The 56,335-nt window shown below is 60.5% G+C and carries 53 protein-coding genes, 1 tRNA gene and 5 pseudogenes; 35 read left to right on the top strand and 24 right to left on the bottom strand.

Translation table 11 applies throughout. From position 1 onward, the window contains the following. Nucleotides 1-206: 206 nt before the first annotated feature. Together groL and groES are read right to left on the bottom strand one after the other, a co-directional pair. On the bottom strand, nt 207-1,871 hold the full coding sequence (gene groL / locus NKI22_RS28225) for a chaperonin GroEL (protein ID WP_352484139.1): 1,665 nt from the start codon (nt 1,869-1,871) through the stop codon (nt 207-209). 65 nt (nt 1,872-1,936) lie between these two features. Continuing rightward, the gene (gene groES, locus NKI22_RS28220; RefSeq protein WP_352453535.1) at nt 1,937-2,233 is read right to left on the bottom strand and encodes a co-chaperone GroES; all 297 of its coding nucleotides are present in this window, start codon (nt 2,231-2,233) and stop codon (nt 1,937-1,939) included. Between the two features lie 426 nt (nt 2,234-2,659). On the opposite strand from groES, the gene NKI22_RS28215 reads away from it, so the two are divergent. Both NKI22_RS28215 and NKI22_RS28210 read left to right on the top strand, forming a co-directional pair. After that, nucleotides 2,660-3,022, top strand: coding sequence for a S46 family peptidase (locus NKI22_RS28215; RefSeq protein ID WP_352959290.1), 363 nt, complete (start codon nt 2,660-2,662; stop codon nt 3,020-3,022). Between the two features lie 46 nt (nt 3,023-3,068). Then, a pseudogene (locus NKI22_RS28210) lies at nt 3,069-3,630 on the top strand (S46 family peptidase). Between the two features lie 172 nt (nt 3,631-3,802). On the opposite strand, the gene NKI22_RS28205 reads toward NKI22_RS28210, so the two are convergent. The 12 genes and pseudogenes from NKI22_RS28205 to NKI22_RS28150 form a co-directional block, all read right to left on the bottom strand. After that, on the bottom strand, nt 3,803-3,979 hold the full coding sequence (locus NKI22_RS28205) for a hypothetical protein (RefSeq protein WP_352959288.1): 177 nt from the start codon (nt 3,977-3,979) through the stop codon (nt 3,803-3,805). A gap of 454 nt (nt 3,980-4,433) precedes the next feature. Then, entirely contained in the window at nt 4,434-4,577 is a 144-nt protein-coding gene (locus tag NKI22_RS28200; RefSeq protein ID WP_023722083.1) for a hypothetical protein, read from the bottom strand. 93 nt (nt 4,578-4,670) lie between these two features. After that, nucleotides 4,671-4,983: pseudogene (locus NKI22_RS28195) on the bottom strand (aspartate 1-decarboxylase); the annotation flags it as partial. Between the two features lie 55 nt (nt 4,984-5,038). Then, complete coding sequence (gene bioZ / locus NKI22_RS28190; RefSeq protein ID WP_352959284.1) at nt 5,039-6,022, bottom strand: 3-oxopimeloyl-[acyl-carrier-protein] synthase BioZ; 984 nt, start codon at nt 6,020-6,022, stop codon at nt 5,039-5,041. After that, a complete protein-coding gene (locus NKI22_RS28185) occupies nt 6,019-7,284 on the bottom strand; it encodes an adenosylmethionine--8-amino-7-oxononanoate transaminase (RefSeq protein WP_352959282.1) in 1,266 nt (421 codons plus the stop codon). The genes bioZ and NKI22_RS28185 overlap by 4 nt, the downstream gene beginning before the upstream one ends. Further along, nucleotides 7,284-7,919 (bottom strand): dethiobiotin synthase, encoded by a 636-nt coding sequence (bioD, locus tag NKI22_RS28180; protein ID WP_031194973.1) that lies wholly within the window; start codon nt 7,917-7,919, stop codon nt 7,284-7,286. Before bioD ends, NKI22_RS28185 begins: the two co-directional genes overlap by 1 nt. Further along, nucleotides 7,916-9,070: an 8-amino-7-oxononanoate synthase gene (locus NKI22_RS28175; protein WP_352959280.1), complete on the bottom strand. Its 1,155-nt coding sequence runs from the start codon at nt 9,068-9,070 to the stop codon at nt 7,916-7,918. Before NKI22_RS28175 ends, bioD begins: the two co-directional genes overlap by 4 nt. Beyond that, nucleotides 9,067-10,065 carry a biotin synthase BioB gene (gene bioB / locus NKI22_RS28170; RefSeq protein WP_352959302.1) on the bottom strand — a complete coding sequence of 333 codons (999 nt, stop codon included), beginning with the start codon at nt 10,063-10,065 and terminating at the stop codon, nt 9,067-9,069. Before bioB ends, NKI22_RS28175 begins: the two co-directional genes overlap by 4 nt. 95 nt (nt 10,066-10,160) lie before the next feature. After that, on the bottom strand, nt 10,161-11,015 hold the full coding sequence (gene nadC, locus NKI22_RS28165) for a carboxylating nicotinate-nucleotide diphosphorylase (RefSeq protein WP_352458523.1): 855 nt from the start codon (nt 11,013-11,015) through the stop codon (nt 10,161-10,163). Further along, nucleotides 11,015-12,556, bottom strand: coding sequence for an L-aspartate oxidase (locus NKI22_RS28160; RefSeq protein WP_352959278.1), 1,542 nt, complete (start codon nt 12,554-12,556; stop codon nt 11,015-11,017). Before NKI22_RS28160 ends, nadC begins: the two co-directional genes overlap by 1 nt. Further along, the gene (gene nadA, locus NKI22_RS28155; RefSeq protein WP_352959276.1) at nt 12,553-13,527 is read right to left on the bottom strand and encodes a quinolinate synthase NadA; all 975 of its coding nucleotides are present in this window, start codon (nt 13,525-13,527) and stop codon (nt 12,553-12,555) included. Before nadA ends, NKI22_RS28160 begins: the two co-directional genes overlap by 4 nt. A gap of 66 nt (nt 13,528-13,593) precedes the next feature. After that, entirely contained in the window at nt 13,594-14,562 is a 969-nt protein-coding gene (locus NKI22_RS28150) for an NUDIX hydrolase (RefSeq protein ID WP_352959300.1), read from the bottom strand. A 173-nt stretch (nt 14,563-14,735) separates the two neighbouring features. On the opposite strand from NKI22_RS28150, the gene panB reads away from it, so the two are divergent. The 7 genes and pseudogenes from panB to NKI22_RS28115 all read left to right on the top strand — a co-directional run. Further along, nucleotides 14,736-15,596 (top strand): 3-methyl-2-oxobutanoate hydroxymethyltransferase, encoded by an 861-nt coding sequence (gene panB / locus NKI22_RS28145; RefSeq protein ID WP_352959274.1) that lies wholly within the window; start codon nt 14,736-14,738, stop codon nt 15,594-15,596. Then, nucleotides 15,593-16,453, top strand: coding sequence for a pantoate--beta-alanine ligase (gene panC, locus NKI22_RS28140; RefSeq protein WP_352959272.1), 861 nt, complete (start codon nt 15,593-15,595; stop codon nt 16,451-16,453). The genes panB and panC overlap by 4 nt, the downstream gene beginning before the upstream one ends. A gap of 94 nt (nt 16,454-16,547) precedes the next feature. Then, complete coding sequence (locus tag NKI22_RS28135; protein ID WP_352959270.1) at nt 16,548-17,231, top strand: LuxR family transcriptional regulator; 684 nt, start codon at nt 16,548-16,550, stop codon at nt 17,229-17,231. A 135-nt stretch (nt 17,232-17,366) separates the two neighbouring features. Beyond that, nucleotides 17,367-18,017: an acyl-homoserine-lactone synthase gene (locus tag NKI22_RS28130; RefSeq protein ID WP_352959268.1), complete on the top strand. Its 651-nt coding sequence runs from the start codon at nt 17,367-17,369 to the stop codon at nt 18,015-18,017. Continuing rightward, nucleotides 18,014-18,388: a transcriptional regulator domain-containing protein gene (locus tag NKI22_RS28125; protein ID WP_352959266.1), complete on the top strand. Its 375-nt coding sequence runs from the start codon at nt 18,014-18,016 to the stop codon at nt 18,386-18,388. Before NKI22_RS28130 ends, NKI22_RS28125 begins: the two co-directional genes overlap by 4 nt. A 58-nt stretch (nt 18,389-18,446) precedes the next feature. Then, the gene (locus tag NKI22_RS28120; protein ID WP_084643024.1) at nt 18,447-18,857 is read left to right on the top strand and encodes a DNA -binding domain-containing protein; all 411 of its coding nucleotides are present in this window, start codon (nt 18,447-18,449) and stop codon (nt 18,855-18,857) included. A gap of 467 nt (nt 18,858-19,324) precedes the next feature. Next, nucleotides 19,325-19,489: pseudogene (locus NKI22_RS28115) on the top strand (LysR family transcriptional regulator); the annotation flags it as partial. On the opposite strand, the gene NKI22_RS28110 reads toward NKI22_RS28115, so the two are convergent. Continuing rightward, nucleotides 19,476-20,681 (bottom strand): beta-ketoacyl-[acyl-carrier-protein] synthase family protein, encoded by a 1,206-nt coding sequence (locus tag NKI22_RS28110; protein ID WP_352959264.1) that lies wholly within the window; start codon nt 20,679-20,681, stop codon nt 19,476-19,478. The pseudogene NKI22_RS28115 and the gene NKI22_RS28110 sit on opposite strands and share 14 nt — an antisense overlap. Then, nucleotides 20,682-20,957 carry an acyl carrier protein gene (locus tag NKI22_RS28105; RefSeq protein WP_352595639.1) on the bottom strand — a complete coding sequence of 92 codons (276 nt, stop codon included), beginning with the start codon at nt 20,955-20,957 and terminating at the stop codon, nt 20,682-20,684. It abuts the gene before it with no gap. Nucleotides 20,958-21,730: 773 nt separating this feature from the next. Here NKI22_RS28105 and NKI22_RS28100 point away from each other — a divergent pair. Continuing rightward, nucleotides 21,731-23,071 (top strand): annotated as a pseudogene (locus NKI22_RS28100) (IS1380 family transposase). A 249-nt stretch (nt 23,072-23,320) separates the two neighbouring features. Here NKI22_RS28100 and NKI22_RS28095 read toward each other — a convergent pair. After that, nucleotides 23,321-23,611, bottom strand: a complete 291-nt coding sequence (locus NKI22_RS28095; protein ID WP_352572085.1) for a hypothetical protein — start codon at nt 23,609-23,611, stop codon at nt 23,321-23,323. 337 nt (nt 23,612-23,948) lie between these two features. Between NKI22_RS28095 and glmS the strand changes: the two genes are divergently transcribed. Beyond that, on the top strand, nt 23,949-25,772 hold the full coding sequence (glmS, locus tag NKI22_RS28090; RefSeq protein WP_023679615.1) for a glutamine--fructose-6-phosphate transaminase (isomerizing): 1,824 nt from the start codon (nt 23,949-23,951) through the stop codon (nt 25,770-25,772). Between the two features lie 717 nt (nt 25,773-26,489). Next, nucleotides 26,490-26,744, top strand: coding sequence for a helix-turn-helix domain-containing protein (locus tag NKI22_RS28085; protein ID WP_031212627.1), 255 nt, complete (start codon nt 26,490-26,492; stop codon nt 26,742-26,744). Between the two features lie 1,134 nt (nt 26,745-27,878). Here NKI22_RS28085 and NKI22_RS28080 read toward each other — a convergent pair. Beyond that, the gene (locus tag NKI22_RS28080) at nt 27,879-28,268 is read right to left on the bottom strand and encodes a hypothetical protein (protein WP_023679620.1); all 390 of its coding nucleotides are present in this window, start codon (nt 28,266-28,268) and stop codon (nt 27,879-27,881) included. 612 nt (nt 28,269-28,880) lie between these two features. On the opposite strand from NKI22_RS28080, the gene queC reads away from it, so the two are divergent. The 3 genes from queC to queE are packed head-to-tail and all read left to right on the top strand — an operon-like array spanning nt 28,881 to nt 30,666. Further along, nucleotides 28,881-29,579, top strand: coding sequence for a 7-cyano-7-deazaguanine synthase QueC (gene queC / locus NKI22_RS28075; protein ID WP_352959261.1), 699 nt, complete (start codon nt 28,881-28,883; stop codon nt 29,577-29,579). Beyond that, nucleotides 29,579-29,935, top strand: a complete 357-nt coding sequence (gene queD / locus NKI22_RS28070; RefSeq protein ID WP_023722053.1) for a 6-carboxytetrahydropterin synthase QueD — start codon at nt 29,579-29,581, stop codon at nt 29,933-29,935. The genes queC and queD overlap by 1 nt, the downstream gene beginning before the upstream one ends. Then, nucleotides 29,932-30,666 (top strand): 7-carboxy-7-deazaguanine synthase QueE, encoded by a 735-nt coding sequence (gene queE, locus NKI22_RS28065; RefSeq protein ID WP_352959259.1) that lies wholly within the window; start codon nt 29,932-29,934, stop codon nt 30,664-30,666. The genes queD and queE overlap by 4 nt, the downstream gene beginning before the upstream one ends. A 558-nt stretch (nt 30,667-31,224) precedes the next feature. Here the strand turns inward: queE and hemN are convergent. Further along, nucleotides 31,225-32,574 (bottom strand): oxygen-independent coproporphyrinogen III oxidase, encoded by a 1,350-nt coding sequence (hemN, locus tag NKI22_RS28060; protein WP_352959257.1) that lies wholly within the window; start codon nt 32,572-32,574, stop codon nt 31,225-31,227. Between the two features lie 154 nt (nt 32,575-32,728). Here hemN and NKI22_RS28055 point away from each other — a divergent pair, with 154 nt between their 5' ends. From NKI22_RS28055 to NKI22_RS27995, 13 genes are all read left to right on the top strand, one after another. Continuing rightward, nucleotides 32,729-33,475 (top strand): Crp/Fnr family transcriptional regulator, encoded by a 747-nt coding sequence (locus NKI22_RS28055; RefSeq protein ID WP_352959255.1) that lies wholly within the window; start codon nt 32,729-32,731, stop codon nt 33,473-33,475. 605 nt (nt 33,476-34,080) lie between these two features. Continuing rightward, a complete protein-coding gene (gene ccoN, locus NKI22_RS28050; protein WP_352541542.1) occupies nt 34,081-35,712 on the top strand; it encodes a cytochrome-c oxidase, cbb3-type subunit I in 1,632 nt (543 codons plus the stop codon). Further along, on the top strand, nt 35,703-36,434 hold the full coding sequence (ccoO, locus tag NKI22_RS28045) for a cytochrome-c oxidase, cbb3-type subunit II (RefSeq protein ID WP_352493086.1): 732 nt from the start codon (nt 35,703-35,705) through the stop codon (nt 36,432-36,434). Before ccoN ends, ccoO begins: the two co-directional genes overlap by 10 nt. Before the next feature lie 11 nt (nt 36,435-36,445). Next, nucleotides 36,446-36,595 carry a cbb3-type cytochrome c oxidase subunit 3 gene (locus NKI22_RS28040; RefSeq protein ID WP_023679629.1) on the top strand — a complete coding sequence of 50 codons (150 nt, stop codon included), beginning with the start codon at nt 36,446-36,448 and terminating at the stop codon, nt 36,593-36,595. Between the two features lie 2 nt (nt 36,596-36,597). Next, a complete protein-coding gene (ccoP, locus tag NKI22_RS28035) occupies nt 36,598-37,461 on the top strand; it encodes a cytochrome-c oxidase, cbb3-type subunit III (RefSeq protein ID WP_352516163.1) in 864 nt (287 codons plus the stop codon). 130 nt (nt 37,462-37,591) lie between these two features. Beyond that, entirely contained in the window at nt 37,592-39,151 is a 1,560-nt protein-coding gene (gene ccoG / locus NKI22_RS28030) for a cytochrome c oxidase accessory protein CcoG (RefSeq protein ID WP_352959252.1), read from the top strand. Continuing rightward, complete coding sequence (locus NKI22_RS28025; RefSeq protein ID WP_352959250.1) at nt 39,148-39,645, top strand: FixH family protein; 498 nt, start codon at nt 39,148-39,150, stop codon at nt 39,643-39,645. The genes ccoG and NKI22_RS28025 overlap by 4 nt, the downstream gene beginning before the upstream one ends. Continuing rightward, nucleotides 39,642-41,927 carry a cation-translocating P-type ATPase gene (locus tag NKI22_RS28020; protein WP_352959248.1) on the top strand — a complete coding sequence of 762 codons (2,286 nt, stop codon included), beginning with the start codon at nt 39,642-39,644 and terminating at the stop codon, nt 41,925-41,927. Before NKI22_RS28025 ends, NKI22_RS28020 begins: the two co-directional genes overlap by 4 nt. Then, nucleotides 41,927-42,079, top strand: a complete 153-nt coding sequence (gene ccoS, locus NKI22_RS28015; protein WP_352595335.1) for a cbb3-type cytochrome oxidase assembly protein CcoS — start codon at nt 41,927-41,929, stop codon at nt 42,077-42,079. Before NKI22_RS28020 ends, ccoS begins: the two co-directional genes overlap by 1 nt. 592 nt (nt 42,080-42,671) lie before the next feature. Next, nucleotides 42,672-43,004 (top strand): hypothetical protein, encoded by a 333-nt coding sequence (locus tag NKI22_RS28010; protein WP_352959246.1) that lies wholly within the window; start codon nt 42,672-42,674, stop codon nt 43,002-43,004. 182 nt (nt 43,005-43,186) lie between these two features. Beyond that, nucleotides 43,187-43,582, top strand: coding sequence for a hypothetical protein (locus NKI22_RS28005; RefSeq protein WP_352638446.1), 396 nt, complete (start codon nt 43,187-43,189; stop codon nt 43,580-43,582). 17 nt (nt 43,583-43,599) lie between these two features. Then, the gene (locus tag NKI22_RS28000) at nt 43,600-43,971 is read left to right on the top strand and encodes a helix-turn-helix domain-containing protein (protein WP_352638448.1); all 372 of its coding nucleotides are present in this window, start codon (nt 43,600-43,602) and stop codon (nt 43,969-43,971) included. 89 nt (nt 43,972-44,060) lie between these two features. Then, entirely contained in the window at nt 44,061-45,143 is a 1,083-nt protein-coding gene (locus tag NKI22_RS27995) for a hypothetical protein (RefSeq protein WP_352959243.1), read from the top strand. 29 nt (nt 45,144-45,172) lie between these two features. On the opposite strand, the gene NKI22_RS27990 is transcribed toward NKI22_RS27995, so the two are convergent. From NKI22_RS27990 to NKI22_RS27980, 3 genes are all read right to left on the bottom strand, one after another. Next, on the bottom strand, nt 45,173-45,823 hold the full coding sequence (locus NKI22_RS27990; protein WP_352959241.1) for a hypothetical protein: 651 nt from the start codon (nt 45,821-45,823) through the stop codon (nt 45,173-45,175). Then, nucleotides 45,820-46,932, bottom strand: coding sequence for a ComEC/Rec2 family competence protein (locus NKI22_RS27985; protein WP_352638452.1), 1,113 nt, complete (start codon nt 46,930-46,932; stop codon nt 45,820-45,822). The genes NKI22_RS27990 and NKI22_RS27985 overlap by 4 nt, the downstream gene beginning before the upstream one ends. Nucleotides 46,933-47,084: 152 nt before the next feature. Next, nucleotides 47,085-47,184: transfer RNA gene (locus NKI22_RS27980), tRNA-Glu, on the bottom strand. A gap of 240 nt (nt 47,185-47,424) precedes the next feature. Here NKI22_RS27980 and ubiM point away from each other — a divergent pair. Both ubiM and NKI22_RS27970 read left to right on the top strand, forming a co-directional pair. Further along, the gene (gene ubiM, locus NKI22_RS27975) at nt 47,425-48,606 is read left to right on the top strand and encodes a 5-demethoxyubiquinol-8 5-hydroxylase UbiM (RefSeq protein ID WP_352707063.1); all 1,182 of its coding nucleotides are present in this window, start codon (nt 47,425-47,427) and stop codon (nt 48,604-48,606) included. A 302-nt stretch (nt 48,607-48,908) separates the two neighbouring features. Beyond that, nucleotides 48,909-50,816, top strand: a complete 1,908-nt coding sequence (locus NKI22_RS27970) for a putative bifunctional diguanylate cyclase/phosphodiesterase (protein WP_352938819.1) — start codon at nt 48,909-48,911, stop codon at nt 50,814-50,816. Between the two features lie 95 nt (nt 50,817-50,911). Here the strand turns inward: NKI22_RS27970 and NKI22_RS27965 are convergent, their stop codons facing one another. Continuing rightward, nucleotides 50,912-51,181 carry a DNA -binding domain-containing protein gene (locus tag NKI22_RS27965; RefSeq protein WP_023722036.1) on the bottom strand — a complete coding sequence of 90 codons (270 nt, stop codon included), beginning with the start codon at nt 51,179-51,181 and terminating at the stop codon, nt 50,912-50,914. A gap of 117 nt (nt 51,182-51,298) precedes the next feature. On the opposite strand from NKI22_RS27965, the gene NKI22_RS27960 reads away from it, so the two are divergent. Both NKI22_RS27960 and NKI22_RS27955 read left to right on the top strand, forming a co-directional pair. Then, entirely contained in the window at nt 51,299-51,532 is a 234-nt protein-coding gene (locus NKI22_RS27960) for a helix-turn-helix domain-containing protein (protein WP_023679646.1), read from the top strand. A 686-nt stretch (nt 51,533-52,218) separates the two neighbouring features. After that, nucleotides 52,219-53,208 (top strand): hypothetical protein, encoded by a 990-nt coding sequence (locus NKI22_RS27955; RefSeq protein WP_352959239.1) that lies wholly within the window; start codon nt 52,219-52,221, stop codon nt 53,206-53,208. 626 nt (nt 53,209-53,834) lie between these two features. Here NKI22_RS27955 and NKI22_RS27950 read toward each other — a convergent pair. Next, nucleotides 53,835-54,038 (bottom strand): annotated as a pseudogene (locus NKI22_RS27950) (transposase family protein); the annotation flags it as partial. A 237-nt stretch (nt 54,039-54,275) separates the two neighbouring features. Here NKI22_RS27950 and NKI22_RS27945 point away from each other — a divergent pair. From NKI22_RS27945 to NKI22_RS27935, 3 genes are all read left to right on the top strand, one after another. Beyond that, on the top strand, nt 54,276-54,503 hold the full coding sequence (locus NKI22_RS27945) for a hypothetical protein (protein ID WP_352959237.1): 228 nt from the start codon (nt 54,276-54,278) through the stop codon (nt 54,501-54,503). Nucleotides 54,504-54,561: 58 nt separating this feature from the next. Beyond that, entirely contained in the window at nt 54,562-54,882 is a 321-nt protein-coding gene (locus NKI22_RS27940; RefSeq protein WP_352468497.1) for a sunset domain-containing protein, read from the top strand. Between the two features lie 487 nt (nt 54,883-55,369). Next, on the top strand, nt 55,370-56,335 hold a 966-nt coding region (locus NKI22_RS27935), incomplete at its 3' end, for an ArdC family protein (RefSeq protein ID WP_352959235.1).

Genomic DNA, 56,335 nt, shown 5'->3' with positions numbered 1-56,335 from the left:
GGCGGAAGGCAGCACGATGATCGTGAGTTTCGACCAGCGGCTGAACGAAAGGACACGGCCAGACCCGTCTCACGACGACGCCGTTGCGCTTCGCCGCCATCAGCTGGGTAGAGGACTTGCACCTCCAAGCTGTCGATCATGCTCGGCACACAAAAAAGGGCGGCATTGCTGCCGCCCTTTCCGCTGTAGGTTGATAGGGGGCTGGATTAGAAATCCATACCGCCCATGCCGCCCATGCCGCCCATGCCACCGCCGGGCATACCAGCCGGCATGCCGCCGCCAGCCGACTCCTTCTTCGGAGCCTCGGCGATCATAGCTTCGGTGGTGACCAGCAGGCCGGCGACCGAGGCCGCGTCCTGCAGAGCCGTGCGCACAACCTTGACCGGATCGACGATACCCATGGCGATCATGTCGCCATATTCGCCGGTCTGGGCGTTGAAGCCGAACGTCGCGCCCTTGTTCTCAAGGATCTTGCCGGCAACGATCGATGCTTCCGCACCGGCGTTGGCCGCGATCTGGCGGGCCGGAGCCTGCAGCGCGCGACGCACGATTGCGATGCCGGCGGTCTGGTCGGAGTTAGCGCCGGTGACGGTGATGGCCAGCGAAGCGCGCAGCAGGGCGACGCCGCCGCCGGGAACGATGCCTTCTTCGACGGCCGCACGGGTCGCGTTGAGGGCGTCATCGACGCGGTCCTTCTTTTCCTTGACTTCCACTTCGGTCGCACCGCCGACGCGGATGACGGCAACGCCGCCCGCCAGCTTGGCGAGACGTTCCTGCAGCTTCTCCTTGTCGTAGTCCGAGGTGGTCTCCTCGATCTGCTGCTTGATCTGGGCGACGCGGCCCTGGATTTCTTCCTTCTTGCCGGCGCCGTCGACGATGGTGGTGTTCTCCTTGGAGATCGACACTTTCTTGGCGCGGCCGAGCATGTTGAGGCCGACATTCTCGAGCTTGATGCCGAGGTCTTCGGAGATGACCTGGCCACCGGTGAGAATGGCGATGTCTTCCAGCATGGCCTTGCGGCGATCACCGAAGCCCGGCGCCTTGACGGCGGCGATCTTCAGGCCGCCACGCAGCTTGTTGACGACCAGCGTGGCCAGGGCCTCGCCTTCGACGTCTTCCGAGATGATGACCAGCGGCTTCGAGGTCTGCACGACAGCCTCGAGAATCGGCAGCATGGCCTGCAGGTTGGAGAGCTTCTTCTCGTGGAGAAGGATGTAGGCGTCTTCCAGATCCGCAACCATTTTTTCGGCATTGGTGACGAAGTAGGGCGAGAGATAGCCGCGGTCGAACTGCATGCCTTCGACGACTTCGAGCTCGGTCTCGGCGGTCTTGGCTTCCTCGACGGTGATGACGCCCTCATTGCCGACCTTCTGCATCGCTTCCGCGATCATCGAGCCGACCGACACGTCGCCATTGCCGGCGATGGTGCCGACCTGGGCAACCTCTTCCGAGGTCTTGATCTTCTTGGCGTTCTTGATCAGCGTCGCGACGACGTCGGCGACGGCGAGGTCGATGCCGCGCTTGAGGTCCATCGGGTTCATGCCGGCGGCAACCGCCTTGTGGCCTTCCTGGACGATCGACTGTGCCAGAACGGTCGCGGTGGTGGTGCCGTCGCCGGCGATGTCGTTGGTCTTCGAAGCAACTTCGCGGACCATCTGCGCGCCCATGTTTTCGAACTTGTCCTCAAGCTCGATTTCCTTGGCGACGGTGACGCCGTCCTTGGTGATGCGCGGTGCGCCGAACGACTTGTCGATGACGACGTTGCGGCCCTTGGGGCCGAGCGTGACCTTCACCGCGTCGGCGAGGATGTTGACGCCGCGCAGCATGCGCTCACGAGCGTCGCGGGAGAATTTTACGTCTTTGGCAGCCATTTTTTACTCCTGGGCATTTCGCCCGAAATTCAGATTGGATGGTGCGGATGAAAGGCGGCGGCGTGTCAGCCGATGACGCCCATGATGTCCGCTTCCTTCATGATCAGAAGGTCTTCGCCATTGAGCTTGACTTCGGTGCCCGACCACTTGCCGAACAGGATGCGGTCGCCGGCCTTGACGTCCAGCGGGACGAGCTTGCCGACCTCGTCACGGGCGCCGGAACCGATGGCGATGATCTCGCCTTCCTGCGGCTTTTCCTTAGCCGTATCGGGGATGATGATCCCGCCGGCGGTCTTCGCTTCGGACTCAACCCGACGAACGACCACGCGGTCATGCAGCGGCCGGAAATTCGACTTTGCCATTTTTGGATTTCCCTGGTGCGGATGTTGAACGGTTCTCCGTTGCCGGAGCGTGGTTAGCACTCACCAGAAGCGAGTGCTAACGCGGCAGTGAGATAGGCCGTAGGCTCCTGCTAGTCAAGACGGAAGAGGGACGGGCGAAGAGCAAACGAGCGTGGAAGCACCGAGCCCTTTACGTGAAAGACGTCGGAGATCGCACATGGATGGGGCGGCTCACCATTTGTAACTGAAGGCTTTATTCATTTGGCACGATTGGTGCAGCGAATGATCCGCAAACGTTGCGCGCGACCGATATGATGAGAGGTGAGCGCCATCAGGATTCCTGCGTTAGCCGTCCACTCGGTCTTTACGGTGTGGCCGCCGCGCGGGCGCCAGGACTCCGGCCATCCCGATAGTCACCAATCCAATCTGCGGAGAACAGGAGGCAAGATGAGAGCGACAGTCAGCACGAACTCGAATTTGAAATGTTTGGCCAAAGCAACTGCCATCGCCTTGCTCTGGACAGTCACGGCTACATCGGCGGACGAAGGTATGTGGATGCCGGGCCAGACTGCGGAAGTGTGCGCGGCCATGCGCGCGGATGGGCTCCAGATCTATCCCGCCCAGCTGGGCCGTCTAGACGCTGACCCGCTCAACGCGATCGTATCACTGGGCGGATGCTCCGCCTCGTTCGTCAGTCCACAAGGGCTGGTCGCAACCAATCATCATTGCGTGTTAGAATCCATCCAATACCACAGCAAGGAGGGCCAGGACTATCTCACAGACGGCTTTCTGGCGAAGAGCCCTGGGTGAAGAATTGCCCGCGGCGCCAGGCAGCCGCATCTATGTGATCGAGGACATGCGGGATGTGACCGCCGAAATGCTCAAGAGCGTCTCGGACAAGCTGAACGGGTTTGCCCGCTATGAGCGGCTCGCCACGAACAAAAAGGCCCTGATCGCCGCATGTGAAGGACAGCCCAATCGCCGTTGCGACGTATGGCGGCGTCTCCTACTATCTCCTCCAGAAGCTCGAAATTGAGGACGTGCGCCTCGTCTATGCGCCCGCGCTCGGCATCGGCAACTTCGGCGGCCAAACGGACAACTGGATGTGGCTGCGCCACACGGGCCACTTCGGCTTTTATCGCGCCTATGTCGCTCCTGATGGTTCCTCCCGGCCATATGCGCGCGACAATGTGCCTTACCGGCCGAAGAGTTGGCTACCCATAGCCTGTGAAGGCGTCAAGGAAGGCGACCTTGTGATGGTCGCCGGCTTTCCCGGCGCAACCCACCAGTTCCTGACCGCGGATGAAGTCCGGTTCAACTTCGCGCAATTCGAACCGCGGTTGCAGCGTTCGCTCTCGGATTATCCCGCCCAGATCAATCAGGCAACGGCAGGCAATCGCGAGGCGCAGATCCATTGACCGCCCGCTTCACAAATTGGCTCGGCCTAAAACGCATGGGAAAAGCAGAAAAGGCAACAGATCGGCACCAGAATGAATATGGCCGCGCGAACTGACAGACGCGCCAACAATCGGCATCTCGCATGGTCGGTGGCACTGGACGTGGCTCCCACCCTGCTGGGGCGACTCCCCATCAGGTCGTCGGGGTTTCGCTGGCGAAAAAAAATTCCGCGTGTCTCTGCGCGATCCATCCCGCTTGCGCGTGCCTAGTCACCAAAAAACTGACCATCTGCAGGATCAGGATCAGCAAAAAAAAGCCAAAGGCAGACGCCAAAACAGCTGCCAGCAGGACGATGCGTTGTTTCTTCACCCACAGTTCCCCCGGGAGAGAGTCTAATGATAATCCTTAAAAAAGGCGCCCTGGAACAGGGCGCCCCACGCTCATTTGTGCAAGTTTAAAGTTTAGATTGCCTGCTTTATGTAATTAGACGTTTCTTTTATGCAACACCTCTTCCAAGTGTTACTTGCACAAATCGAACGTATCGCACATTTAGACGAACGGTACATTCGATAGCGACTTTGACGCACGCGTTTACTGGCGGTATACATCCTTCACCGTTGCCGCAAGGCATTGGCCCAGGCGCGCGGCACCTCCTTCACGACAAAGGTTGAAAGCCCGTCCTCGGGCGTTTCATTTCCAAGATCACTTCGATCCACTCATACGGGCTTCCCGAGCGAGACCGTGGGTTCGGACGGTGCGAATGAATTTCTCGTTATAATCGAATTGATTATAAGGGATATTTCTACGTTGAGTATAAAGGATGTCAAGCCCGCGCCAGCGGCAATTTTGTCCGGGCGACCTCCGTTTCGTCGAGGACATGGTGGCGGAAGCGATAAAGCTTCGCCGGCCGACCGCCGGTATCAAATGCACTTTCGCCGGTCTCCTCCACCAGTTCCTGCTGCTCCATCAACCAGCGAAAGTTCTGCTGAAGCGCCCCTGCCGATCTAATCGTCAACGCCGTCCGCGTCAGCGCATTGCCATCGGTCAGAAAGCCGACGACATTGTTGATGACGAATGTAACGATCCGCGGCTTCAGAGAGGAATGCGCGCTTCGTCCAGATGGATGGAGTGGGCTGGCAGGTCCGGGCGGCGGCCGCGCCGTTGAGGATGCAGCATCGAGAGCCGCGCTCGCCGAGGATGACATAGGTCGAGATTCGCGCGCCGGAAGTCTTGCTCCATGTCTCCCACGAATCCATTGGCAGGATCCCGGCTTCTTCGCAGTGGTCAGGGTCGAGCGTTATCGAACCGTGGTAGTTGAGGTTTGCTTCGGTGACGTGGATGCCGTGCAGCTTGCCGGCGACTATTTTTCGCATTGGTCCCGTTGTCCATTGCCATTCATGACCAGTCCTGCGCGCGTGAGTCGGCCGGCTAAATTCCGAAGACGAGAGCGCCGCCGCTGAGTCCCGCACCTGCCGCCGCCAGAAGGATTTTCTCTCCAGGCTCGAATGGCTCCGTCTGGTTGGCGACCGAGAGCGACAGCGGGATCGTCGCGGCGGAAGAGTTGCCATATTCGGCGATCGTCTTGACGATCAGGTGATCGGCAACGCCGAGGTTTCGCCCGACCGCATCGAAAATGCGAGCATTGGCCTGATGCGGCACGAACCGGTCGACATCCTGTGGTCGCACTCCGGCAGCGGCTAGCGCGCTTATCGAGCAATCGGTCATCATCTCGACGGCCTTTGCGAACACTTCGCGGCCGTCGGTCATCGTCATTCGGTTTTGCGCGAGGTCGAGGTCACCGTGGAACGGCTTGTTGCTTCCTCCTGCGGGAATCTGGATCAGCCCGTATCGCGAGCCGTCCGAATCCACGGAGGCACCGAGAATCCCCCGATCAGTATCCTCGCAGGGACCGATCACGAGGGCGCCGGCGGCATCGGCAAACAGCACGGCGCTGGCGCGCTCAGAGGGATTGATGCGGCGGCTGAGGATATTGGCGGCGATGACAAGGCTCGCTTTGCCGTGCAGGCGGGTAAATCCGTCCGCAAACATCAGCGCATAGATGAAGCCGGCGCAGGCACCGGTCAGATCGACCGCGCCTGCGCGGCCAAGGCCGAGCTTGTGTGCGACCAGGGGTGCACTGGGCGGCAGAAGATGGTCGGGCGTCGAGGTGGCAAGCAACAGCAGACCGATGTCGTGGCGCGCAATGCCGGCGTTCGCCAGCGCCATGTCGCCAGCCTGCGTGGCAAGACCAGACAGCGTATCTTCATCCGTTGCCCAGAATCGCGAGCGAATTCCGGTGCGCCGCTCGATCCAGCCAGGTTCGAGCCCGAGATTGTTCTCGATCTCGGCATTCTCCACTTTGCGCCCAGGCGCATGATGGCCAAACCCGAGAATGCGCGACGACCTGGTCATGGCTTCGAACCGAAGCGTTCGCCGGCCTCCTCGATGGCGTCATAGAGCCCGTCCAGTTCCTCGCCGGTGATGCAATAGGGCGGCAGAAGGTAGAGGACATTGCCGAGCGGGCGCACGAGCAGGCCGCGCTCGAGGAAAAATGCGCGCAGCTTCGGCCCGATCTCGGCCAGATAGCCGGCAGAGCCGGCGCGCAGGTCGAGGGCCGCGAGGGTGCCGGTCGTCCGGCTGTCAGTGAAGTAGGGATTGTGGCGAAAGCGTTGAAGCCCGGCGGCCTGCTTCGCGCTCAAGGCCGCGATCCGCTCGGTCACCGGCTCGTCGCGCCAGATCTCGACATTGGCAAGTGCTGCCGCACAGGCAATCGGATTGGCGGTGTAGGAACTCGAGTGGAAAAAAGTCTTCTTCCGATCGTCGGAATAGTGGGCCTGGAAGATGGCATCGGTGGCGAGCGTGGCCGCGAGCGGGATGGTACCACCGGTCAAGCCTTTCGAGGTGCAAAGGATATCAGGAGAGATCGATGCCTGTTCGCAGGCGAACATGGTTCCGGTGCGTCCCCAGCCGGTCATCACCTCATCGGCGATCAGCAGCGTGCCGGAGGTCTCGGCGATCTTCTTCAATTCGGTGACAACCCAGGCCGGATACATCAGCATGCCGCCGGCGCCAAGCACCAGCGGCTCGACAATCAGGGCGGCGGCGCGCTGGTCGCGGCTGACGGCCTCGAACCGATCCAGTGTTTCCTGCTCGCGCCCGGCGGCCGGGAAGGGAATGGTATCGACCTCGAACAGCAAGGGTTCGTAGGCGGCGTTAAACACGCCGCGGGCGCCGACGCTCATCGTGCCGATGGTGTCGCCGTGATAGCTGTGCTCCATGACGGCGATGCGCGAGCGCGGAGCGCCGGTGTTGCGGAAATAGCCGAGCGCCATCTTCAGCGCGACTTCGACGCTGGTCGAGCCGCTGTCGGAATAGAACACCCAGTCGAGTCCGGCGGGAGCGAGTCCGACAAGCGCCTTGGCCAAGCATTCGGCAGGCTCGTGCGTGAAACCTGCGAAGATGATCTGGTCGAGGCTCGAGGCGGTCGTCTCGATCGCCTTTATAATGCGGGGATGGCGGTGGCCATGGGTGACGACCCACCAGGAGGAAATGGCGTCCAGAACGCGCGCGCCATTGGCTTTGTGGAGATACGCGCCTTCAGTCAGGACGATTTCAGGGATCGCCGGCTCGAGCGCGTGCTGGGTGAAGGGATGCCACACACGGGATTGCGGCATCATCCGCCTCCGGCAATCAAAGCGAGGTCGAAGCCGGCAATCATCGCTTGTCTCAGCGTTTTGTCCGTCAGCGGATCGAGGTGCGGCAGCCTGCCGAGTTGCGGCACGTCGCCGAATTCCACGATCGTCCGTTGCGTATCGGTCATCTCATCGCCGATGAAGGCGATGCCAGCCAGCGGGATAGCGCGCGCCCGCAGGGCCTCGATCGACAGCAGGGTGTGATTGATTGTTCCGAGCGCGGTGCGGGCGCACAGAATGACCGGCAACTGCCATTGCTCGAATATGTCGATGAACCTTGTCCGGCGGTTCAGCGGCACCATCAGCCCGCCGGCGCCTTCGATGACGAGCGGTGTCGGCAGGACCGGAAATGAAAGATCGGCAGCCTCGATCGAAACGTCGTCGATTTCGGCCGAACGATGCGGCGAAAGCGGGCTCTTCAAGCGGTAGGCTTCCGGCAGCACGCGCCCCGACGGCAGCCCGGCAAGTCGCGCAACCGCCTCGCTGTCGGTCTCGCCGTCGAGGCCCGATTGCACCGGCTTCCAGTAGAAACCGTCAAGCAGGCCGGCAAGCCCGGCCGAAAACACCGTCTTGCCAATTCCGGTGTCTGTTCCGGTGATGACGATGCGCTTGGTCATGTCGCCTCCGGTCGTGTCTGAGCCAACACCTCGACGAGCGCCTCGACCATGGCGGAAATGTCGGCTTCGCCGATATTGAGCGTCAGTGAGATGCGCAGCCGCGACGTGCCCTCGGGTACGGTCGGCGGACGAATGCCGCGTATGTCGAAGCCGCGGGCCTGCAGGCGCGCCGCCACTGCCATGGTGCGCCTGACATCGCCGATTACCAAGGGCTGGATCTGAGAGCCACTTGGTATCACGCCGCAGCGATCGACCAATTGGCGGCCTGCGAAGGCAACGCGTTCATGCAGTAGAACACGCCGCATAGGCTCGTCGGCGAGCATTGCGAGCGCTTCGCGCGCCGCGACCGCCATCAGCGGCGAGGGCGCGGTGGCGTAGATGAATGGCCGGCAACGGTTGATCAGATACTCGCACAGTGTCCTCGGTCCGGTCACGAGCCCACCAGATGCGCCGAGCGCCTTGCCGCAGGTGTGGAGCGCGACGATGTTGTCGCGGCCCTCGAAAGCGGCGGCCAGCCCCCGGCCGTCCGGTCCCCAGACGCCGGTGGCGTGCGCCTCGTCGATGACGATGAATGCGTTGTGCCGATCGGCAAGCGCGGCCAGGCTCTCCAAAGGCGCGCAGTCGCCATCCATGCTGTATAGGCTTTCCACCGCAATCCAGACGCATCCCATGCCGCCTTCGGCGCGCCAACGCCTGATCGCGTCCTCGACAGCATCGACGTCGTTGTGCGCGGCCAGCTTGAACTCGGCACGTCCGGCCTGTGCCCCCTCATGCATGCTGGCATGGGCGAGCTCATCGAGGACCAAAAGGTCGCCCTTCTGCGGCAGCGCAGTCAGCAGAGCGAAGTTGGCGATGTAGCCGCTGCCGAAGAACAGCGCGCGGTCGGCTCCAAAGAATGCCGCCGCGTCTGCTTCGAGCTGCTCGTGTTCCGGTGCATTGCCGCGCAACAGCCGCGACCCGGTGGCGCCAACCGACGTGCCCCGCGCAATCGCCGCCGCAACCGCTTCGCCAAGTCTTTTGGAGGCGGCAAGCCCGAGATAGTCGTTCGACGAGAAGTCGCGCCCGGCGCGCGGCTTCAGCGTCCGCAGCCGGTCCTTGCGCGCCAGTCCCTGCAAGGTCGCCTCATAGCGGGCAAGCGGTGCCCCGTTCATTGCGCCTCGAGTTCCATCGGTTCGATGCCAAGGCGCCGGAACAGCAGGGTATCCTTGTCCTCACCGGGATTGTCCGCCGTCAGCAGCGTGTCGCCGACGAAGATCGAGTTGGCGCCGGCAAAAAAGCACAGCGCCTGCATCTCGTCGGTCATGGCCGTACGGCCGGCGGAAAGACGGATATGCGATTTCGGCATCATGATGCGCGCCAGCGCGATCACGCGCACGAATTCGATCGGCTCGATGGGCTTGGCGTCGGCAATCGGGGTGCCGGGGATCGGGATCAGCATGTTGATCGGAACGCTTTGCGGATGTTCCGGCAGGTTGGCCAGCGTCACCAGCATGCCGATCCGGTCCACCGGCTCCTCGCCCATGCCGACAATGCCGCCGCAGCAGACCTTGATGCCGGATTGGCGAACGTGCTCGAGCGTCTCGAGCCGCTCGGCAAAGCTCCGCGTGCTGATGATCTCGCTATAGTAGCGTTCCGACGTATCGATGTTGTGGTTGTAAAAGTCGAGACCAGCCTGCTTCAGTCGAGCGGCTTGCTCACGATCGAGCATGCCGAGCGTCATGCAGGTCTCCATGCCCAGCGCCTTGACGCCTTCGACCATCGCCACCACCGCATCCATGTCGCGCGCCTTGGGGTTTCGCCAGGCCGCGCCCATGCAATAGCGGGTTGCGCCGGCGTCACGCGCTTTCTTCGCCTCGGCGACGACGCGCCGGACCTCCATCAGCTTCGACGCCTTCAGGCCGGTCTCGTGATGCGCCGACTGGCTGCAATAGCCGCAATCCTCCGGGCATCCGCCCGTCTTGATGCTGAGCAGCCGGCTGAGCTGGACCTTGTTGGGATCGAAATTCTGGCGGTGCACGGTTTGCGCGAGGAAGAGGAGATTGTTGAAGGGGGCATCGTGAAGTGCCCGAGCCTTCTCCAGGGTCCACGCTCCAGGGTCAGGGGATTGAGCCTGTGGCGATGTCTGCGTTGGACTGGCCGTTTGCATGTCCATGCTGTTCCTCCGGTTCTGCCTTGCTTTGCTGTCTGATTGATGACGATCGGAAAGGACAGTTGATTCGATCCTGTCCGTTCCTCAGGCAATCATGAGCCCCAATAGTCGAGGCCGATATCCAGGATCGGCGCGCTGTGGGTCAGTCGGCCGACTGAAATCAGATCAACGCCGGTCGCGGCAATCGCTCGCGCTGTATCGGATGCGATCCCGCCAGAAGCCTCGGTGATAGCACGGCCGCCAACGATTGCGACGGCGCGGCGAAGATCGGCGAGGGACATGTTGTCGAGCAGAACCGCATCGGGAGCGAAGCCAAGTACCTCCTCCAACTGGGCCAGCGTATCGACCTCGACTTCGATCTTGACGAGATGACCGGCCCGTCTTCGTGCTCGCTCGAGCGCCGGGCGAACGCCGCCTGCGATGGCGATGTGGTTGTCCTTGATCAGAATTGCGTCGTCGAGGCCGAAGCGGTGATTGGATCCGCCACCTGCGCGCACGGCATATTTTTCGACTGCCCGCAATCCGGGCGTCGTCTTGCGCGTGCAGACGATCTTCGCGCCATATCCACGAACCGCAGCGACGATCGATGCCGTTGCTGTAGCGATGCCGCTCAGATGGCACAAAAAATTGAGTGCCGTCCGTTCGGCTGTGAGAATGGCCCGGGCAGGGCCAACCACTGATGCAATGACCTCTCCATCCATGACATTGCAGCCGTCTGCCCGCTCCACCGAAATTTCGACATCAGGATCAATCAAGCGGAAAGCGAGCATCGCCAGATCGAGGCCGGCGACAACTCCGGACTGGCGCGCCGCCAGCACGGTTCCCGCTTGGTGTGCCTTCGGCACGATCGCCTCCGTGGTCAAGTCGCCGGCTCTGCCAAGGTCTTCAAGAAGAGCTGCCCTTACAAGCGGCTCAAGCATGACCGTGGGAAGCGGTGAGAGCGTCATCACTTTGCCCCTTCGAGGCTTGGCGAGTGTCCGAGTTCCCGCGCAGCGGCCAAGGCGGCTTCGAGGGTGATTTCGGACCGTCGGGCGACAGTCGCATGATGAGGAAAATCTGTCCGGTAATGAGCGCCGCGGCTTTCTTGGCGCAACAAGGCGGCAACCGCGATCATCAGCCCGACAGCCGCCGCATCCGAGGCCGCGTCCTTGCTTTCGGCGAGCGGCAATAAGGCACGTGCGGCTGCTTTCAAACCTTCACCATCCCGGACGATGCCGAGTGCGCGCGACAGGAAAACACGCACCAGAATCGGAGCGGGCGATGGGTAAACGTCCGCAAACGCAGGCTTTGTTCTGCGAGCAGGCGTTCCGGCGACACTTTCAGCGACCCAGCGCGCGCACACGACGGCCTCGGTCAAGGAATTGCTGGCGAGCCTGTTGGCGCCATGCAGTCCTGTCGAAGCGACTTCGCCGCAGGCCCACAGCCCCTTGACGGACGTCCTACCGTCGCCGTCCACGGCAACGCCACCCATGTGGTAGTGTTGGGCCGGACGAATGGGGATGAGATCGCGCGCGGGATTGATGCCCGCTCCACGACAGGCTGATGCGATTGTCGGGAAGTGTCGAGCAAATTCCGGGCCAGGCCGTTGCCGCGCGTCGAGAAAAACACGGTGGCCGTTGGCAAGATGGTTCCAGACGGCGCGCGCCAAGACATCGCGAGGCGCAAGTTCCGCCCCTGGCACGCTCTGGAGAAAAGCCTGGCCGGTTTCGTCGATCAGGGCAGCACCTTCGCCGCGGACGGCCTCGCTGACCAGCACCATAGGGCGTTCCGGGCCGTCAAGCGCGGTCGGGTGGAACTGGATGAACTCGAGGTCGGCAAGGACAGCTCCAGCGCGGGCCGCAAGCGCCAGACCCTGTCCCCAACTGGCCCAAGGATTGGTGGTGTCGAGAAACAGTCCCCCGATCCCACCGGTGGCGAGGACGACCCGCCGTGAGCCGAAGAAGACAGGTCCTATCGAACCGCTCGCCCAGACGCCTCGGATCGCATTCTCTCGCACCGCCAGCCGGCGCGCTTCCACGCCCTCCACGACAACAATCGACGGTGTGGAACGCACAGCCGCGATCAGGGCACGCATGATCTCACGCCCGGTGCCGTCACCATGCGCATGAACGATGCGACGTCGGCTGTGTGCGGCCTCCAATCCGAGGCACAGTGATCCTTTCGGTGTACGGTCGAAGGGAACCCCAAAGCCCGCAAGCCCCTCTATCGCCTTTGGCGCGGCTTGGAGGATGCGGCTCGCCACGTTTCTGTCGCAGAGACCATCCCCGGCGGCAAGCGTATCGGCCAGGTGCAGTGCCGGATCGTCGTCTTCGCCGAAACTTGCAGCCAGACCACCCTGTGCCCAGGTGCTCGAATTGTCAGCTCCCAGCAGCGTCCTGGACAGAAGCAGCACCGGCTCCGGCGCCAGTTGAAGCGCGGTCATCAATCCGGCGATGCCGCCGCCGATGATGATGGGCCGCCCGAAGAAGCTGCGGACATCGGCGCTCAAATTGCCAGCATCCGTTCGACCGCAATCCGCGCGCGCCCGGCGATCCCGGGTTCGATGGTTACGATATGGTGGTTCTGCTCGAGCGCCATGCGGATGTTGGCAAGCGTGATCCGCTTCATGTGAGGGCACAAATTGCAGGGCCGGATGAACTCGACCTCTGGGTGCGCTAACGCGACGTTGTCGCTCATCGAGCACTCGGTCATCAGCATGACACGTGCCGGCCTTTGCCTTTCGACATAGTCGGACATGGCAGCGGTCGAGCCGGAAAAATCTGCTTCAGCCACGACGTCGGGCGGGCATTCGGGATGCGCGAGCACGATCACGCCGGGATGGCTTTCGCGCAAGTCGCGGATGTCGGCCGGTGTAAAGCGCTCATGCACCTCGCAATGCCCTTTCCAGGCGATGATCTGCACATCGGTCTGGGCGGCGATATTCTGGGCCAGATATTCGTCCGGCAACATGATCACCTGGGGAACGCCAAGGGATTGGACGACCGCCTTGGCGTTGCCGGATGTACAGCAGATATCCGACTCGGCTTTCACTTCGGCCGACGTGTTGACATAAGTGATGATCGGCACGCCGGGATAACGCTGGCGCATCAAGCGCACGTCTTCTGCCGTGATCGATTCCGCCAACGAACAGCCTGCCCGCAGGTCGGGAATGAGCACCGTCTTTTGCGGATTGAGCAGCTTGGCCGTTTCGGCCATGAAATGTACGCCGGCCAGCACGATGACTTGCGCCTCGATCGTCGCAGCCGTGCGGGCCAGTGCCAAGCTGTCGCCGACGATGTCGGCCACGCAATGGAAGATCTCGGGCGTCTGATAGTTGTGCGCCAGGATGATGGCGTTGCGCTCGCGCTTCAGTGCAAGGATCGCCTCGATATCCTCGACGAAAGCCGGCCATTCGATCGGCGGGATCACTCGTCGGACGCGCTCGTACAGAAACGCGGCCGTAGGCAGCATGGCGCTCATCGACCCCTCCAGCTTATACTCTAGTTGAAAATAACCAGCATATACTTGCTGTGAGTATAAGCGATGTCAACCCCGCGCCAGCGGCAATTTTGTCCCGGCGATGACCCTCTCGTCGAGAACGGCGTGGCGGAACCGGTAAAGCTTCGCTGGCCGGCCGCCGGTCTCCGCGGTTGCCTCTCCGGTCTCTTCGACCAGCTCCTGCTGCTCGATCAGCCGGCGAAAGTTCGGCTTACGCACGAGCCTGCCGGCAAGCGCCTCCACGGTTCGCTGCAGCTGCAAAAGCGTGAAGACCGGCGGCATCAGCTCAAAGACGACCGGCCGGTATTTGATCTTGGAGCGCAGCCGCGCAATGCCGGTCGCCACGATGCGGCGATGATCGGCGACCATAGACTTGCTGGGCACCAGCGGAGGCAGCGTCGCGTCCCGTCCGCTTCCGGCCTCTTGGACCAGGCCTGCTTCGTAGACTAACTCATAGCGTTGAAGCGTGAGTTCCTCGTTCCAAAGGCGGTCGTCGAAGCCGAAGGCTATCGTCGCCCGCTGCCAGCGTTCACGTCGCGCGGCCGCGTCGCTGACGCCGTCTGCCCATTCAATCAGGCGCGGTCGCAGAACGTCCAGCACGACCGGAGGCGTGCCGGAGCGGTGGTCCTCCCATGGAAAATATTCATACCAGCTCTGCCAGCCGCACTTGGGCGAGCCAGCTGCCTGTTCCTTGCGGGTCAATGCGAGATAGCTGATGGAGATGACGCGCTGCTGGCGCTCGGCGCCGATGCGATCCCGATCCGCGAAGGTGTAGAGTTGCTCAATATACCCCAGCGGATGGCCGGTCTGCTGCTCGACCCACCCCCTCAAACCGGATTGCAGCGATCGGTGCTCAAGCGCAAATGGTCCGGAGGGCAGGGTGTCCGCCTGGCCGATGGTGAGGACACAGGGTTCACTGTCGTTTACGGCGACGACAAAGGCGATCAGGTCCACTTTGACTTCGTCGGCCTTGACGGCGGCTCTGTCTTTCCTGGGTCCTTTTGCCTGATCGTCCATGTTCGCGAAAGTGGTTGGCCAGCTCGGGGGCGCCTGAATCGATTTAAGTGTAAGCGCGCCTGTCCGCACGTCAACACCGCACAGCTGCACGGCCATTTTTAGCTCTTCGCACTTGCACAAAAATGTGGCAAACGCGACACCCGCGGTTGGTAACGTTGGGGAAGGAGGGTCCATTGAGTGCGTTTGGTGACACCAAGGCGATCACACCGCCGGATATTCGTTCGCGCAAAGGTGGGACGCCGCTCGTCTGCCTTACCGCCTACACGACGCCAGTCGCCCGGCTTGTCGATCCCCATTGCGATGTGGTGCTGGTCGGCGACAGCGTCGGCATGGTTCTCCACGGCCTGCCCTCGACGCTCGGTGTGACGCTGGAGATGATGATCACGCACGGCCAGGCCGTGCGCCGTGGCCTCGAGCAGGCGCTGATGGTCGTCGACCTGCCGTTCGGTTCCTTCGAGGAAAGCCCCGAGCAGGCTTTCCGCAATGCCGCGCGCGTCATGGCCGAGACCGGCTGCGCGGCCGTCAAGCTCGAAGGCGGCGAAACGATGGCAGAGACGATCGGCTTCCTCGCCGCGCGCGGCGTGCCGGTCATGGCCCATGTCGGCTTGACGCCGCAGGCGATCAACACCATCGGTGGCTACCGCGTGCAGGGCAGAGGCGGGGATGCCGAGCGCATCAGGCGCGACGCGCTTGCGGTGAGCGAAGCGGGCGCCTTTGCGGTCGTGCTGGAGAAGGTTCCCGAGGCGCTCGCCCGCCGGATCACCGGGGAGGTGGCGACCCCGACCATTGGGATCGGTGCCTCGGCAGCCTGTGACGGCCAGATTCTCGTCGTCGACGACATGCTGGGCCTCTTCGGCGACTTCCGGCCCAAATTCGTCAAGCGCTATGCTGAACTGGGGGAGGCCGCTGCGGCTGCGATCGCGGCCTATGCGCGGGAAGTGCAGGAGCGCCAGTTTCCGGCCGCCGAGCACGTGTTTGCCGATGCGCCCAAGCCCGCCGACGGGGACGCCACCAAGAGCGGAGAAGCAGCGTGAGCGTGCCGATTGTCAGGAGCGTTGCCCAGCTTAGCCAAATCGTCGCCGCATGGCGCCGCGAGGGCGTGAGGATTGCCGTGGTGCCAACGATGGGCGTCCTGCATGAGGGCCATCTCAGCCTGGTGCGCGCGGCACTCGAGAAGGCCGACCGGGTGATCGTGACGCTCTTTGTCAACCCGAAGCAATTCAACAGCCAGGCCGATCTCGCCGCGTATCCGAGCACCGAGGACGAGGATGCCGCCAAGCTGGCACCGCTTGGCGCGCACCTGCTTTATACGCCGGACGCAGAGGAGATGTATCCGGCGGCCTTCGCCACGACCGTTTCGGTGTCCGGTGTCAGCGAGGGCCTGTGCGGTGCCTTCCGGCCGGGACATTTCGATGGCGTGGCGACCGTCGTCGCCAAGCTCTTCCTGCAGACCAGCGCTGACTTCGGCTTCTTTGGCGAAAAGGACTTTCAACAGCTTCAGTTAGTCAGGCGTATGGCCCGGGACCTGGATATTCCAATCACCATTGTTCCTTGTCCGACAGTCCGCGAAGCCGACGGTCTTGCACTATCATCGCGCAATGTCCGGCTCTCGCCAGCAGAGCGTGCTGTTGCCCCCGAGCTACCATCGGTCTTGCTCGAGACGGCTGAGCGGCTTGCCCGCGGCTCGCCCGTCCTGCCAACGCTTGCCGAAGCGCGCGCAGCAATTCTGGCTGCAGGCTATCGCGAGGTCGAATACCTAGAACTTCGCGACGAGGCAGATCTGCGACCCATGACAAGCCTTGACCAACCGGCACGCTTGCTTGTCGCGGCCTGGCTCGGCGGCACACGGCTCATAGACAACGTCAGAATATCACGGGTTTCACCAGATTAACGGGGTCCTCGGCACGCCCTGTATCGGTCCGGGATTGTTTAAAACAAGGTCTCTGCCTGGCATCGAGCGATCACGGAGGTTACGCAAAGCTCAAATGCATCGCGTGTTTGAGAACTTCGTCGAGCAACTGTCTGCAAGTGTTGATGCTGCCGATCTCCGTGAGGCAATGGCATCCGCTGCAGCCGGCTTCGATTTTCCGCTATTCGCCTATTTCACTTACCCGTCGGCCTCCGGCGACGCCCCGCAATTGATCTCAAATTATCCATCATCCTGGACATCACGTTATCTGCAACAGCGGTACCACAGTCTTGATCCGGTCATCCTGCGCGGGCTGCAAGGCTGGGATACCTTCGATTGGGGTGTGGATCGCGCTCGGCACTGTCTGCCGAATTCGCAGCAACAAATTCTGGAGAGTGCGGCTGAGTTTGGCATCCGCGGCGGCCTGACGATGTCCATGCATGATCATCGCGGCCGGTTTGCTGCCCTGACCTTTGCTTCCGACGAGTCCCGTCCGCCTCTGTTGCGGTCACTGACACGTTACGAAAAAGCATTGCAGCTGGTGGCCATCAACTTTCATATCCATGTCCGGCGCAGGCTCGCCGACGATCGCGTGGTGGATGGTGTAACGCTCACCCCGCGGGAGTTCGAGTGCCTGAAATGGGCGGCGCGCGGCAAGTCGGCTTGGGTTATCAGCCAGCTTCTCGGCGTCTCAAAGCGCACCGTGACCTTTCATCTGGAAAACGCCAAGGCAAAGCTTGGCGTTCGAACGATCAACTAGGCCGTTGCACGACTGGTTGCCTCCGGCCAGGCGAGATCCTGATTCTTCTGCCACGATAGCTGTAAACCTCTACAGGCTGCATCGTTGCCAGCTTTGCCCTTCGATGGCGGGAACACATCCCGCACGGAGGCGACCATGATGCAGCTGATAACACCAGACCTTTACAACGAGTTCGCAAGCGAGCTCAAAGAGATGCACGGGCTCAGGTTTCGGGTGTTCAAGGAAAGGCTCGATTGGGAAGTTGATACCGAAGACCAGATGGAAACAGACCGGTTTGATGGTCTGAAGCCTGTCTATCTGCTCCTCAAGGGATCCGACTGGCGAATTCGCGGTTGCGTGCGTCTTGTGCCCAGCACCGGACCCACAATGTTGCGCGACACGTTCCCGGTGCTGCTGGGTGCTGACGTCATGCCCTCGACTGCCGACATATGGGAGAGCAGTCGTTTCGCGCTCGATCTCCCTCCGTCGGCGCCCAAGGCAGCGGGCGGGCTGGCCCAGGCAACCTACGAGCTCTTCGCGGGCATGATCGAGTTCGGCTTGGCCAAGGATCTGACCCGGATAGTAACGGTGACGGATACGCGCATGGAACGGATCCTTCGCCTCGCGACGTGGCCATTGTCGCGCATCGGACAACCCAAGTCCGTCGGCAAAACGGAGGCGGTGGCCGGGTTTCTCGAGATTTCCCGCGCGAGCCTTTTGCGCATCCGCAGCAGGGGACGTCTGAGCGGACCGGTACTGTGGCAACCGGTTCTAGGCCCGTCGGCATTGTGGACACCTGAGCCGTGAAGGATGCTGGTCTCCCCAAGGAAGCGACGGTCGGTCTTGAATGCTGGCCGGACTGGCGTCGTCACGAAGCTTACCACTACGCCAGACGATTGCCACGCACTGCCTGGGCCTGGGAGTTTCTTCGGCGCAATCCACAATTTCAGCGCGACCACGCCAAAATGGCACCGTCCGCCTGCATTGTCGGAGCCCAGGCCGACATGAAGATAATCGAGTTGACGACAGGATCATCTTTCCTAAGACAATGGAGCCTCCTTTTTCGCGGACGCGCCACAGTCGGACGCTACGTCGGCAAGGGTCTTTTGGGATCCGCGCGACTGCGCCCGTATTCTACGAGCGGCCGCGGAGCCGGTTGGGCTCGACCACGATTTTGAACCGCTTGATCTCCCTTCGCTCTCATGCTGCAAGGACATCCTGCTGACACCTGCCGGCGTGCAGCACGTGCTGCTGAGGGAGGACTGCCGGAGTCTGCAGATCGCCCTTTCCGGTGCATCCGTTCTCCGCCCGTTGCGGCTATATGTCGACGCGATCGTGCAGCCGCAGCACCTGAAGTTCCATGTCGCTGCCCTTCAGTTCCTGAACGACATCAATGGTTGCGGCCGCCTGGCAGCTGCTTGCTTTCCGCCGGAACCCCGCGGAGCGCGTCTGCGTATCGTGCTCCAGGCTTTGGATGGCTCGCTTGCGGGAGCATCTCATCAGGAGATCGCCATTGCCCTGTTCGGGAGACGCCGTGTCGAAGAAGATTGGTCTCATCCAGGTAGCCATCTTCGCGATCAGGTGCGTCGCGCCATCCAACGTGGCCGCTACCTGATGGGCGGCGGCTATAGACAGTTCCTGATGTAATTCGGGTGACAGCTTGGTGATTGTCTTATTCGAAAACGCGCAGGCATCAATCTCCATTTCTCACTGCTATTGTGCCTTATACAAAACGTGACACGCGCCTAGCTAGCTGAACCCTTCTAACCCTATCGGAGAGGGCGCCGCGCGGACTGGCTCGGCCACATAACCACCGACGGGAGTTCCCCACCGTGGCTCCGCCCCCGGCGCTGTGCCGCACGTTGGTTCGAGACCGCTATGATGGTGAAACCTCTCGCCCGATGGTCCACAAGAAGGGGCCATCTCATGCACGATCTCGGCCATGACCACCGGTGGCTTCTTGCCGGCAGCACTCAGGCGACTATAACGGGCGCAGAGCCGACCCTGCGGCTTCCAGACATTCGTGTACAGCTTCAGACCCTCAAGCCGAGCCCGCAGGGCCTCGCTTACCTTTTACGGGGCGGCGGTACGTCCAAGCCGCTTCAACAGTTAAGAATTTCGCAAAGACGATACCCCCGGATCGTCGAGCTTCCGCTGCCACTTCCCGCATTCGCCGAGGCGGTCAATGACCCGCCCTTCACAATAGTTATCCGGCAAGCATCTGGATGCGAGAGATAATGTTGCCGGAGGCATCTCTCATGGCTTCTACACCTGCCTGAACGCCAGAACCGCGTTCGTGCCGCCAAAGGCGAAGGAGTTGCTCAGTGCCACGCGCACCTTGCGCTCGCGTGCCACATTGGGCGTGACGTCGAGATCGCAATCGGGGTCCAGCTCACGATAATTGGCAGTCGGCGGCACGACGCTCTCGCGGATAGCCATCACGCAGGCGATCAACTCGAGCGCGCCGGACGCGCCGAGGCAATGCGCGTGCATGGACTTGGTAGAAGAAATGGACATTGAGAAGGCGTGCTGACCGAAGACGCGCTTGATCGCCGCCGTCTCGATCTGGTCGTTGGCCTTGGTGCCGGTGCCGTGCGCGTTGAGATAGTCGACATCCTCGGCGTCCAGCCTGGCATCGGCAAGGCAGGCCCGCATTGCTGCCTCCGGCCCCTCGACAGTCGGCGCGACGATGTCGGACGCATCGGCGGAAAGGCCGGCACCGGCAATTTCGGCAAGGATGGTGGCGCCCCGAGCCAGGGCATGCTCGTAGCTTTCCAGCACCGCCATGCCGGCGCCTTCACCAAGCGACAGGCCCTGGCGATCGGCCGAGAATGGCCGGCAAGTATCGGGCGAAAGCACGCGGATCGCTTCCCATGCCTTCAGCACACCCCATATGAGCGGCGCTTCGCTGCCGCCGGCAAGCATCACGTCGGCCCGGCCGAGCCTGATCTGGTCCACCGCGCAGGCAATCGCATGGTTTGCCGAGGAACAGGCGGACGTGACGCCGAAGACCGGCCCGCACAGGCCGAGACTCATGCTGACCTGGCCGGCAGCGGCACCCGGCATCGCCTTGGGTACAGTCAAGAGAGCGGCACGCTTACCGCCCAGAAGGATGGCGCGGTAGGTTTGCTCGATCGCATCCCACCCGCAGCCGCCAACGCCCACCGTCGCACCGAAGCGATAGCTATTTCCCTCTTTGGAGGAAAGTCCGGCCTGACGCATGGCTTCGCGCGCCGCAAGCACAGCGAGCAGGCTGAAGCGGTCCATGGAGATGAGTTGCTTGCCGTCGATGTCATGCTCCGGCAGCGCCTTGATCTCGGCACCGATCCTGACCCTCAATTCATGGAGCTCGGAGTTGACGATTGGGCCGATGGCGGAGCGGCCTTCTCGCATCTCTCTCCAAATGGCGGCGGCGTTGGTCCCAAGCCCGCAAATCCCGCCAATCCCAGTAATCACGACGCGCCTGTCCATTCACACCCCCTTAGCGAGCAAGCTGCGCACGGCTTCCACCATGTCCCCAACATTCTGGAGATCCGACCATGCCTCGGCCGTATTCATCTCGATCTCGATGCCGTAGGCCTGCTCCAGGTCCCAGAGAACGTCCGCCAATCCCAGTGAATCGATACCGAGCGAAGTCAGTCGCGTGGCAGCCGTTATCTCGCCGCCCGTGGCAGGCGCTATGCCGCCCTCCGACGCGGCGCGCTTCTTGATCATGGCGATTATTTCGTTGGCGAGTTGATCTGCCATCTTGTTCCTTTCCAGCTTGCGTTTTCGGCGTCGTTCAAAACCCGAGTCGCGTCGCGTTGCCAAAATTGCCCCTCATAGAGCCTGTGCGACCGACCAAGCCCAATGCCCATAGGAACCGGACGAGTTCCGGCTTCTGCGGCGTCAGCCCGATGAGGAAGAAAAGTCGCCGGCCTCCCGCTTTTGCGCCAGCACATCAAGAATCTGCGTGTAAATGGATAGGAACCGTCGTCAAACGTCAGCTAAACGCTGCGACGGTGGGTGCTGTCAGCGTATTCACTCGGCACCTCATATGTAATCGAGATGTTTCATAGCTCCGGACCATTGCGATCAACTATTGTACCGGTCCACCATTCGTCGGAGAGTTCGACATGATCGGAGCGCTGCCTCTCATTCCCAGTACAATCTCCACCGCACGCGACAGATTTCCTCTTTCGGGCTCTTCTCAAGGGACTCGCCACGCGATAGAGGCAGTGATCGGCGCACGTTAGGTCCTGCCAAGTCCATGCGACATTCCGGAAAATTGGTAAAATCGTTTGTTTCAATCAAATGCATCCACGCTATTGATAGCTAAGACATGCGTTTCAAGGGCTCGATCTGAATCTTCTCGTCGTTCTCAACGCGCTGCTGAGCGAGCGCGGCCTCACGGCGGCGGCACGCCGCATCAACCTAACCAAATTCATTGGGGGTTGGTGGATGTGGCGCAAGCCGTTGAAGTGACGTAGGATTTGGTTGCTTAAGCCGATCCGAACCATTTCCCGGAGACCACACCCACCATGAACGATCTTGCGCTGCCGCTGAGCGGTTTGTCATCAGTCGGCGGCAAGTCCGTCGTCGCCCGTTTCGACGGCGGCATGCTGTCGTCCAACAGCGGCGTTCTGGCCTTGGCCGAGGTGGAAAAGCGGTTGCGGGTGGCCGAGCGTCTGGCGCGTTGCATCGACGATCCGCGCTGCCCGGACCAGGTCGTCTACAGCCTGGCGGACATGATCGGCTTTCGCATGAAGATGATCGCCGCCGGCTACGAGGACGGCAACGACGCCAACCGGCTGCGCCGCGATCCGGTCTTCAAGATGGCCCAGGATGCGCTGCCGTTGGGTCGGGATCTGGCGTCGCAATCGACGCTGTGCCGGCTGGAGAACCTACCCGGCGTGCGGGAGCTGGTCGCGATGGGACGGGCGATGGTCGATCTCTATTGCGCCTCGTTCCGGCAGGTGCCGAAGCGGATCGTACTCGACATTGACGACACCTTCGACGCTGTGCACGGAGGCCAACAGCTTCGCCTGTTCAATGCCCACCATGACGAGTACGGCTTCCAGCCGATCGTCGTGTTCGATGGTGCGGGACGGTTCGTCAGCGCGATCCTGCGACCGGCCAAGCGGCCGAGTGGGGCTGAGATCCGCCCCCACCTGCGCCGTCTGGTGCGGGCGATCCGGATCAACTGGCCGAACATTCGAATCCTGCTCCGCGGCGATAGCCATTATTGCAACCCGCAGGGCATCGACTGGTGCCGCGCCAACGACGTCGACTTCATCTTTGGCCTCGCGCCCACCACGACCCTGCGCAAGCATGTCGCGGATCTGGAGGCCAGCACGACGGCGCGCTTCGAAGCGTCGGCCAAGACAGGCAAGGTCCGCAGGTTCAAGGAGTTCGTTGACGGCGCCGCTAGTTGGAGCCGCGTCGGGCGCATCATGGCGCGGGTCGAGGTCGGCGCCCAAGGTGGCGATATCCGCTTCGTCGTCACCAACCTTGCCGGTGGGAAGGCCAAGGCGCTCTACGAGGATGTCTACTGCCGGCGCGGCGCGGCCGAGAACCACATCAAGTCGTGGAAGACGCATCTTGCCGCCGACCGCACATCCTGCACCAGAGCGACGGCCAACTAGTTCCGGCTATTCCTGCATGCCGGTGCTTACTGGTTGATGTGGGGCTTGCGGGCCGCGATGCCGAGGCGCTCGAGCTTTGCCGTCGCCCAATTCGACACGCTGCGATTGCGCCTCATCAAAATCGCTGCGCGGGTGGTCGAGATGAAATCGCAAATCCGCCTGCACCTGCCGACATCGTGCCCCGACCAGCGCATCCTGCGCATCCTCCTCGATCGCATCCCCCAACTCGCGACATAACGATGGGGGCAGACGCCCCGAAACGAACCCGTCGACCGCAACCTGCAAACCCCCGCCTGCCATCACGACGGAGCAATCCCGGCGCCTGACGAGGCGCGTGGAAAAGCACCGCAACGGCGACCACAACGTCGCTTCAGGCCGTCAAAAGCTTATCGCCGTGCATCAAGGCGGCTAGTTCTTCCGCTGCGGGAATCGGGTTTGAGTAAGACGGACGAAGCACTGAGAACCAACGCTTTCGTGATAGTGCATTCATGCCCCGAGAATCCTGTTGACCGTTACGAACCCCAAGAAAGCCGGCGCTGAGTGAAACGGTCGCTGAACGTGCTCTGTGGCGTGCGCCGCCTGACTCTCGGTTTCGGCCATGCCGACTAAGAGCGTATTGATAGGCCATCGCGGGCTAAGCTCTACCGGCGAAAGCCGCGTCAACAGCGGCAGGCAATCAGAAACTGGATCGGCGGCGACGATGATTATGATCAACGTGACGAACACGTGAATCATGCCGACGGCGCCGACGCTGCCGATGATGATGATGCCGATCATGCGTCGCTGATGCTGCCTAACTACAGTGCTTGTGATCATGCCGATCACCGCGTGATCACGAGCGGCGGCGCTTCGTGTCAGGTGCGTAGCCGGGATGGTCGCGCATGGCCGATTGTTTCCTTCGTGCCGCGGGGTGTGGGCTTGCGTTCGGTCATGAAGGAGTCAGGCGCAACGAGAAGTTTAGATCAGGGGCTCATCCATGGGCTGGATGATAGTTATCCCTACAATCAATTGTACCAATATTACCGAATACTACTACAAGATCCCCAATGAAAGCGGCCGGATGGGTATCCGTCTCGCGTGGGCTGAAGCTGCCGGCAACAATGGGAAGACGAACATGTGCGGGATTGTTGGCATCGTTGGGCAACAGCCGGTGTCGGATCGGTTGGTCGACGCATTGAAGCGTTTGGAATATCGCGGCTATGATTCCGCCGGCGTTGCGACGATCACCGAAGGTGCCTTGCACCGCCGGCGCGCCGAGGGCAAGCTCGTCAATCTAGAGAGGAGACTGAAGGAAGAGCCGCTGAGCGGCAACATCGGCATCGGCCATACGCGTTGGGCAACCCATGGGGCCTCGACGGAACGCAATGCGCACCCGCACTTTACCGACGGTGTCGCCGTCGTCCATAACGGGATCATCGAGAATTTCACCGAGCTGAAGGACGAATTGGCGGCGGCTGGCGCCGAGTTCCAGACCGACACCGACACCGAGGTCGTCGCGCATCTCTTGGCAAGACACCGCCGGGAGGGCATGAGGCGGCAAGAGGCGATGCGTGCCATGCTGAAACGCGTCAGGGGCGCCTATGCGCTTGCCGTCCTCTTCGAAGATGATCCGTCGACCATCATGGCGGCGCGCAACGGACCACCGCTGGCGATCGGTCACGGCGACGGCGAGATGTTCCTGGGCTCCGACGCGATCGCGCTCGCTCCCTTCACCAATGAAATTACCTATCTCATCGAGGGCGACTGGGCCGTTGTCGGCAATTCGGGCGCCCATATCTTCGATTTCGACGGCCACCCCGTCGAGCGTCCGCGCCATACCTCCACGGCCGCGGCCGATCTGGCCAGCAAGGGCAATCATCGCCACTTCATGGAGAAGGAAATCTGCGAGCAGCCCGAAGTCATCGCCCATGCTCTCCGTCACTATAGCAACATCATAGAGAATCGCGCCGACATGGTTTCTGGCATCGATTTCGCCAGGATCCCGAGCTTGGCGATCTCGGCCTGCGGGACCGCCTATCTCGCCGGACTGATCGGAAAATACTGGTTCGAGCGCTACGCGCGCCTGACGGTTGAAATCGACGTTGCGTCCGAATTCCGTTACCGCGAGATCCCGTTGTCGCCGCAGTCGGCGGCTCTTTTCATTTCGCAGTCCGGCGAAACCGCCGATACGCTCGCATCGTTGAGGTACTGCAAGGAGCGTGGGCTGAAAATTGGCGCTATCGTCAATGCCTGCGAATCGACCATCGCTCGGGAGGCCGATGCGGTCTTCCCGATCCTTGCCGGACCGGAGATCGGCGTCGCCTCCACCAAGGCGTTTACCTGCCAGCTTGCCGTTCTAGCCGCACTCGCCATCGGCGCCGCCAGAGCCCGCGGGACCGTAACCGAAGACGAGCTGCAGGCGCTCGTCAGGAGCCTCGCCGAAGTGCCGCGCGTCATGGGCCAGGTACTCAACAGCATCCAGCCGGAGATCGAGTTCCTGTCGCGCGAACTGTCAAAGTGTCGTGACGTCCTGTATCTCGGCCGTGGCACCAGTTTCCCGCTAGCGATGGAAGGTGCGCTGAAGCTCAAGGAGATTTCCTACATCCATGCCGAGGGCTATGCGGCGGGTGAATTGAAGCACGGTCCGATCGCATTGATAGACGACAACATGCCAGTGATCGTCATCGCGCCCCATGATCGCTTTTTCGACAAGACCGTCTCCAACATGCAGGAAGTGGCTGCCCGTGGAGGGCGGATTATCCTCATCACCGATGAAAAAGGGGCAGCCGCATCGAAACTCGACACTATGCACACGCTCGTGCTGCCGGCTGTCGACGAGATTATCGCGCCGATGATCTTCTCGCTGCCGATACAGCTTCTTGCCTACCACACGGCGCTCTTCATGGGCACAGATGTAGACCAGCCGCGCAATCTCGCAAAATCGGTCACGGTCGAATGATTGCGAACCTTTATAGGTGGCGATGCTCGTCCATCGAAAGCGCTACCCCCTGTCTGGATCCGAAGCCCGGATGAACCAGATGACCATTGTTTGCTGCAATTTCGGGAAACTCGCCGTCGCCGCATCATGACAATCGCCATCCTTTTTTCGGCCGGTCGGGCGATTGCACAGGGCAGCCGGATCGAGCTTGCTCAAGCCGACGTCAGCACAAAAGCGCGCGGCCCTTTCGGCTGTTTCCTCGGGCGCCCCATCCTTTCGGTCTCCGAACAAGCATCGGCGGCTTAAAAAATTTCGTTAACAGCGGTGATCGATGTGTGATTCAAGCACAAGCGCGTCTTTCGCTGCATCGGCGGTGGAAATTAGGTATCAGCGTCCGCGAGGCTGGGTGGACGGTGCCGCGAATAGCCACTGGAGGCGTCAGGGGGAGTTCGAGTTGCTGTTCAAGAAAGCCATCGGCGAGAGTGAGTCGTGTAGGATCGCAGGTCGAATGCGCTACAGCCGATCAGGCCATCTCAGGGTGGGCAGGTTCTTAGAACTTGATCAGAAGCAGGTGAGCCGCCATATTCCGACCCGGCTGCCAATTTCAAGTGGCCCATTCCATGGATGAGGCCGGTCCGGCCGAATGGACGTCCATTTTTTTGATTTGCTGGGTGTGCGCCAGGGTCGGGGAGGAAATCTCCCGATTTGTCAGGCGCTCCCATCTTCTTGGAGATGTTTATGAAGGATTCGCGCATTCCCGAGCCAGTCTTGACGGCTATGTCGCAGGGGACCCACATCATCCGCGCTTATCGTGAGCACCTTGGGTATTCAATCGAGGACCTCGCGGTGGCGTGCGGGCTTGCCGCTGAGGAAATCCAAAACATCGAGCGGGGTGTGAGGTACAACAAGGGCTATCGGGATCGGATAGCAAGATCGCTGTCCATACCTGTGGGAATTCTTGAGGCAGAGGCGGACATATCGGACGCCGCCTGATCAGTCGGATAATCTGCAATGGGTGGAAGACCGCTCTTGTGATGTGAAGTTTGCGGCTGATAGTCGTCGCTTGATTCCGTTGGACGCGAATGCCTTCTGGCGCAGTACCGCCAAGAGAATTCTCGTCCACTGTCCGATGGAACTGCACACGGGCTCGCCGAACAGGAAGTTGGAACGCTTCGTCATGCTGTCTTAGGCGATATAGCCGCCCGGAGTGCTGCGACACGTGCACGATAGCATCGGCTCGCGACGATGGATTGCTAACAGCGAACTCATGCTGGTCGGCAAGGCGATACTGGCTGGAGCATCAACTCGGCCGACGAGAGTGGCCCCCCATCCTAGACTAGGCAGGATCGGCCGACATGGCCGGCATCGCGCGCCGCTCTGAAAAGAGCACAGGGGGCATCCAGACGCTGCCGGGTTGACTATGGGTGTCGGAACAGCAAAAAGGGGCCGCTCTTCATGAGTGGCGTGCGCCGGCAGTCTAACCCCAAGCCCCCCGCCAGGCTGCCGGCGCGCTTCTAGGAACATCGAGGTAGGGCACTACGCTTCCTTGTCCGACTACGCCTCGATCAGATCCCGAGCAGCCAGCCAGTGTCCGACCGTCGCTTGCGCCTCTGCCCGCTGAGCCTTGTGCTTCCTCCAGCGAGTCCAGCCGATCACCATGGGTGTCGCCAGTTCTGGTGCTCACCCATGTGCCATTTGCGATCTGGTGTCGGTGAGAGCACCGCAAGCACCTCCCCTGCTACGGCAAGGCGGCTTGCGTCGCCCGTGTTGTTACTATTCTTCGCTGTGATCGGATTTTCGTGGCTTCGGAATCGGGACATTCGGCTTTGCAAAAAAATAGGCCGTCGTGGTCGATCGTCACGCCCCCGAGTTCGGCGGCACGATGGAATGACAACGGCAGCGCAAGCTCCATTTGCGCGAGGGGCTCGTCCCTTCAAATACTTGATGCATTTGCGCTTTGCGTCCTCCGTGCATGTTGCTCGATGCCAGGCGGAGACCTCTGTCTAAACGATCGCGCATCGATGCAACGCCCGCGCGTTGATCGCCATCATCGCGGCGATCGCTTTGCCGCGACCGCCGCGGCAGCGATGCGCATGCAAAAATTCACAGATGCATTCTAGCCAAATGCTAGCTGCCCAGCAAATGTCCGGCATTTCGCAAGGCCCCTAGGAAGAGACTGGCATGGCCGTTGGCATCGATCTTGGCCTGCATCGACAGGGGCATGCTGTGCCAGTTCTCCAAGGGCGTAGTGAAATGTGAGAACGTACCGTTGACGATGCACTGATGGGTAACAAGACCCTGTCTGTCCAACGCCAGCACGCCGATCTGGTCGCCCTGATATCGGATGGCTGCGACCCGCTGGACCTCCGCGTCACCGTCGACCCGCACGTCGAAAAGCAGGATGCCGCGGCTCCTGGTGGCTACCTCGGCGGCCTTTTCAGCGAAGCTTAAGGAGAGCGAGCGGACGCTTTCGACCGCCAGCCGTAAAACCATCAAATCCAGTTCATCCACTGCCATAAGGTACCTGCGCGCAACACATGGGTGATAGCAATCGACCACACCGCTTGTTCACAGATGTCGGCTCACGACCGATCATTCAGGGTTTGCCGGTCAGTCCATTGACCGAGGGCGTGCTCCGGTTCGAACCGATCCTGAAGCGGAATGCGCTGGAACTACGGAACCCGAGGAGCAGGCCAGCCAAAGTTGCCGCGACAATTGATGTCGTGATCATTCCAGACATCTGCATCGGCGTCGCTGAACATCCCACTGGTAAGTCCGTTCTCTTGCGGCAAGCCCATCCTCGGGCCGTCTTGTACCTGAAACCCTCGCGCTGGCGTCCCTCGAAGCTCGGGACCGCCGGGCGCTTGATCGTCGAGAACTTTGTTTACGAAGGTCCGGACCTCCTGCAGAGCATATTCCGGTGCGCTCGCCTTTGAGCATTCCGCTGAAGCGTGACGTTTCGCTAGTCCGTGTTCCTTGCAGGCTCACCGCGAGGGCGCCTTGCACACAGCGGCACGCCAGCGCATGAAACTCGTCCCCCGTTCACTTCACAAAATGGATTTCCTGAAGTACTGGGAGCGCAGAGAAATCTCCGGTCGCAGCCTACCCGGTTAAAACAAGGACCCAAAAATGAAGACTCTCGTCGTCTGCTCCGGCGGATTGGACTCCGTTACCCTTGCTCACAAGGTGGCAGCGGAGCACGAACTCGCCGGCCTCCTATCTTTCGATTACGGCCAACGGCATAGGAAGGAATTGGGCTTCGCCGCCCTTTGCGCGGAGCGACTGAGCATCCCGCACCGCATCATCGACATCCACGAGATCGGCGGCGGCCTTTCCGGCTCCGCGCTGACCGATAATGTGGACGTGCCCGACGGGCACTACGCCGAAGACACGATGAAGGTCACGGTAGTGCCGAACCGGAACGCCATCATGTTGGCCATTGCCTTCGGCTTCGCCGCAGCACACGGCGCTGAGGCGGTGGCGACGGCCGTGCATGGTGGGGATCATTTCATTTATCCCGACTGCCGTCCGGCCTTCATCGACGCTTTCCAGATGATGCAGGACCACGCGCTCGACGGCTACGCGGAGATTCGCATTTATGCACCCTATGTGAATCTCACGAAGGCGGACATTGTTAGGAATGGAGCAGCATACGGCACGCCGTTTGCGCAGACCTGGTCCTGCTACAAGGGCGCCGAGCGTCACTGCGGGAGGTGCGGGACCTGCGTCGAGCGGCGCGAGGCGTTTCATCTCTCTGGGCAGCCGGACCCCACCGACTACGAGGACTCCGACTTCTGGCTCGATGCGCTGCGAAGGAGGACCGCGTAATGTTCCGCATCACCAAGGAATTCCACTTCTCAGCCTCGCATCAGCTCACCTCGTTGCCACCCGATCACCAATGCGCGCGCCTGCACGGGCATAACTACATCGTTGAAGTGGAGCTTTCAGCGAATGGACTGAACGACAACGGCTTCGTGCGCGACTATCACGATTTGGCGCCATTCAAACGCTACATCGACGAGAGCTTCGACCATCGACATCTCAACGACGTGCTGGGACATGAGCAAGTCACGGCGGAATATCTGGCCAGACATTTTTATGAATGGTGCAAGGCACGCCTGCGCGAAACCTCGGCCGTGCGGGTGAGCGAAACGCCGAAAACCTGGGCGGAATACCGGCCATGACCGATACGCATCCCGCAATCCGCGTGAGTGAGATTTTCGGGCCGACGATCCAGGGCGAGGGCGTGCTCATCGGTTTGCCGACGGTCTTCGTCAGAACCGGCGGGTGTGACTATCGCTGTTCCTGGTGCGACAGCCTGCATGCGGTGGACAATCAATTCCGCCATGAATGGGAGATGATGTCCATTGGCGCGGTGTGGCAAAACGTGCTTGCGCTTTCCGGTGGCCGCCCGCTGATGGTATCGCTGTCAGGCGGCAATCCGGCCATCCAGCCGCTCGGCGCGCTCATCGAGCGAGGCCATGGTGAAGGTTACCGTTTTGCGCTGGAAACCCAAGGTTCGGTGGCCAGGGACTGGTTTGCCGACCTTGACGTGCTAGTCCTCAGCCCAAAGCCGCCGTCAAGCCAAATGACGACCGATTGGGCCGCTTTCGAGGCGTGCCTCCAGGCGGCACAAGGCAGGCCGCAAGTCGTGCTCAAGCTCATTGTTTTCGACGAAAGTGACTACGCCTACGCGAAAGACGCCGCTGCGAGATTTCCGCGGCTTCCGATCTATCTGCAACCCGGCAATCACACGCCGCCACGCCCCGCAAATGAAGACGCGCCTGTCGACCTTGACGGAATATTGAAGCGCATGGAGTGGCTGGTTGATAGCGTGACCTGCGACAGGTGGTTCGAAGCCCGTGTGCTGCCGCAGCTGCACGTTATGCTCTGGGGTAACAAGAGAGCTGTGTAGCCTAGGCCCGCTTTTCACTGAAACTGTGCCGACGAATATTCGGGTGGACGGGTTGTCCACGCTTGACGGCGCTGCCGGGGTGCTTGCGGACTTCTGCCACCGGCACCAAGAGCGTGGCCAGCCGCTTACGATTAGGATTGTTGCCGAGGCTCGGTTTCGACGGGCGTCGGCCTGGCGGGAACCAATCAAAGGTTAGCGCGAGCCACGGGTGGAATAGTATGGTGTTGCGATCCGGCGGCGCCTGCTGCAGCTGGCACGGTCCTTGCGGATTCTCGTTGCAAGGCCGAAGGGAGCTGTCGGCCGACAACCATGATCTGGCCAGGACGATTGTCGACTGCTTCCGATACAGAAAAGAGGCCGGACTCGACGTGGCGCTTCAGGGACTGCGAAATGGAATACGGCGCCGGAAGGCACGACCGGACGATATCGTCGCTATGCCAAGACGCGTCTGGTCCGCTCCGAATCCTGTCTTGACACGACGGTCGCCGGTCAACAGTGAAAAACGTAGCGCAATCGGTTCACGATCGACTGAGAACCATGACCGTTCCTCTGCGGTGCTCAGACTGCCGCTGAGTGCCTGGCCGTTCCAATTTCTAAATATTTGTCGAACTTTGCCGCGATGCTCCTGACAAAGGGCCGGCTTTCCGCAGGCACGACGAAGCGGTCACCATCAAGTTCAAGCAACCGCGCAGGATCCTGGAGGGCCGTGGAACTCGCCTTGAGGAGAAGTCTTTGGCCGGCTTCGCCAAAGCGCTCCACCAGCTCAATCGCCGAGAAGGCGAAGTCACACATCAATCGCTCGATGATCCAGCCGCGAACGCGGTCGTCTTCGGAAAGCGCAATGCCGCGGACCGCAGCCAGCCCGCCGTCTTCGACCATGCGCCCATACTCGGCGGTCGAAGGCATGTTCTGTGCATAGCCCTGGCGAAACTGGCTGATGGACGATGGGCCGAGGCCGATCAAGGTCTCGTAGCGGTCCTCGGTGTAGCCTTGGAAGTTCCGGTGCAGTGTTCCGGCGCGGGCGGCAAGCGCGAGGGCATCGCCCGGCTTGGCGAAATGGTCGAGCCCGATTGCTTCGTATCCCTGGTCCATGATCGCCCGCGCCGCCAGTTGCGATTGGGCAAACCGCTCCGCCGGACCCGGCAGCCATGCCTCGTCGATCATCGTCTGATGTTTCTTGAACCACGGCACATGGGCGTAGCCAAAAAGCGCGATCCGATCCGGTTCCAGGGTCAGTGCCTGTGCAACCGTGGAGGCGACGCTCTCCCTGGTCTGATGCGGCAGGCCGTAGAGCAGATCGAAATTGACGGATTCGACGCCGCGCGAACGAACGCCATCAACAACCGTCTTGGTCTGCAAAAAGCTCTGCTCGCGGTTGATCGCTTTCTGCACTTTCGGGTCGAAATCCTGGACGCCGAGGCTCGCACGGGTCATGCCGATTTCGGCAAGTGCATCGAGGCGGGCATCGTCCATATCGTTGGGTTCGATCTCAACGCTGATCTTTGCACCGGGCAGAAACGTGAAGCTGTTGCGCAGGACGGTTCCCAGCGCCACCAGATCCTCCGGTTTGAGCATCGTTGGCGAACCGCCGCCGAAATGGACGGCACGCACGCGGCCCTTGCCTGCGACAAGACTGGAGACGGTGGCGATCTCGGCATCCAGTGAGCGCAGATATGTGGTCACTGGTTCGTAGTGGCGTGTCTGCTTGGTATGGCAAGCGCAGAACCAGCAAAGCTTGTCGCAATACGGGATGTGCAGATAGAGCGAGATCTCATCGCCATCGTTGAGCGCCTGCAGCCAGCCACGACAAATTGCAGCATCAATGCCTGTATGAAAATGCGGCGCTGTCGGATAACTGGTATAGCGCGGGACGTTCTCGCCAAGTCTGGCAGCTAGCTCCAGTCGCATGTCGTGGTCCACCGTGTTTGCGTCGCCGGAACTGTGGATGCTTGGATGAGCCTAAGCCCTGATTTCGATCAACCTTCAGCACGGACAAACTGCCGCAAGGATTTTTCTACCGTCGATTGCTATCCTGCCCGCACTGGACCGGTAGAGCGATCGAATGACATTACGGCAGGACATTCACAGTTCCGGCATTCCCGTTCTTTGCCTGTCTTGCGAGGCACGGCACCGCGGTGTCTGTGGTGCGCTCGAACCAGACCATTTGGCTCAGCTCGCCAAGACGTCGTCGCGGCACAATATCGAGCCGGGGGTCGAACTGATCGGCGACGCCGAGGCGGTCGACTGTTATTCAAACCTGCTTTCAGGCGTGGTGAAGCTCACGAAGAGCCTTTCGGACGGCCGCCAGCAGATCGTCGGTCTCCAGTTCGCGCCGGATTTTCTGGGACGGCCCTTCAAGATGAAAAGCGCGATCAATGCGGAAGCGGCAACAGCTGTCTCGCTATGCTCGTTTCCGAGAGCGGCCATCGAACGGATGATGAAGGAATCACCGGAATTTGTGTATCGCCTGCTCAAGCAGGCGCTGAACGAACTCGACGAGGCACGCGAATGGATGGTGACTCTGGGGCGCAAGACCGCACCGGAGAAGGTGGCGAGCTTTCTCCTCATGATCGCCCGGAACATCGGTTCCAGTGTTGACCCGGCGGCTAGGTCGGCGTGCTTCGAGCTGCCGATGACGCGTGCCGACATCTCTGATTTCCTTGGAATTACAAACGAGACCGTGAGCCGTCAGCTGACCAGCCTGAGAATGGACGGCGTGATTCGGATCGAGAACAACCGCCGTGTCACCGTGGACAGCATGAGCCGGCTGGAACGGCGCTGCGGCGGCCGAGGCGCAACCGCCGTTTGAATGACACCGAAGCTGCATGGCCTACGTCACTTACTTCGTTCGGGGCAGGGCATGCTCGCGTTGGGCGTTAGAAGAAGTCGCATAGCGACAGCCCGCTCTCCATCCGATCGCATGAGCCAGGTGCGTTTCGGCCAACTCGTCGGAGAAGCATCCATCCTCGCGGTGCTCGACGTGCAACCGGCTGTTCCAGGCAGGATCGCACTCGGCCGAAGTCAATACGCCTCATACGCAGGGGAAAATCGCCGTCTCCCCGAACCATGAATGTCACGAAGGCAGCGTAACGCTGGCGCTGGCTGTCCCAAGGCATTGAAACGATCGACGTTCGGCAAGGCATCGGCCTACTTTCCAGCGTCACAGAAGCCGCGCTTCCCACACGCCCGCGATCGCCTCCATACCCGGCCCGACCGGGGACGCCGGGCCTGTCCATAAGGGCGGCGGCCGGTGCTGCGCTTCCACATTCGATCGCCCCAGTCTGATCGCACCGAACTCGATGCTGCTCGAAGCAAAATCGTGCGGCTCTGACATGGATCAGGGCGAGCAGGCCACGGCTGCGCAATAAGGCACTGCGGTTTGGCGCCCGCCGGAATAGGAAATCGGGGCTTGCGATGAAATTCGGCACAGAGATCGTCCTTCTAAGCCTGTTTGCGTTTGCGGCCCTGGTGGCTGCCGGCTTCGGCGTAGATGAACCTTTTCGCCGGCATATGTGGGTTTTGTTCTTCGCCGTGGCTGGCTTCACTGCGATTCTGTTGCGCAACACGGAGTTCAAGCCGGCAGTTCCGATCGACCCCGCCGCTTACATGGATGGGCCGATCCGCTTCGGTGCCGTCGCCACCGTATTCTGGGGCGTCGTCGGCATGCTGGTCGGCGTGGTCATCGCCCTGCAGCTCGCCTACCCGGATCTCAACATCCAGCCCTGGTTCAATTTCGGCCGTTTGCGGCCATTGCATACGTCGGGCGTCGTCTTCGCCTTCGGCGGCAATGCGCTGCTCTGCACGTCCCTGTATGTCGTCCAGCGCACCTGCCGCGCTCGGCTGTTCGGCGGCGATCTCGGCTGGTTCGTGTTCTGGGGCTATCAGCTGTTCATCGTCATGGCGGCAACCGGCTACCTGCTCGGCATCACCGAGAGCCGCGAATACGCCGAGCCCGAATGGTATGTGGACCTGTGGCTGACCATTGTCTGGGTCGCCTATCTCATCCTGTTCCTCGGCACGATCCTAAAGCGCAAGGAACCGCACATCTATGTCGCCAACTGGTTCTACCTTGCCTTCATCGTGACCATTGCGATGCTGCATGTGATCAACAACCTGTCGATGCCGGTCTCCTTCCTGGGCTCCAAGAGCTATTCAGCCTTCTCCGGCGTACAGGACGCCCTGACGCAATGGTGGTACGGCCACAATGCCGTCGGCTTCTTCCTCACCGCCGGCTTCCTCGGGATGATGTATTATTTCGTGCCCAAGCAGGCCAACCGACCGGTCTATTCCTACCGGCTGTCGATCATCCACTTCTGGGCTTTGATCTTTCTCTACATCTGGGCCGGTCCGCACCACCTCCACTACACCGCCCTGCCGGACTGGGCCCAGACGCTCGGCATGGTGTTCTCGATCATGCTGTGGATGCCGTCATGGGGCGGCATGATAAACGGCCTGATGACGCTCTCGGGCGCCTGGGACAAGCTGCGCACCGACCCGATCATCCGTATGATGGTCATGGCCATCGCCTTCTACGGGATGTCGACTTTCGAAGGCCCGATGATGTCAATCAAGGCCGTCAACTCGCTCTCGCACTACACCGACTGGACCATCGGTCACGTCCATTCGGGCGCGCTCGGATGGGTTGGCATGATCTCGTTCGGCGCGATTTATTTCATGGTCCCGAAGTTATGGAACCGCGACCGGCTTTATTCGCTGCGGCTCGTCAACTGGCACTTCTGGCTGGCGACGCTTGGGATCGTCGTTTACGCCGCGGTGATGTGGGTCTCCGGCGTCATGCAGGGCCTGATGTGGCGCGAATACAACGAGCAGGGCTTCCTGGTCTACTCCTTCGCCGAAACCGTCGCCGCCATGCATCCCTACTACATCATGCGTGCCATCGGCGGCGCGATGTATCTGTCGGGCGCCCTCATCATGGCCTGGAACATCGCCATGACCATCCTCGGCTACCGGCGCGAGGAGGATCCGATGCCGCGCTCCATCCCCGCCCTCCAGCCTGTGCGATCAGGAGCCAGAAAATGGGCCTGATGGACAGACACGCGGTCATCGAGAAGAACGCCACACTTCTTCTCCTCGGGTCCCTGCTGGTCGTAACAATCGGCGGTATCGTCGAGATCGCGCCGCTCTTCTATCTCGACAACACCATCGAGAAGGTGGAAGGCATGCGGCCCTATTCGCCGCTCGAGCTCGCCGGGCGCAACATCTATGTGCGTGAGGGCTGTTACCTCTGCCACAGCCAGATGATAAGGCCGTTCCGCGACGAGGTCGAGCGCTACGGCCACTATAGCCTGGCGGCCGAGTCGATGTACGACCACCCGTTCCAGTGGGGCTCGAAGCGCACCGGGCCGGATCTCGCCCGGGTCGGCGACCGCTACTCGAACGGATGGCACGTCCAGCATCTCACCGAGCCGCGTTCGGTGGTGCCGGAATCGATCATGCCGAGCTACGCGTTCCTGAAGGACATGCCGATCGAGGTGAAGGATTTCTCGACGCATCTGATCGCCAACAGCCGTGTCGGTGTGCCCTATTCAGACGACATGATCGCTCATGCCAATGCCGATCTCATGGCGCAGGCCGATGCGAATGCCGACACATCGGGCCTGGAGAGACGCTATCCGAAAGCCAAGGTTGGGGACTTCGACGGCGATCCGCAGCAGGTCACCGAAATGGATGCGCTGGTCGCCTATTTGCAGATGCTCGGCACGCTGGTCGATTTCAGGACCTATGACGAAGCCGCCGGTTACCGCTGAGGAGAATGGCGATGACCTACAATTTCATGCGGGAGTTTGCCGACAGCTGGGGCCTGCTTGCCATGGCGCTTTTCTTCCTCGGATGCGTTGCCTTTGCACTTCGTCCCGGCAGCCGCAGGCAAGCCGAGAGAGCCGCTCACATTCCTCTCAAGGACGACTGATCATGGGCAGCGAGCATATCGACGAGGTTTCGGGTATCTCGACGACCGGCCATGAGTGGGACGGCATCAAGGAACTCAACAACCCGCTTCCCCGCTGGTGGGTCATCACCTTCTACATCACCATTGCCTGGGCGATCGGCTACACCGTCGTCTATCCGGCATGGCCGATGCTGACTTCCGCGACCAGGGGTGTGCTGGGGTATTCGAGCCGCAGAGACGTCAAGAATGAACTGGCCGCGGCCGAAGTGGCCAAGGGTAAATTTGTCGCTGCCATTCAGGCGAAGACCGTCTCCGAGATTACTGCCGACGATACGCTACGCGAATTCGCCGTCGCCGCAGGTGGCGCCGCGTTCAAGGTCAATTGCGTGCAGTGCCATGGCTCGGGCGCTCAAGGGTCCAAGGGTTTTCCCAACCTAAACGACGACGATTGGCTGTGGGGTGGCAACGCCGAACAGATCCAGCAGACGATTGCGCACGGCATCCGCTTCGCATCAGACCCGGATACGCGCCTGTCGGAAATGCCTGCTTTTGGCGACATCATCACGACGGATCAGATCAAGCAGGTCGGCGCCTATGTCGCAAGCCTCTCCGATCCTGTTCAGGACACAAGCCTGATCGAACTCGGCGCCAATGTTTTCGCCGAGAATTGTGCGGCCTGTCATGGTGAGAATGCAAAGGGCAACAGGGAGCTCGGCGCACCCGACCTGACCGACGCGATCTGGCTATACGGGTCTGGCGAAACAGCCATCGCCGCGCAGGTCCGCGCGCCGAAGCACGGCGTCATGCCGGCCTGGATCGGGCGTCTCGGCGAGATCAAGGCCAAGGAACTCGCGGTCTATGTCCATTCGCTTGGTGGCGGAGAATAGGTACGCAGCCTATTCTCGTCCTCCCCCCACCGCCAAGCGACGAGGCCCGGCGCGAGCCGGGCCTCGGCATCATCCAGAAACCGATGGGTCGGGCTTCCGGCGAAATCGTCGCTGGTGACTGGAGCTTCTCGTGCTCGATAACACGCAAATAGAACGGCTCGAAGCCGATGCGGTCAACTCCGCCAAGACCCGCGAGCCGCTCTATGCCGCACGCAAGAAGATCTTCCCGAACCGGGCCTCTGGCAGTTTCCGCCGCTTCAAGTGGTCGGTGATGGCAATCACGCTGGGGATCTACTACCTGACACCCTGGCTGCGGTGGGATCGCGGGCCATTTGCCCCGGACCAGGCCGTGCTGGTCGATCTTGCCAACCGCCGCTTCTATTTCTTCTTCATCGAGATCTGGCCGCAGGAATTCTTTTATGTGGCCGGCCTGCTGGTCATGGCCGGTATCGGCCTTTTCCTGATCACATCCACCGTCGGCCGGGCCTGGTGCGGCTATACGTGCCCGCAGACCGTGTGGGTCGATCTGTTTCTGGTCGTCGAGCGAGCCATCGAGGGCGACCGCAACGCGCGCATGAAGCTCGATGCCGGGCCCTGGACGGCGCGCAAACTCGTGCTGCGAACATCGAAACACGCCATTTGGCTGGTCATAGGCGCGGCGAGCGGCGGCGCCTGGATCTTCTATTTCGCCGATGCGCCGACCTTGCTCATCGAACTCTTCACCGGCACGGCAGCGCCTGTCGCCTACATCACCGTCGCTGTGCTCACAGCGACGACCTATACGTTCGGCGGGCTGATGCGCGAGCAGGTCTGCACCTATATGTGCCCGTGGCCGCGCATCCAGGCGGCCATGCTCGACGAAAGGTCGCTCACCGTCACCTATAATGACTGGCGCGGCGAACCGCGCTCGCGCCACGCCAAGAGGGTCCTTGCCGCCGGGCAGCCCGTCGGTGACTGCGTCGACTGCAATGCCTGTGTCGCGGTGTGCCCGATGGGGATCGACATTCGTGATGGCCAGCAGCTTGAATGCATCACCTGCGCGCTCTGCATCGATACCTGTGATGGTATCATGGACAAGATCGGCAGGGAGCGCGGACTGATTTCCTATGCGACGCTGGCCGACTACAACGCCAACATGATGCTGGCGACCCCGGGCGGCTCCGGTTCAGTCAACCCGTCAGTGGTCAGGAGCGCTGACGGCCTGTTCTCCGACAAGGTGGCCCGTTTCCATATCCGCAAGATCTTTCGCCCGCGCACCTTCATCTACATGAGCGCCTGGTCGGCGGTCGGTCTCGCGCTGCTCTATTCGCTGCTGACCCGCGAACGGCTCGAATTGAATGTCCTGCATGATCGCAACCCGCAGTCCGTGACGCTGTCGGACGGTTCGATCCGCAACGGCTACACCGTCAAGTTGCTCAACATGATCCCCGAACCAAGAACGATCATCGTCACGATGCAGGGCCTGCATGGAGCCGAAATGAGCGTTGTTGGCATCGACCTGCCGGCGGATCGCTCCTTTGCCATCCCGGTCGAACCCGACCGGCTGAAGATGCTCAAGGTTTTCGTGCGTCAGCCGGCAGATCAGGTTCGGGGTGCAGCGCAAAGCTTCAAGTTCCGGGTCGAAAATAAGGCAACGTTCGAGTCGGACGAATACACGGCCACTTTCAACGCACCGGAGATCGCCAGATGACCGACACCTCGCGACAATCTCGCGAATTCACCGGCAGGCATATGCTGTTCACCATCCTTGGCTTCTTCGGCGTGGTCATAGCGGTCAATCTGACGATGGCGACGCTCGCCAACACGAGCTGGACCGGCCTTGTCGTCGAAAACACCTATGTGGCGAGCCAGCAATTCAACAAAAAGGCCCAGCAAGGGCGAGCTCAGGCAGCCCTCGGCTGGACTGGCAAACTCACCATCGCAGGCGGTGAGGTCCGCTACAGCCTCACCGATGCTGGCGGCAAGACGGTTGCCGTGCATGGCGTCAAGGTGCTGTTTCGTCATCCCGCCTACGAGGCCGAGGACAAATCCGTCACTCTTGCCGCTGCCTCCGGTCAGATATTCGCCGCGCACCACATCCCCAAGGATGGCGTCTGGATCGTCGAAATCGACGCCGATGCGAGCCTTGCGGAACGCTATCGCGACGTTCGCCGGATCGTGATTTCCCGCGGGGCGCTGCAATGAGCTGCTGCGCGCCAGGCGCCGAAATGGCATTGGACCTGGAAAAGGTCACACTGGTCCTGCCTTCTGGCCAGGAAATCAGACTGGCGAGCCGCTCGATTGGCGAAAATCTTCGCCAGACCGACCTTTCGGTGTCGGCTGTGCATTGTGCCGCCTGCATCCAGACGATCGAGACGGCGATCGGGAAGCTGGATCGCGTCGAAGGCGCTCGTGTCAATCTTTCGACGAAACGTGTTTCGGTCCGGTGGCGCGGCGACGAGGTTCCGCCATTCGTCGCCACACTTGGACGGCTGGGCTATGGCGCGCACCTGTTCGATCCCGAGGCTGACGGGAAGGACAGGACGCTCTCGGAACTGATCCGCGCCGTCGCGGTCGCCGGCTTTGCGGCGGGCAACATCATGCTGCTATCAGTCTCTGTCTGGTCCGGCGCGCAAGGCGCGACCCGCGACCTGTTCCATTGGGTCTCGGCCTTGATTGCCATTCCTGCGCTCGCTTTCGCCGGCGGCATCTATTTTCGCTCGGCCTGGAATGCGCTGCGCCACAGCCGCATGAACATGGACGTGCCGATCGCGGTCGGGGTATCGCTCGCTTACGCCATGAGCCTCTACGAGACGATCAACCATGGCGACCATGCTTATTTCGACGCGTCGGTGTCGCTGCTGTTCTTTCTGCTGATCGGCCGCACGCTGGATCACGTGATGCGGGAACGGGCGCGGACGGCCGTGAACGGACTGGCTCGGCTGGCGGCGCGCGGCGCCATGGTGCTGCGCGAGGATGGTTCGCGCGACTACTTGCCGGTTGGCGAGATCGAACCAGGAATGGAGCTCTTGATTGCGGCTGGCGAGAGGGTGCCCATCGACGGCAGGATCATTGGCGGGGCATCGGATCTCGACTGTTCCCTGGTTTCCGGGGAAAGCACGCCCAGAACGGTGGGCCCGGGGGCGCAGGTCCAGGCCGGTACACTCAATCTCACCGGTCCGCTGACCATCGAGGCGACGGCCGCCGCGAAGGATTCCTTCCTGGCCGAAATGGTTCGGCTGATGGAAGCGGCAGAGGGCGGCCGCGCCCGCCATCGCAGGATCGCCGATCGCGTCTCCGCGTTCTACGCCCCGGTGGTCCACCTCACCGCCTTTGTGACGTTCCTCGGCTGGATGGCGGCGACCGGCGACTGGCACCGGGCAATAACAATCGCGATCGCCGTTTTGATCATCACATGCCCGTGCGCGCTCGGTCTCGCCGTGCCGATCGTGCAGGTGGTCGCTGCGCGGCGGCTGTTTGAAAGCGGCGTCATGGTCAGGGACGGCTCCGCCATGGAGCGCCTGGCCGGGATCGACACGGCATTGTTCGACAAAACCGGCACGCTTACGCTCGGACTGGCTAGGCTGATCAATCCGCCGTCCATCGATCCGACGATGCTCGCCATGGCGGCCGAGATGGCAGCGCATTCCCGCCATCCCTTTTCGAAGGCAATCGCTGGCAACGCAGCCTTTGCCGGCCAGGCGAAACTCGCGTCCGTCAGCGAGCATCCGGGCTTCGGCATCGAAGCCATCGCCGAGGGCACTACCTGGCGGCTGGGTCGCCGCGGATGGGCTGAGTGGAAAGCCCGGACCGGCGGCGAAGGCAAACAAGGCTATGGCGCAACCGTTCTGACGAAGGATGGGGTCATTGTGGCGACTTTCGATTTCGAGGATGAGCTACGTGCCGATGCCAAGGCGGCTATCGAGCAACTGAACGGCGCCGGCGTGTCGGTGGAGATGCTGTCGGGCGACACAGAAGCTGCCTGCGGCGAGGTCGCGGAAGCACTGGGCGTCGAGCGCTTCGTTCCCGCGTTGCTTCCCTCCGGAAAGGTCGAACAGATTGAAGCATTGACCCGAACTGGCCACAAGGTTCTGATGGTCGGCGATGGGCTCAACGACACGCCTGCATTGGGCGCCGCACACGTTTCGATCGCTCCGGCCACGGCGGCGGATATCGGGCGCAACGCCGCGGATTTCGTGTTCCTGCGTAAAAGTCTTCTGGCGGTCCCACTTGCTTTAGACATTTCGCGGAAGACTGGACGGCTGATCCGGCAGAACATCGCCATAGCGATCGTTTACAATGGCATCGCCGTGCCGGTCGCCATTCTGGGGCACGTTACGCCCCTGATCGCGGCGGTCGCGATGTCCGCCTCGTCCCTCCTGGTCATCGGCAATGCGCTACGCCTGCAAGGTTTCGTGTCAAATGCATCGGTGCAAGATGCCCGACATGACAGGCGCTCCGACATTGGCGCACTGGCACAATCCTGATGACGACGCTCGCCTACCTCGTACCTGTGGCCCTGTTCCTCGGGGCGCTTGGGCTGGCCGGGTTCCTGTGGGCCTTGAGGAGCGGCCAATATGAAGATCTCGATGGCGCCGCCGAGCGGATCCTGATCGACCGCGACGAGCCACGCACTTGACCCAGCCTGCCCTGCGAGGACTCGCTCGAATATTTTCCCCGGTTGCTTCGCCTCATGCCGATTTCGGCGCGCGACGGGTGCGAACGGATCAGCCAGAATACGTTGCCGAACTTTCGGCCAGGAAAGTGCTGCGTTGTGCCGCTTCGCGCATTGCTATTTTTCCATACGTTTCCATATTATTCAATAAGTTAGCGGGCATCTCTCCATTGGCCTCCACAGGTCTACGCGGGGCGATATTAGGCGAATATTAGACGAGTCGCGGGGGAAGTGATGCTAAGAACGCTTGAAGAGTCGCCGGTCACGACTAAGGCCGCGCGTGCGAAATTGGCCTCCGGAACTCATTGGCGATCAATCGACCCGACCGTGCACCTGGGCTACCGCGTCGCGCCGCAGAAGACTGGTCGAGGCAAAACGTATCGAGGCCGTCTCAAAGGCCGCTGGCGACCCTGTAACCGTCCGCAGTGTCACCGAGGCTTACATACTAGAACGCGAGAAGGTTGAGCGCGCTCGCGGCGCTCGCCTTGATGCCGGCAATCGTATGCTAACGCACATTCTGTCCGACGCCGCTATTGCTCACAAAGAATTGCATTGCTTGACGGAAGCCGACCTGCAGGATTGGCGCGGCCGTTTGCCTGCCAATTTCGCCCGAGCAACCGTGCTCCGCGTTAACAACGACTTCAAAGCTGCCCTGAATGCGGGCGTCAGCAAGCACGCACGGCGGCTTCAATCCTTGAATGCCTCTCACGTCGGCGTCGTCGTCAAGAACGGCTTGGCTGCGACGGATGCGGTTTCCCCCGTTGCCCGAGATAAGATCATACGCACGGCGGACCCGCACGCCTCCGGTAGGCTCTGGCTGTCCGGCACAATTCATCTATCGGGCGACGAGCCGCGCATAGAGAGTGTCGCGAGCACGCGCCTGCACTGACTCCTTAGCATTCGGGGATTCTAGACCTCCGTTTGTATATCGCGAACTAAAAGTCAGTATCGTTTGCATATCGCAAACAACATGGGAAGATATCTTCCGCCATCACCCGATAAAACGTGGACAGCGCGTTTTGTACTTGATTTGCGAATGGATTTGTCGAAGTGTGAGTGAGCCGGCGAGTGATGGAAACACTCGCCGGCTCTAACCACAACCGAAGAGGACGCTTCGATATGGCTGTCACCCAAAATATAGAATTGCCCGAATTCAGCAAGTTGATCTTGGCCGCAGCCAGGCCCCCTTACGACGCCGATTGGTTCGACAAGATCTTGGTCTTGACCGGCTTTAGCACCGGCGGAACCTATCGGGCCAGAAACGGCATTTGTGTCGGGCCGCTCCGTCCGTTCCGAGACGAAAGCGACGGCGCCCACACCGACGCGGCGGGGCGTTCCGCATGGTTCATGGCCGAGGGTATAGGCGCCTATGACCGATACGGCTGCATTCTGTCCGGCGTCACGGGCGCCAGCCCGCTTGATTGCGTCTCGACCTGGGATTGCGGCTTTCTCTTAGAAGCAGCTTGAGCCAGCGGGGCTTAGAAATGTCCGGCGTTGACCCCATCCGCGATCTTCGCATCGCCGTGACCGGAGCACGCCGGGCGTTGGCGATATGCGAGAAGGCTATCGCCAGCGTCGAAGAGAAAACCGAGGCGCTGGCCTTGTCTATCGGCGAAAGCAACGAGGCTCGCGCCGTGGCATTCGCAGCCACCGGCGAGGTGCTTCTAACCGCCGATGACGTCGCCGGTGTTCTGCGCGTCAGCAAAGCCACGCTCGCCCGCTGGCGGGTCCTCGGAACCGGCCCCGGCTACGTCAAGAAACAGGGCCGGATTCTCTACCGCGCCGAGACCATTGAAAAATTCGTGACCTCCAAAGAGCGCATCAAAACGCGCGACGATGATCCTGCGCGACGATGAAAGCCAGCTAGGTTCACGGCCCACATTCGCCCAGCGATGGGCCAGGTTTCCGACGCATGGTGCTCTTCGAAATAGGAGAGCATAGATCAATGGCACTGACTCCAAATCGCGGCTACGAACTGCCCATCAAGACGGACCTGAAAACGTCCTTTGACAAGATCACGGCGGCCTTCGGCGCCATCGATACCGATGTCGCTGCGGCGTTCACCGCGCTGGCGTTGCGGGCAACCCTCGCGAGCCCGGCTTTCACCGGCGAACCCTCGGCGCCAACGCAAGACCCCGGCGACAACAGCGCGCGGCTTGCCACCACGGCCTTTGTGGCAGCGGCGGTACTGTCGTTTTCGCCGTCCATCGTGAACGCTGACAGCATCGTCGGAACCATTCATGACGCCCGGCTTTCCTTTCAGGTGGCGGCGTTCATGCGCACGCTGCTTACCAACAATTCTGCCGGCGCCGCGCGGACAACGCTCGACGTCTTCTCCAAGGCCGAAGTCAACGCCGCGATTGCAGCCCTGGTCGCGGCGGCGCCCGGTACATTGGACACGCTGAACGAGCTTGCCGCCGCGCTCGGCGACGACCCGAACTTCGCCACAACAATCATGGCCCTACTCGGCGGGAAGGCGACCAAGGCGGACGGCACGCAAGCGCTGGCGCGAGCCGGCATCGAAGCGGTGCAACGGACCTGGCGCGCCACCGACTTGAAGGATGCGGCCATAGCCGCCGGTGGCGGCGCCGCAGATGCGGTGCTTGAAGACAGGAAGCTTTCGGGTGTCGCTGGCGGCAGCTTTGTTAAAGAAGTATTCCGAACACGAGCCTTGAACACAAAGGCCTATGACCCCGCTGGCATCATCACTTTGGCCGGCAACGAGTTCACGCCGTCCGTAAATTGCCGGGTGCGGTGGCGCGCGCCTGCATGGGGCGTCGTTCGCCATATCACCAGGCTTTTCAATGTCACTGACGGTGTCGTCGTCGCTTCGGGCTCAAGCGCCGTGGCCGATACCAGCCCTCACCAACAAACCGATTCGGTCGGATGGGGGACAATTGTCGCCGGAAAGGCCTACCGCATCGAGCATTGGTGCGCGACCACCAGCAACACGGAGGGATTTGGCGTAGCCACCGCCTCCGGCGAGTCCGAACTCTATACCAGCGTCGAATTTTGGCGGACGGGGTGAGGTAAGAGGGCCTACTACTATCCGGAAATTCAAACCGTCTTCGCTGCGTGGCGCGCCAGCACCGTTGTTACCAATCGGACGCCATAGGTTGCCGCCGAGTGGCGAACAACCAAGAACTGTAGCAGCAGAACAGCGCAATAGATAAGCGACACCCTCAGGGACTGCACCATGAAAACCGCTGCGGTCCCAAAGCCGAAAAGAAACAGGAACGAAACAGCGGCGTAGTCGCGAGTAAACAGAAACTCCCTGTGAGCATGAAGGATTGCGGTCTCTGACTCGACATCTTTGTAAAACCGATACCACAGGCGATTTTCGTCACCCGGTGTTCGGGGGAAAGTATCTCCCAAAGAGTCTTCCAGTCGAGACATATCGATGCGGGGATCTGTCGGCCCGTGCCTACTAAAGGCTCGATGTCCCGGCAATGCAAAGTGCCATCGAAGAAACACCAAGCGGGCTTTCGCCGCGGCGTTCAGAAGGCCGTTTGCGATTGATGTAACAATGAGAGCTAGCCCGACGGGAAGAAGGTTCGCGGCCCCCACCAGCAGGCCCTTGATGCCGGAAACCGCAAGAGCGTCAGACTGTGCCACCCCATAAAACAAAGCAAAATTCGCGGCAATCGTAAGCCAAAGCTGCCAGCGGGTCTGATCTTTCAACGAGCGCGGCGGTCCATCTGTGCTCACGTATATTCCTCGACCTCTGTGTAGAAAGGCAGACTTTCCGCAACGTCATATCCAGCACGTGCCGGGAAACCTCCCCAATGAACCTTGCCGACGCCTTGAGTTGCAATGATATGGCCGCCACGGCGCTTAAATGCGTTTAACACGATCCGGCGGGGATGTTTTTCGTCGTCCTTAGGTGCAGAAACAAAGGCACTGAAACGTGATGCAGAAACCTCCGCCTGAATTTCTCCTAAAAGACGCGTAAGAATCGTAGGGCCGACGTTGCGTCGACTGCCGTGATGGGGGATTTGCACAAAGCTAAACCTTTGAAGTGGAAGGCCCACGCTCTCCGCATAAATGGCCGCCCATCGCAATCCATTTACCCCTGTGTCCCCCGTGAGAAGCACACGGGCGTCGTTCTCAAAAGAGCCATACAGTACCACGCTCGATTCATTGCTGGCGCTGGTGATTCCCCCGTCTTGCAAACGCTCGTTGTCCCAACTCTCCGGCGTCCAACCATGCAGCGCGGCCTTTGCTGCTTCCAAGATCTTGCGCGCGAGTGACTCCTTGCCTAGCCACATCTGTGCCGCCTCAATCGCGGCCTGGTCCGGATCGGGCGTCTTTTCGAATTGCGGCAAAAGATAACTGTACGCAACGCGGCTGGGCGAGCATACGCGGAAAGGGCCGATGTCCGTGCCTTGGAATGGAAAGAAAATATTGGAGCCAGCTTCCAAAGCTAAGTCGTAGATTTCGCTGATCGTCCCGTATTCGGCCTTTACAGCGGCCTTCAACCCCTCGGCAGTCCATCGTTTATCCGAAAAAAGGTGACGGGACTCCTCGGCGAGGAGCCAAGGGATATGCATCCAGAGATTTCGCACAGGAATCTCGCTCAAAACCGTGCGCAGCCCCGAAGCATGGTCCGCATCGGAATGCGTCAACACCACATGCTCCAGAACAGGAAATGGCCCAAACTGCTTCTTGAGGTGCGCGACGATGTTGTCTCCGGTTTCGGCATGGCCACCGTCGACCAACATCAAATGATAATCGGCAGCGTCGCCGTAACGCACTACAATGGCGTCACCGGCCTTGGAGCCGGAGCCGACCGGCAGAAATTCAACCTCACAATGCATCTGGCCCCCCAAGCATTCATATAGGAGCCAATTTGGACGTTCGCCTATCTGATTCCATCAATCTCCATGTCAATCCACCGTTTTCCACAGGGCAGATATTAGACGGATATTAGACGAGTTTGCGGGAAATGCAGCTAAGTGCTTGATTTTGCTGGTACGCCCAAGGGGAATCGAACCCCTGTTACCGCCTTGAAAGGGCCGCACCGAAGGGGAAGCCCGCCATTCCATGATGACCTGACCAGACCATGGCGTGGCGATCGACCAGTCGACCGTGAACCCGCGGTTGCCGCGTTTATCGAGCCTGGTTGATCCAGATCAGGGTTATCTCTTCGTCGGCATGGTTTATTGAGCATTTTTGAACGGAGAACGGATGTCTAACGGACGGTTAGGTCGCGTGGAGACGCTTGGGGAGATGAGCCGCAAACCGTGGATCGATTGCGATGCGTTCCAGTGCCCTTCGTCGCAGGTAGCCGACGCTATGGCGGCACGCTGATGGCCGGCTCTGTCGATAGATTCGACGTCATTGTCGTCGGAGCCGGGCCGGTCGGACTTTCCTTCGCCGCATCGCTTGCCCAGAGCCGACTCAAGGTGGCAGTGGTTGAACGGCAGTCGCTCGAAAGCCTGGCGAATCCGGCTTTCGACGGTCGCGAGATCGCGCTGACCCACGCATCGGTTGGAATCCTTCGCGAGCTCGGCGCCTGGGATGCCATCCCCGCTTCGGACAAATCACCGCTACAAGGCGCGCGCGTGCTCAACGGATCGAGCCCTTTCGCCCTGAGCTTCGATTCTCCCAGCGGATCTGGGGAACCACTCGGAATTCTGGTCCCAAATTGTCGGATCCGCGACGCCCTGTTCAAGCTTGTCCACTTCCAGGATCATGCCCAGCTGCTGTGCGGCCGCTCGGTCGTCAATGCAACAACCAGCCACAAAGAAGCAGTCATAACGCTCTCTGATGGCAGGCAATTGGCCGCTCGGCTGCTCGTTGCAGCGGATTCGCGTTTGTCCGCGACGCGCGACCTGCTCGGCATTGGCGCCGACATCAATCGGCTTGGCAACTCCATGCTGATTTGCCGGGTGAGGCACGAGCGCGCCCATCACCAGATCGCGGTCGAATGGTTCGATCACCATCAGACGATAGCGATGTTGCCGCTCATGGAAGGCGTGTCGTCGCTGCTTCTCACTTTGCGCTCAAGCGAGGCCGACAGACTGCTTGCTCTCGACGACGATTTGTTCCTCACGGAATCGACGAGCCGGTGTCGAGGACGCCTCGGAGAGATGACCTTGGCAAGCACCCGCCATGCCTATCCGCTGGTCACGACCTTGGCGCACAAGTTCTGGGCTCCGAGTGCGGCACTGATCGGCGATGCTGCCCTCGGCATGCACCCGGTGACCGCGCATGGCTTCAACATCGGCCTCAGTGGCCAGAAGCAACTCGCCGACAGAATGCTGGCGGCATGTCGCGAGCGCCGCGACATTGCTGATCCCGACATACTCGGCAGATACGAAAGCCGGCTGCGTCTGTCGGCGGCACCGCTCTATCATGCTACGAATGCGCTTGTCGCTCTCTACTCAGGCGAGCACCCGGCGGCACGGCTTGCAAGACATGCAGGGCTTCGCTTTGCCCAATATCTTCCCTTTATCCGCCATGGCATTTCGGCCATGCTCAGGCGGTGAATCGCAGGCAGCGCTGCCGCTCTGGAACGCTATCTCGGCCCGGCTTCCTTTTGTCTCGCCGGGCGCGTTGATGCCGTTGGCAGGGCTGATTCCATGGTGACGTTGCCGATCCTGGGATGATTCGGATCAAGGCACGCGTGCGGGCAAGAGCTCGATGGTCAGACGGCAAGGCCAAGAGCAGACGTGCGCCCCGAAGACATGGTGAGCGCACTGGTTACCCCCGCTGGATAGTTAACCCGTCCTTCAGTGGGCCTGCGTAAGCTTGTCCTCGCGAACAACGATGGGAGCAAGCTGGTCCGTCCATGGCCCCGAAGAAAGTAGACACGCTGGAGGCCAAAATCCGTCAGGATCAGCTTGCTGACCTGAGGACCGGCCTCTTCGTGTCGATGCCGATAAGCGGTATCCTGTCAGGCCTGATTTGGGCGGTGCACGCCCTTTCTGGCAGCGGCTTTGCCGCTGCAATCTGGTTCCTGGTCGTCAATGCGATAAATGCCGCCCGCCTTGCACTCGCGCGTTATCAGCTAAAGGAAACGGGGCGCCATGACGGTTTAGTGGGGGTTTTGCCGCGGCTTCGCTGGTTTGGCATCCTTGCTCTTCTGGCAGGGTTTGCCTGGTCCTTCCTGGCCGTCCTGACTGTTGGATACACGACACCTCAAGCACCGCTGCATCTGGTCATTCTGGCGGGCATTTCCGCTGGTGCGGTTACATACGGCAGTTCGTATGCCGCGGCGGCGACCAACTTCATCACACCTCCGCTCCTCATCACGGTGGCTTGCCTTTTGGCGAAAGGCAATTTTGAAGACTACATTCTGGCTTTTACCGTTCTGCTCTTCATGGGCGGCTTGGTTCGAGCTTCGTTTGTTGGGCAAGCACGGTTCCGCGAAGCGAGCCGCCTGAGGCATGAGGCCGAGCGGCTTGCGGCGGAGATGAAGGCCAGTTCCAGGCAGGACCACCTGACGGCCCTTCTCAACAGGCGTGGCCTCGAAGACGCAATAGGACGTTTCGAGACCGCGGATGGCCCCTTCGTGGCAATGCTGGTTGATCTGGACGGGTTCAAATCCGTCAACGATACCTACGGTCACAGGACCGGTGATGAACTGCTTGTCAGGATCGCCCGCCGCATAGAGGAGGAAGCACCGGAAGGCTCAACGCTCGCTCGTATCGGCGGCGATGAATTCGTGCTGTTTTTTCCCTCAACGAGGGTTTCGCTTTCTGCCAGTGATCTCGCCTCCAATATCATAGCCAAAATTGCCCGCCCCTATATCGAGGTCGCGTCCGTCCGGGTCGGGGCATCAATAGGAATATATCTGGCGGAAAGCCCGGGCCTGACCGAAATGTTGTTGCGGGCGGATATCGCCCTTTATACGGCCAAGCGTCGTGGCAGGAACGAATTTTGCCTGTTCGATGCCGAACTCGACAGGGAACTGCAACGCCGCCAGTCCGTCGAACGGGACCTTCATTCGGCGATAAAGACGAGAAGCTTGCAACCTTGGTTCCAGCCGATCGTGAAACTCGACACCGAGGCCGTGGTCGGCTTTGAAGCCTTGCTGAGGTGGTCCCATCCGACTCATGGTGCCATCTCTCCACCCGAAATCATCACAGCTGCACGCGAAACCGGAATGCTTCAGCTGCTAACGCAAACCGTATTCGCCGACTGTTGTGCTTTTATCGACGGCTTGGTGAAAGCTGACTGTCGTGATCTCCGTGTGGCGATGAATGTTTCACCGCGCGAACTGGAAGCCGGCGATATCGACGACATGGTTCTGGATGGTCTGGCGGCAAGAGGTCTCCCTGCAACGATGTTCGAGATCGAGATTACCGAAGAATCCCCGGTTGACCCGGACAGAGTGGATGAAAAGCTCGGACGGCTTTCACATGCCGGCATTTCCATCGCGCTCGATGACTTCGGCACCGGCTTTTCTACGTTGGCATCGCTCAAGGACAGTCGGATACGCAAGGTCAAAATAGACCAGGGCTTCATTCGCGGCTTGGCCAAGTCCCGAGAGGACCGACTGCTTGTCAAATCGGTCATCGATCTCGGTAACATGCTCGGGATCGAGGTCATGGCCGAGGGCGTCGAAACAGAGGCGGATCGGCAAACCCTGCACAAGCTTGGCTGCCGAACCGCTCAAGGCTTCCTGTTCTCCAAGGCTGTGCCTCTGAGCCAAGCACTGGAAATGGCAGTCAAACAGCACGCGAACCAGTTGTGACCGCTCCCGCCGCGCCGTCTCTCGCGGCCGTGCGCTCATGAGTGACGGGTATCTGAACTTCCTTGTTTGAAGAGCATGACAATCCGTGCTGTGCGTCAGCCGGCGAACAGTTCCTTGTAGCCGGTCGTCACCATCCAGTTCGCCCGGTCGATATGGCTGCGAAGAGCCTTGCGGGCGCGGACCGGTTCAAGGGCCGGGTCGATGCCGAGAATGAGATCGGCCATCTCCTCTTCGCTGGCATTGTCGGCGCAGGCATCCAGGATCCGCAGGTAGATCGTGAAATGCTCCCTGTCGTAGCTCGTGAGGTTCTCCGACCAGGGGACTTCGTCGCACAGAGTTGAGTTTCGAGTCTCATCTGTTCCCATTGATCGATTCATGCCTGCGAACCTCGCCTGTTGAGCGCCCGCAGCATATCCCAAAATGGGATAATCCGAAACCGGGATTAGTCGCTGATCCGGTCTTTACCCGACCGGTTCGCCTACATGCCCAAGTCTCTTCGATCGCCCCGCCACCAGCGGTTTCTGGCCCAGCTGGTTTCCCTGCGCAAGGCCAAAGGCCTGACTCAGGCGCAGGTGGCCGAGAAGCTTGATCGTCCCCAATCCTTCGTGGCCAAGTACGAGGGTGGAGAGCGTCGTCTCGACGTCATCGAGTTTCTCGACTTAACTGCGGCGCTTGACGCTGATCCGTGCGAGATTCTGTCCAGCCTGCGGTCCTAGCGGGCGCCCGCGCGCCTAACGGCTCGCGCCGGTGCCGTGAACCGAGCGCGCTTTTCTTCGGCAAGCTGCCATTCCGCTGCGGGTGGGTCTTTACCAGGCCATGCCGATATTAGGATCATAATCCTATTAATACGCCAAAGTACGGGCGATTCGATAGGGTTTTTGGGCGTGACAGGCCGGATTTTGCAGACAAGTGGAAAATGCGGAAAATGCCTATTTGGAACTGGAAAATTATGCGCTTGCGCATATTCATAAGTGCAGGGTGGATTCTTTCGCCCGGATGCGACTTCCCCGGTGGCTCAGGGAAGAAGGCACCGTAGAGGGGTGCGCCATCCAGCGACGCCCGGTGGGGCGGGATGTAAGCGTTTTTGCGGGCCGACTCACCCCCTCCATCGCGCTGGAGACGCAGTGCGACTGGTTTGGTTCTGACAAGAGTCTCGGCCGAAAAACCGATTCATCTCAGGGCGTTCTGGGGATAAGGCATGAACGGTGGAAAACCGGCGAAATTCCGACGAAAAGCGCTTCCACGAGACGCTGAAGCGGATGCTCAAGCCCCACGCTTCGGTAGTGAAGTCGGTGGATAACCCAAAACAAGTGCGGCTGGCTAAGGAATCCTGATTCGCCTATAGTCCCAAAACATGCTTCATTCGCGCAAATGGCGCGGGGGAGCTGTTATGGATCACTACATGAACTTATTGAAACTCCGTATGGGTAGGTACCCTACGGTGGATATAGACGTTCCAGTCGGCGTCCTTTTTGAAGCGTGCAATTATTACTATCAAAAGGATGATGCCATCGCGCGGATTGCCGGAAGCACCATCAATACGGGATCTGATGATTCGAATGCGATTTACATTTCAGATTTGAAAGACGAGGCGGACTCGTTCTCAATCCTTTTGGTCCGGGGTGACCCCGGCCGCGCAATGCCAAGTTTCGTGAATCCCATGAAACGCAAGGTCACTACTATCAAATCGAACGAACCTGGGGACGTCCCGGGGGCATCCTCGCACCTTGTTATATCAAAGCAAGAGATTGCGGCAGGGCCAGATCAAGGTCGGTATCGGACTGCAATGGAGAGAACGCGCGGGATAGGAAGGGCGCTGGCGCGAGACTTTCTCACATCCCTAATGGCGCGTTTCTCTGAAGAATTTCCCGAACGATTCATCGCTGAAAAGAAGCGTCGCTCCAAAAAGGAGAAGGCCGAAACCGTCCAGTATCGGCCCACCGTTCGTTTCAATCCGCACGAAAATGCGTCTCTAAAAAAGGATCTTGAAACGGGTCGTATTGGCGGATTCCAGCTTGTCCGGGGAACAGCAGCCTTCCAAGGCGAGGCTAACGAGCCCAAGATAGAGAGAATGGATGTCCAGCTTCGAGCTGTCATTGCTCCTACCGGGGATGTCAATCGCGTTTCGAAATTGATCCAACACGTCAGAAATGCGCTCGATGCTATATCGTTTGAAGATTTCAAGCTTCAATTAGTAGATGAAGGCGGCGATCCGATGGGAAGCACACAGGTGCTAAGTGTGGACAATCTGGGGGATGGTGATATGCGGTATTGTAAGACCGTCACCATCAATGGACTCGATGATGGCGTTGAGGAATGCTACCCGAAATTCCATAAGCCGATTCTTGCGTTTGGAAAGAAAGCAATCCACACAGAAAAAAATTGGCAATAGCCATGTGGTGGATAAAGGAATTATTTTCATCGGCGCGATTTCTAATCATTCAAGGCGATAATACATTTTGGGAGTCGAAGAGAATTTATGAAGTTTTTCTTCCTCTGGTGTTCACCAGTGGCATCTTCGTCCTTTATTTGATTTTTCCAATGGCGTTTTCGGGCAAGTTTTTATCAAAATTGTCGGGGAGCATATTTCAGTTCATGGTTTTTGTCGTCCCTTTCCACTTGGCGGCGTTGGGAGCGTTTGCAACATTCGAACGCGCTGGATTGGATTCAAGCCTCGAAGGGGCAAATGCTGTAGTAAGGGTGTGGAGCAATAAGGATAACAATTACTTTCTGAAGACGCTAACTCTGAGGCAATACGCTAGCTTGCTATTTGGCTACCTATGCACTATTGGTGTGCTATTTATTGTGTTTTACATTATCGCTGATAACGTGAACTTCGTCTACGTTGCTGGGAATTGTTACGAGTATCTCTATAAGACTGCGTTGTGTGGCGTTTTGTTCTTTATCACTCACTATGCATTCCTAAGTGTTTATTCTATTACGTTTCTTTTCGATAAAATAAACAAAATCAGCTCCTAGCCTTTCGGCGCTTCCAGCCCAGCTTTCTAGCCTTCTGCTTAAGCGCGTCGCCAGAAGCCATTTGTTCAAGGCGATCTTGCAGTTGTACAGGCCGGGGCGGTGCGTCTTGCCTTCCATCTTGGTGGTGCGGTCGGGATTGGCATTGCCGCAATGAGGACAGTTCGAACCATGCGGCCAACGCTGCGCTTCCAGATGGATGCGGGCGGCGTCGGCGTCTTGGAAGATTGGGGAGTCGAGTTTCATGGACAGCAAGTTGACCTTTTGCTGTCTCTAGCTGTGAGCGGTGTTCTGGTCAGCAATCAAGGCCGACTCAAAGCGAACGAAGCGCGGTGTCACATATGGGCCGGGATCGCCAAGTTGTATCTTAATGGCCTGTTTGCGCTGGCGGTCTGCCTTGGCTTGAACTTCCTCGATGATCTGACGTTCGATATAATTAGGATCATAATCCTAGGTGGGGCGATTCCTCAACGGAGATCGCAAATGGCTAGGACGAAACTGTCCAAGCAGCTTTCACAGGCTGAAATCGAGCGCTTTCTCGCGGAGGCGGAACGGCTGCACCAGAGCATCGTCCAGCCGCTTCTATCACCTACCAGCAACCATTACCGGGCTCTCCAACGCACCCATCAAGCGCTGTTGAAGACGGTGAAGGATATCACCGGTAAGGATGCGCCGTTCATTCGATGGTTCGGAACAGGACCGGTGAATTAGACCAGACTTATAGACTCCAGGCTGCAAACGTCGCATTCTCTCTTCGGGGAGAAGGGGCGTGGGCAACCATCGCTATCAAGACAATCGGTACAACCGTCGCAGGTATGGCGAGCGCCATCGTTCGAAGGACGTTCCGTTGTGGGCAAAGATCGTTGCTGGTGGAACAATCCTGGCTGGCTTTCTTGCCTTCGAAATCGGCCCTGCCGCTCTCGGCTGCAACATCAAAGCCAATATCAGCTACAACACGGGCGAGCGAATCTATCATGTTCCCGGACAGGAATATTACTGGGAGACGCGCATCAACCTGTTGAAAGGCGAGCGCTGGTTTTGTTCGGAGGAAGCCGCGCGCAAGGCTGGGTGGCGGAAGTCTCGGGTCTGAGCGTCCGTGGTAAATGCTTGCGAAAATGCTGCATCGCACATGTTTTCGGTGCAGCATTCATTTGAAGTATTTATCGCGATTCGTTCGAAAAATCTGTCCAGCCTGCCGTCCTGGCGGGCGCCCGCGCGCCTGACGACGCGCACCAGGTGCTCGTGAACCGAGCCCGCTTTTCTTCGGCAAGCTCAGGCGGTCTCGGCCATTCGGCTTCGCCCCTTGGCGTGGGCAGCCCTTCGGGCTGTGACGGCCGCCGCCCTTGCGGGCGGCGCGGTTTGTTTGTTGGCCTTTCCCGGTGGCGCGGGGTGGGCGGCACTCCCTTCTAGGCCCGCCGCGGCAGCCCGCAACCCTTCGCGTGCCGCTCAGGGTCCTCCTCCTCGTTCCGGTCCTTCGGATGCGGTCCGCCTCCCACGGCGGGCCTTTCCGGTCGCGACTCGCCGCCCACCCCGCTTCCGGGGAAAGGCGCGGCGATTGGCGAGCGAAGGATGAGACGATGCATTCAAACAGCAAGCGTTCCGCCAGCGGAGAGGCTGGCGCAGGCAAGGGCGGGCGCCCCGGCGCCAGCCTTTATCAGGAGATCACGGACCGCATCATTGCCGAGCTGGAGCGCGGCACCGTGCCATGGGTCAAGCCATGGGGCAGCGCAAAGGCAGGCCTTGGCCTGCCGAGGAATGCATCCTCTGGGCGCACCTATTCCGGAATCAATATCCTCATCCTGTGGGGCGCGGTCATCGAGCGCAGCTATCCCAGCCAGAACTGGCTCACCTTCCGGCAGGCGCTCGTCCTTGGCGGCAATGTCAGGAAGGGCGAGCGCGGCACGACCATCGTGCATGCCGACCGCTTTGTCCCCAAGGACGAGAAGGAGCGCGCACGCCACGAGGGCGATGAACCACAGGCCGTGCCTTTTTTGAAGCGCTTCACCGTCTTCAATGTCGCGCAGTGCGATAATCTTCCGGAAGACCTCTATGCCGCCGCCGAGCCGCTGCCTCAGTGCGAGATCGTGCCGCACGCCGAGACGCTCATTCGCGCCAGCGGTGCGGATTTCAGGGTCGGCGGCGATCGCGCTTTCTACATGCTGGGCAGCGACCACATTCAGGTGCCGCCGCAGCCGGCGTTTCATCACCAGATCGACTATTACCGGACCTGCTTTCACGAGCTTGGCCACTGGACCGGCCACCCAACGCGGCTTGCTCGCGACCTCTCCGGCTCGTTCGGCTCCAAGGCTTACGCGCGTGAAGAATTGGTCGCCGAAATCACTACCGCCTTCGTCTGCAGCAATCTCGGTATCGAGCCGACCGTGCGTCATGCCGATTACATCGGCTCATGGCTCGAGTTATGCTCACCTCATCATAACTTCAGTTATCCGCAGCAGCCCATAATGCGAAGGAACGTGACCAGATTGGCTGAAGCCCGGGGTTTCTGGCCACATTCCTCCGCATTATTTCAGAGCGTGTCGAGC

This window comes from Mesorhizobium sp. M0778, from assembly GCF_040320105.1.
Lineage (GTDB): Bacteria > Pseudomonadota > Alphaproteobacteria > Rhizobiales > Rhizobiaceae > Mesorhizobium.
This window is presented reverse-complemented; position numbering and strand designations above follow the sequence as displayed.

Excerpts from the sequence above, each read along its gene's own strand:
- ccoN (WP_352541542.1), top strand. The coding sequence starts at position 34,081 with ATGAAATTCGGCACAGAGATCGTCCTTCTAAGCCTGTTTGCGTTTGCG.
- ccoS (WP_352595335.1), top strand. The coding sequence starts at position 41,927 with ATGACGACGCTCGCCTACCTCGTACCTGTGGCCCTGTTCCTCGGGGCG.
- glmS (WP_023679615.1), top strand. The coding sequence starts at position 23,949 with ATGTGCGGGATTGTTGGCATCGTTGGGCAACAGCCGGTGTCGGATCGG.
- NKI22_RS27945 (WP_352959237.1), top strand. The coding sequence starts at position 54,276 with ATGGCTAGGACGAAACTGTCCAAGCAGCTTTCACAGGCTGAAATCGAG.
- NKI22_RS28080 (WP_023679620.1), bottom strand. The coding sequence starts at position 28,268 with ATGGCAGTGGATGAACTGGATTTGATGGTTTTACGGCTGGCGGTCGAA.
- ubiM (WP_352707063.1), top strand. The coding sequence starts at position 47,425 with ATGGCCGGCTCTGTCGATAGATTCGACGTCATTGTCGTCGGAGCCGGG.
- nadC (WP_352458523.1), bottom strand. The coding sequence starts at position 11,015 with ATGACGCTCTCACCGCTTCCCACGGTCATGCTTGAGCCGCTTGTAAGG.
- bioZ (WP_352959284.1), bottom strand. The coding sequence starts at position 6,022 with ATGACCAGGTCGTCGCGCATTCTCGGGTTTGGCCATCATGCGCCTGGG.
- ccoP (WP_352516163.1), top strand. The coding sequence starts at position 36,598 with ATGGGCAGCGAGCATATCGACGAGGTTTCGGGTATCTCGACGACCGGC.
- nadA (WP_352959276.1), bottom strand. The coding sequence starts at position 13,527 with ATGAGCGCCATGCTGCCTACGGCCGCGTTTCTGTACGAGCGCGTCCGA.
- NKI22_RS27955 (WP_352959239.1), top strand. The coding sequence starts at position 52,219 with ATGAACTTATTGAAACTCCGTATGGGTAGGTACCCTACGGTGGATATA.
- NKI22_RS27985 (WP_352638452.1), bottom strand. The coding sequence starts at position 46,932 with ATGCATTGTGAGGTTGAATTTCTGCCGGTCGGCTCCGGCTCCAAGGCC.
- NKI22_RS28005 (WP_352638446.1), top strand. The coding sequence starts at position 43,187 with ATGGAAACACTCGCCGGCTCTAACCACAACCGAAGAGGACGCTTCGAT.
- NKI22_RS28000 (WP_352638448.1), top strand. The coding sequence starts at position 43,600 with ATGTCCGGCGTTGACCCCATCCGCGATCTTCGCATCGCCGTGACCGGA.
- NKI22_RS28095 (WP_352572085.1), bottom strand. The coding sequence starts at position 23,611 with ATGATCGGCATCATCATCATCGGCAGCGTCGGCGCCGTCGGCATGATT.
- groL (WP_352484139.1), bottom strand. The coding sequence starts at position 1,871 with ATGGCTGCCAAAGACGTAAAATTCTCCCGCGACGCTCGTGAGCGCATG.
- NKI22_RS28200 (WP_023722083.1), bottom strand. The coding sequence starts at position 4,577 with ATGGAGCAGCAGGAACTGGTGGAGGAGACCGGCGAAAGTGCATTTGAT.
- NKI22_RS28150 (WP_352959300.1), bottom strand. The coding sequence starts at position 14,562 with ATGGACGATCAGGCAAAAGGACCCAGGAAAGACAGAGCCGCCGTCAAG.
- NKI22_RS28175 (WP_352959280.1), bottom strand. The coding sequence starts at position 9,070 with ATGAACGGGGCACCGCTTGCCCGCTATGAGGCGACCTTGCAGGGACTG.
- bioD (WP_031194973.1), bottom strand. The coding sequence starts at position 7,919 with ATGACCAAGCGCATCGTCATCACCGGAACAGACACCGGAATTGGCAAG.
- NKI22_RS28055 (WP_352959255.1), top strand. The coding sequence starts at position 32,729 with ATGACATTACGGCAGGACATTCACAGTTCCGGCATTCCCGTTCTTTGC.
- NKI22_RS28085 (WP_031212627.1), top strand. The coding sequence starts at position 26,490 with ATGAAGGATTCGCGCATTCCCGAGCCAGTCTTGACGGCTATGTCGCAG.
- NKI22_RS28185 (WP_352959282.1), bottom strand. The coding sequence starts at position 7,284 with ATGCCGCAATCCCGTGTGTGGCATCCCTTCACCCAGCACGCGCTCGAG.
- NKI22_RS27970 (WP_352938819.1), top strand. The coding sequence starts at position 48,909 with ATGGCCCCGAAGAAAGTAGACACGCTGGAGGCCAAAATCCGTCAGGAT.
- hemN (WP_352959257.1), bottom strand. The coding sequence starts at position 32,574 with ATGCGACTGGAGCTAGCTGCCAGACTTGGCGAGAACGTCCCGCGCTAT.
- queD (WP_023722053.1), top strand. The coding sequence starts at position 29,579 with ATGTTCCGCATCACCAAGGAATTCCACTTCTCAGCCTCGCATCAGCTC.
- NKI22_RS28040 (WP_023679629.1), top strand. The coding sequence starts at position 36,446 with ATGACCTACAATTTCATGCGGGAGTTTGCCGACAGCTGGGGCCTGCTT.
- groES (WP_352453535.1), bottom strand. The coding sequence starts at position 2,233 with ATGGCAAAGTCGAATTTCCGGCCGCTGCATGACCGCGTGGTCGTTCGT.
- ccoO (WP_352493086.1), top strand. The coding sequence starts at position 35,703 with ATGGGCCTGATGGACAGACACGCGGTCATCGAGAAGAACGCCACACTT.
- NKI22_RS27995 (WP_352959243.1), top strand. The coding sequence starts at position 44,061 with ATGGCACTGACTCCAAATCGCGGCTACGAACTGCCCATCAAGACGGAC.
- NKI22_RS28135 (WP_352959270.1), top strand. The coding sequence starts at position 16,548 with ATGCATCGCGTGTTTGAGAACTTCGTCGAGCAACTGTCTGCAAGTGTT.
- NKI22_RS28105 (WP_352595639.1), bottom strand. The coding sequence starts at position 20,957 with ATGGCAGATCAACTCGCCAACGAAATAATCGCCATGATCAAGAAGCGC.
- NKI22_RS28130 (WP_352959268.1), top strand. The coding sequence starts at position 17,367 with ATGATGCAGCTGATAACACCAGACCTTTACAACGAGTTCGCAAGCGAG.
- NKI22_RS28110 (WP_352959264.1), bottom strand. The coding sequence starts at position 20,681 with ATGGACAGGCGCGTCGTGATTACTGGGATTGGCGGGATTTGCGGGCTT.
- NKI22_RS27965 (WP_023722036.1), bottom strand. The coding sequence starts at position 51,181 with ATGGGAACAGATGAGACTCGAAACTCAACTCTGTGCGACGAAGTCCCC.
- queE (WP_352959259.1), top strand. The coding sequence starts at position 29,932 with ATGACCGATACGCATCCCGCAATCCGCGTGAGTGAGATTTTCGGGCCG.
- queC (WP_352959261.1), top strand. The coding sequence starts at position 28,881 with ATGAAGACTCTCGTCGTCTGCTCCGGCGGATTGGACTCCGTTACCCTT.
- NKI22_RS28215 (WP_352959290.1), top strand. The coding sequence starts at position 2,660 with ATGAGAGCGACAGTCAGCACGAACTCGAATTTGAAATGTTTGGCCAAA.
- NKI22_RS28025 (WP_352959250.1), top strand. The coding sequence starts at position 39,148 with ATGACCGACACCTCGCGACAATCTCGCGAATTCACCGGCAGGCATATG.
- bioB (WP_352959302.1), bottom strand. The coding sequence starts at position 10,065 with ATGCAAACGGCCAGTCCAACGCAGACATCGCCACAGGCTCAATCCCCT.
- NKI22_RS28020 (WP_352959248.1), top strand. The coding sequence starts at position 39,642 with ATGAGCTGCTGCGCGCCAGGCGCCGAAATGGCATTGGACCTGGAAAAG.
- NKI22_RS27960 (WP_023679646.1), top strand. The coding sequence starts at position 51,299 with ATGCCCAAGTCTCTTCGATCGCCCCGCCACCAGCGGTTTCTGGCCCAG.